At 38.3% G+C, this 57,671-nt stretch carries 62 protein-coding genes and 7 pseudogenes (1 of these 69 running past the window's edge); 12 read left to right on the forward strand and 57 right to left on the reverse strand.

Going from position 1 to position 57,671, the window contains the following annotated elements; translation table 11 throughout:
* Positions 1-218: 218 nt before the first annotated feature.
* Positions 219-944, forward strand: a complete 726-nt coding sequence (locus tag JCM19043_RS07850) for an ATP-binding cassette domain-containing protein (RefSeq protein ID WP_231631459.1) — start codon at positions 219-221, stop codon at positions 942-944.
* On the forward strand, positions 941-1,696 hold the full coding sequence (gene fetB / locus JCM19043_RS07855; RefSeq protein ID WP_062321473.1) for an iron export ABC transporter permease subunit FetB: 756 nt from the start codon (positions 941-943) through the stop codon (positions 1,694-1,696). The genes JCM19043_RS07850 and fetB overlap by 4 nt, the downstream gene beginning before the upstream one ends.
* Positions 1,697-1,745: 49 nt before the next feature.
* On the opposite strand, the gene JCM19043_RS17530 is transcribed toward fetB, so the two are convergent.
* The 9 genes and pseudogenes from JCM19043_RS17530 to JCM19043_RS07895 form a co-directional block, all read right to left on the reverse strand.
* Positions 1,746-2,147, reverse strand: coding sequence for a TlpA disulfide reductase family protein (locus JCM19043_RS17530; protein ID WP_231631460.1), 402 nt, complete (start codon positions 2,145-2,147; stop codon positions 1,746-1,748).
* Between the two features lie 35 nt (positions 2,148-2,182).
* Positions 2,183-2,359 carry a hypothetical protein gene (locus JCM19043_RS17535; RefSeq protein WP_231631461.1) on the reverse strand — a complete coding sequence of 59 codons (177 nt, stop codon included), beginning with the start codon at positions 2,357-2,359 and terminating at the stop codon, positions 2,183-2,185.
* Positions 2,360-2,376: 17 nt separating this feature from the next.
* Positions 2,377-3,044, reverse strand: a pseudogene (locus tag JCM19043_RS07865) (cytochrome c biogenesis CcdA family protein).
* A 78-nt stretch (positions 3,045-3,122) separates the two neighbouring features.
* Complete coding sequence (locus JCM19043_RS07870) at positions 3,123-3,794, reverse strand: hypothetical protein (protein ID WP_062321475.1); 672 nt, start codon at positions 3,792-3,794, stop codon at positions 3,123-3,125.
* A 138-nt stretch (positions 3,795-3,932) separates the two neighbouring features.
* Positions 3,933-4,316: a DUF302 domain-containing protein gene (locus JCM19043_RS07875; protein WP_062321477.1), complete on the reverse strand. Its 384-nt coding sequence runs from the start codon at positions 4,314-4,316 to the stop codon at positions 3,933-3,935.
* 40 nt (positions 4,317-4,356) lie between these two features.
* Positions 4,357-4,656 carry a rhodanese-like domain-containing protein gene (locus JCM19043_RS07880; protein ID WP_062321479.1) on the reverse strand — a complete coding sequence of 100 codons (300 nt, stop codon included), beginning with the start codon at positions 4,654-4,656 and terminating at the stop codon, positions 4,357-4,359.
* 109 nt (positions 4,657-4,765) lie between these two features.
* Positions 4,766-4,945, reverse strand: coding sequence for a metal-sensing transcriptional repressor (locus JCM19043_RS07885; RefSeq protein WP_307725268.1), 180 nt, complete (start codon positions 4,943-4,945; stop codon positions 4,766-4,768).
* A 35-nt stretch (positions 4,946-4,980) separates the two neighbouring features.
* Positions 4,981-5,211 (reverse strand): glutaredoxin domain-containing protein, encoded by a 231-nt coding sequence (locus tag JCM19043_RS07890; protein ID WP_062321481.1) that lies wholly within the window; start codon positions 5,209-5,211, stop codon positions 4,981-4,983.
* A gap of 243 nt (positions 5,212-5,454) precedes the next feature.
* A complete protein-coding gene (locus JCM19043_RS07895; protein ID WP_062321483.1) occupies positions 5,455-8,223 on the reverse strand; it encodes an EAL domain-containing protein in 2,769 nt (922 codons plus the stop codon).
* A 235-nt stretch (positions 8,224-8,458) separates the two neighbouring features.
* Between JCM19043_RS07895 and JCM19043_RS07900 the strand changes: the two genes are divergently transcribed.
* Positions 8,459-8,797, forward strand: coding sequence for a thioredoxin family protein (locus JCM19043_RS07900; protein ID WP_062321485.1), 339 nt, complete (start codon positions 8,459-8,461; stop codon positions 8,795-8,797).
* Between the two features lie 78 nt (positions 8,798-8,875).
* Here the strand turns inward: JCM19043_RS07900 and JCM19043_RS07905 are convergent, their stop codons facing one another.
* From JCM19043_RS07905 to JCM19043_RS07925, 6 genes are all read right to left on the reverse strand, one after another.
* Entirely contained in the window at positions 8,876-9,577 is a 702-nt protein-coding gene (locus JCM19043_RS07905; protein ID WP_062321488.1) for a CBS domain-containing protein, read from the reverse strand.
* A gap of 127 nt (positions 9,578-9,704) precedes the next feature.
* Positions 9,705-11,390, reverse strand: a complete 1,686-nt coding sequence (locus tag JCM19043_RS07910; RefSeq protein WP_062321490.1) for a methyl-accepting chemotaxis protein — start codon at positions 11,388-11,390, stop codon at positions 9,705-9,707.
* 274 nt (positions 11,391-11,664) lie between these two features.
* Entirely contained in the window at positions 11,665-11,871 is a 207-nt protein-coding gene (locus JCM19043_RS07915; protein ID WP_062321492.1) for a hypothetical protein, read from the reverse strand.
* Between the two features lie 155 nt (positions 11,872-12,026).
* Positions 12,027-12,311: a PTS lactose/cellobiose transporter subunit IIA gene (locus tag JCM19043_RS16015; protein ID WP_255349950.1), complete on the reverse strand. Its 285-nt coding sequence runs from the start codon at positions 12,309-12,311 to the stop codon at positions 12,027-12,029.
* A 94-nt stretch (positions 12,312-12,405) separates the two neighbouring features.
* Positions 12,406-12,723, reverse strand: coding sequence for a PTS sugar transporter subunit IIB (locus tag JCM19043_RS07920; protein ID WP_062321494.1), 318 nt, complete (start codon positions 12,721-12,723; stop codon positions 12,406-12,408).
* Between the two features lie 101 nt (positions 12,724-12,824).
* Positions 12,825-13,721 (reverse strand): alpha/beta hydrolase, encoded by an 897-nt coding sequence (locus tag JCM19043_RS07925; protein WP_062321496.1) that lies wholly within the window; start codon positions 13,719-13,721, stop codon positions 12,825-12,827.
* 229 nt (positions 13,722-13,950) lie between these two features.
* Between JCM19043_RS07925 and guaC the strand changes: the two genes are divergently transcribed.
* The gene (gene guaC, locus JCM19043_RS07930; RefSeq protein WP_062321497.1) at positions 13,951-14,934 is read left to right on the forward strand and encodes a GMP reductase; all 984 of its coding nucleotides are present in this window, start codon (positions 13,951-13,953) and stop codon (positions 14,932-14,934) included.
* Positions 14,935-15,014: 80 nt separating this feature from the next.
* Here the strand turns inward: guaC and JCM19043_RS07935 are convergent, their stop codons facing one another.
* Genes JCM19043_RS07935 through JCM19043_RS07950 form a run of 4 tightly spaced genes read right to left on the reverse strand, consistent with a single transcriptional unit; the run spans position 15,015 to position 17,327 of the window.
* Positions 15,015-15,695: a CPBP family intramembrane glutamic endopeptidase gene (locus JCM19043_RS07935; RefSeq protein WP_231631462.1), complete on the reverse strand. Its 681-nt coding sequence runs from the start codon at positions 15,693-15,695 to the stop codon at positions 15,015-15,017.
* Positions 15,695-15,964 (reverse strand): DUF3006 domain-containing protein, encoded by a 270-nt coding sequence (locus JCM19043_RS07940; RefSeq protein ID WP_062321500.1) that lies wholly within the window; start codon positions 15,962-15,964, stop codon positions 15,695-15,697. The genes JCM19043_RS07935 and JCM19043_RS07940 overlap by 1 nt, the downstream gene beginning before the upstream one ends.
* A 5-nt stretch (positions 15,965-15,969) precedes the next feature.
* On the reverse strand, positions 15,970-16,377 hold the full coding sequence (locus JCM19043_RS16880; protein WP_062321502.1) for a helix-hairpin-helix domain-containing protein: 408 nt from the start codon (positions 16,375-16,377) through the stop codon (positions 15,970-15,972).
* A gap of 2 nt (positions 16,378-16,379) precedes the next feature.
* Complete coding sequence (locus tag JCM19043_RS07950) at positions 16,380-17,327, reverse strand: ComEC/Rec2 family competence protein (protein WP_197274786.1); 948 nt, start codon at positions 17,325-17,327, stop codon at positions 16,380-16,382.
* Positions 17,328-17,492: 165 nt separating this feature from the next.
* Here JCM19043_RS07950 and JCM19043_RS07955 point away from each other — a divergent pair, with 165 nt between their 5' ends.
* The 3 genes and pseudogenes from JCM19043_RS07955 (at position 17,493) to JCM19043_RS07965 (ending at position 20,947) form a co-directional block, all read left to right on the forward strand.
* On the forward strand, positions 17,493-18,785 hold the full coding sequence (locus JCM19043_RS07955) for a methyl-accepting chemotaxis protein (protein WP_062321506.1): 1,293 nt from the start codon (positions 17,493-17,495) through the stop codon (positions 18,783-18,785).
* Between the two features lie 170 nt (positions 18,786-18,955).
* A complete protein-coding gene (locus JCM19043_RS07960) occupies positions 18,956-19,645 on the forward strand; it encodes a TrkA family potassium uptake protein (RefSeq protein WP_062321508.1) in 690 nt (229 codons plus the stop codon).
* A pseudogene (locus JCM19043_RS07965) lies at positions 19,617-20,947 on the forward strand (TrkH family potassium uptake protein). The gene JCM19043_RS07960 and the pseudogene JCM19043_RS07965 overlap by 29 nt, the downstream one beginning before the upstream one ends.
* 106 nt (positions 20,948-21,053) lie before the next feature.
* On the opposite strand, the gene JCM19043_RS07970 reads toward JCM19043_RS07965, so the two are convergent.
* Positions 21,054-21,785, reverse strand: a complete 732-nt coding sequence (locus JCM19043_RS07970; RefSeq protein WP_231631463.1) for a YkgJ family cysteine cluster protein — start codon at positions 21,783-21,785, stop codon at positions 21,054-21,056.
* 177 nt (positions 21,786-21,962) lie between these two features.
* Between JCM19043_RS07970 and JCM19043_RS07975 the strand changes: the two genes are divergently transcribed.
* Positions 21,963-22,685, forward strand: a complete 723-nt coding sequence (locus JCM19043_RS07975) for a MerR family transcriptional regulator (RefSeq protein ID WP_062321510.1) — start codon at positions 21,963-21,965, stop codon at positions 22,683-22,685.
* Between the two features lie 98 nt (positions 22,686-22,783).
* On the opposite strand, the gene JCM19043_RS07980 is transcribed toward JCM19043_RS07975, so the two are convergent.
* The 8 genes and pseudogenes from JCM19043_RS07980 to JCM19043_RS08015 form a co-directional block, all read right to left on the reverse strand.
* The gene (locus JCM19043_RS07980; protein WP_062321512.1) at positions 22,784-23,524 is read right to left on the reverse strand and encodes an amino acid ABC transporter ATP-binding protein; all 741 of its coding nucleotides are present in this window, start codon (positions 23,522-23,524) and stop codon (positions 22,784-22,786) included.
* A 13-nt stretch (positions 23,525-23,537) separates the two neighbouring features.
* Positions 23,538-24,145: pseudogene (locus JCM19043_RS07985) on the reverse strand (amino acid ABC transporter permease).
* A 143-nt stretch (positions 24,146-24,288) separates the two neighbouring features.
* Positions 24,289-25,104 carry a transporter substrate-binding domain-containing protein gene (locus tag JCM19043_RS07990; protein WP_062321514.1) on the reverse strand — a complete coding sequence of 272 codons (816 nt, stop codon included), beginning with the start codon at positions 25,102-25,104 and terminating at the stop codon, positions 24,289-24,291.
* Positions 25,105-25,778: 674 nt separating this feature from the next.
* Positions 25,779-27,095 carry a GTPase family protein gene (locus JCM19043_RS07995; RefSeq protein WP_062321516.1) on the reverse strand — a complete coding sequence of 439 codons (1,317 nt, stop codon included), beginning with the start codon at positions 27,093-27,095 and terminating at the stop codon, positions 25,779-25,781.
* Positions 27,096-27,130: 35 nt separating this feature from the next.
* Positions 27,131-27,712: a hypothetical protein gene (locus tag JCM19043_RS08000; protein ID WP_062321518.1), complete on the reverse strand. Its 582-nt coding sequence runs from the start codon at positions 27,710-27,712 to the stop codon at positions 27,131-27,133.
* A 44-nt stretch (positions 27,713-27,756) separates the two neighbouring features.
* Positions 27,757-28,641: a diacylglycerol kinase family protein gene (locus JCM19043_RS08005; protein WP_062321520.1), complete on the reverse strand. Its 885-nt coding sequence runs from the start codon at positions 28,639-28,641 to the stop codon at positions 27,757-27,759.
* 217 nt (positions 28,642-28,858) lie between these two features.
* Positions 28,859-29,884: a M42 family metallopeptidase gene (locus JCM19043_RS08010; protein WP_082394490.1), complete on the reverse strand. Its 1,026-nt coding sequence runs from the start codon at positions 29,882-29,884 to the stop codon at positions 28,859-28,861.
* Between the two features lie 103 nt (positions 29,885-29,987).
* Positions 29,988-30,194, reverse strand: coding sequence for a PspC domain-containing protein (locus tag JCM19043_RS08015; protein WP_062321524.1), 207 nt, complete (start codon positions 30,192-30,194; stop codon positions 29,988-29,990).
* 65 nt (positions 30,195-30,259) lie between these two features.
* On the opposite strand from JCM19043_RS08015, the gene JCM19043_RS08020 reads away from it, so the two are divergent.
* On the forward strand, positions 30,260-30,643 hold the full coding sequence (locus JCM19043_RS08020; protein ID WP_062321526.1) for a hypothetical protein: 384 nt from the start codon (positions 30,260-30,262) through the stop codon (positions 30,641-30,643).
* A 20-nt stretch (positions 30,644-30,663) separates the two neighbouring features.
* On the opposite strand, the gene JCM19043_RS08025 is transcribed toward JCM19043_RS08020, so the two are convergent.
* The 5 genes from JCM19043_RS08025 to JCM19043_RS08040 form a co-directional block, all read right to left on the reverse strand.
* The gene (locus JCM19043_RS08025; protein WP_231631468.1) at positions 30,664-30,888 is read right to left on the reverse strand and encodes an excisionase family DNA-binding protein; all 225 of its coding nucleotides are present in this window, start codon (positions 30,886-30,888) and stop codon (positions 30,664-30,666) included.
* 45 nt (positions 30,889-30,933) lie between these two features.
* Positions 30,934-31,629 (reverse strand): RluA family pseudouridine synthase, encoded by a 696-nt coding sequence (locus tag JCM19043_RS08030; protein ID WP_231631464.1) that lies wholly within the window; start codon positions 31,627-31,629, stop codon positions 30,934-30,936.
* Positions 31,630-31,643: 14 nt separating this feature from the next.
* Complete coding sequence (locus tag JCM19043_RS17540; protein ID WP_231631465.1) at positions 31,644-31,799, reverse strand: hypothetical protein; 156 nt, start codon at positions 31,797-31,799, stop codon at positions 31,644-31,646.
* Between the two features lie 8 nt (positions 31,800-31,807).
* Entirely contained in the window at positions 31,808-32,356 is a 549-nt protein-coding gene (locus JCM19043_RS08035; protein WP_062321531.1) for a GNAT family N-acetyltransferase, read from the reverse strand.
* A gap of 117 nt (positions 32,357-32,473) precedes the next feature.
* A complete protein-coding gene (locus tag JCM19043_RS08040; protein WP_062321533.1) occupies positions 32,474-33,649 on the reverse strand; it encodes a sodium:proton antiporter in 1,176 nt (391 codons plus the stop codon).
* A gap of 401 nt (positions 33,650-34,050) precedes the next feature.
* On the opposite strand from JCM19043_RS08040, the gene JCM19043_RS08045 reads away from it, so the two are divergent.
* Positions 34,051-34,548 (forward strand): DUF5412 family protein, encoded by a 498-nt coding sequence (locus tag JCM19043_RS08045; RefSeq protein ID WP_062321535.1) that lies wholly within the window; start codon positions 34,051-34,053, stop codon positions 34,546-34,548.
* Between the two features lie 57 nt (positions 34,549-34,605).
* Here JCM19043_RS08045 and JCM19043_RS08050 read toward each other — a convergent pair whose 3' ends face one another.
* From JCM19043_RS08050 to JCM19043_RS08095, 11 genes and pseudogenes are all read right to left on the reverse strand, one after another.
* Positions 34,606-34,848: a hypothetical protein gene (locus tag JCM19043_RS08050; RefSeq protein WP_062321537.1), complete on the reverse strand. Its 243-nt coding sequence runs from the start codon at positions 34,846-34,848 to the stop codon at positions 34,606-34,608.
* On the reverse strand, positions 34,845-35,375 hold the full coding sequence (locus JCM19043_RS08055; protein ID WP_062321540.1) for a TetR/AcrR family transcriptional regulator: 531 nt from the start codon (positions 35,373-35,375) through the stop codon (positions 34,845-34,847). Before JCM19043_RS08055 ends, JCM19043_RS08050 begins: the two co-directional genes overlap by 4 nt.
* 66 nt (positions 35,376-35,441) lie before the next feature.
* Complete coding sequence (locus JCM19043_RS16405; protein ID WP_156321369.1) at positions 35,442-35,594, reverse strand: hypothetical protein; 153 nt, start codon at positions 35,592-35,594, stop codon at positions 35,442-35,444.
* Between the two features lie 24 nt (positions 35,595-35,618).
* On the reverse strand, positions 35,619-36,110 hold the full coding sequence (locus JCM19043_RS08060; RefSeq protein WP_082394486.1) for a sigma-70 family RNA polymerase sigma factor: 492 nt from the start codon (positions 36,108-36,110) through the stop codon (positions 35,619-35,621).
* A gap of 215 nt (positions 36,111-36,325) precedes the next feature.
* A pseudogene (locus tag JCM19043_RS08065) lies at positions 36,326-38,754 on the reverse strand (DEAD/DEAH box helicase family protein).
* Entirely contained in the window at positions 38,732-39,073 is a 342-nt protein-coding gene (locus JCM19043_RS08070) for a nucleoside triphosphate pyrophosphohydrolase (RefSeq protein ID WP_062321544.1), read from the reverse strand. The pseudogene JCM19043_RS08065 and the gene JCM19043_RS08070 overlap by 23 nt, the downstream one beginning before the upstream one ends.
* Positions 39,074-39,085: 12 nt before the next feature.
* On the reverse strand, positions 39,086-39,454 hold the full coding sequence (locus tag JCM19043_RS08075) for an SHOCT domain-containing protein (protein WP_062321546.1): 369 nt from the start codon (positions 39,452-39,454) through the stop codon (positions 39,086-39,088).
* Positions 39,455-39,685: 231 nt separating this feature from the next.
* The gene (locus JCM19043_RS08080; protein ID WP_062321548.1) at positions 39,686-40,441 is read right to left on the reverse strand and encodes a hypothetical protein; all 756 of its coding nucleotides are present in this window, start codon (positions 40,439-40,441) and stop codon (positions 39,686-39,688) included.
* Positions 40,431-41,174, reverse strand: a complete 744-nt coding sequence (locus tag JCM19043_RS08085) for a hypothetical protein (RefSeq protein ID WP_231631466.1) — start codon at positions 41,172-41,174, stop codon at positions 40,431-40,433. The genes JCM19043_RS08080 and JCM19043_RS08085 overlap by 11 nt, the downstream gene beginning before the upstream one ends.
* Positions 41,175-41,270: 96 nt before the next feature.
* Complete coding sequence (locus JCM19043_RS08090) at positions 41,271-43,193, reverse strand: hypothetical protein (protein ID WP_062321554.1); 1,923 nt, start codon at positions 43,191-43,193, stop codon at positions 41,271-41,273.
* A 64-nt stretch (positions 43,194-43,257) separates the two neighbouring features.
* Positions 43,258-44,937, reverse strand: a complete 1,680-nt coding sequence (locus JCM19043_RS08095) for a DUF262 domain-containing protein (protein ID WP_062321556.1) — start codon at positions 44,935-44,937, stop codon at positions 43,258-43,260.
* A 455-nt stretch (positions 44,938-45,392) separates the two neighbouring features.
* Between JCM19043_RS08095 and JCM19043_RS08100 the strand changes: the two genes are divergently transcribed.
* Together JCM19043_RS08100 and JCM19043_RS08105 are read left to right on the forward strand one after the other, a co-directional pair.
* Positions 45,393-45,953: a nucleoside triphosphate pyrophosphatase gene (locus JCM19043_RS08100; RefSeq protein WP_062321558.1), complete on the forward strand. Its 561-nt coding sequence runs from the start codon at positions 45,393-45,395 to the stop codon at positions 45,951-45,953.
* A 50-nt stretch (positions 45,954-46,003) separates the two neighbouring features.
* Positions 46,004-46,411, forward strand: a complete 408-nt coding sequence (locus JCM19043_RS08105) for a (deoxy)nucleoside triphosphate pyrophosphohydrolase (protein WP_062321560.1) — start codon at positions 46,004-46,006, stop codon at positions 46,409-46,411.
* Between the two features lie 74 nt (positions 46,412-46,485).
* On the opposite strand, the gene JCM19043_RS17545 is transcribed toward JCM19043_RS08105, so the two are convergent.
* The 13 genes and pseudogenes from JCM19043_RS17545 to JCM19043_RS08165 all read right to left on the reverse strand — a co-directional run.
* Positions 46,486-47,022 carry a transposase gene (locus tag JCM19043_RS17545; protein ID WP_307725269.1) on the reverse strand — a complete coding sequence of 179 codons (537 nt, stop codon included), beginning with the start codon at positions 47,020-47,022 and terminating at the stop codon, positions 46,486-46,488.
* The gene (locus JCM19043_RS17550) at positions 46,953-47,291 is read right to left on the reverse strand and encodes an ISL3 family transposase (RefSeq protein ID WP_062321565.1); all 339 of its coding nucleotides are present in this window, start codon (positions 47,289-47,291) and stop codon (positions 46,953-46,955) included. The genes JCM19043_RS17545 and JCM19043_RS17550 overlap by 70 nt, the downstream gene beginning before the upstream one ends.
* Complete coding sequence (locus tag JCM19043_RS17555; RefSeq protein WP_062321566.1) at positions 47,292-47,474, reverse strand: hypothetical protein; 183 nt, start codon at positions 47,472-47,474, stop codon at positions 47,292-47,294.
* The gene (locus JCM19043_RS17560; RefSeq protein ID WP_256212399.1) at positions 47,432-47,710 is read right to left on the reverse strand and encodes a transposase family protein; all 279 of its coding nucleotides are present in this window, start codon (positions 47,708-47,710) and stop codon (positions 47,432-47,434) included. Before JCM19043_RS17560 ends, JCM19043_RS17555 begins: the two co-directional genes overlap by 43 nt.
* Before the next feature lie 331 nt (positions 47,711-48,041).
* On the reverse strand, positions 48,042-49,133 hold the full coding sequence (locus tag JCM19043_RS18790) for a DUF3427 domain-containing protein (protein ID WP_369813827.1): 1,092 nt from the start codon (positions 49,131-49,133) through the stop codon (positions 48,042-48,044).
* A gap of 251 nt (positions 49,134-49,384) precedes the next feature.
* Positions 49,385-50,974 (reverse strand): annotated as a pseudogene (locus JCM19043_RS18795) (phospholipase D-like domain-containing protein).
* Between the two features lie 173 nt (positions 50,975-51,147).
* A complete protein-coding gene (locus JCM19043_RS08135; RefSeq protein WP_062321572.1) occupies positions 51,148-52,191 on the reverse strand; it encodes a sugar ABC transporter substrate-binding protein in 1,044 nt (347 codons plus the stop codon).
* Between the two features lie 52 nt (positions 52,192-52,243).
* The gene (locus JCM19043_RS08140) at positions 52,244-53,770 is read right to left on the reverse strand and encodes a response regulator (RefSeq protein WP_062321575.1); all 1,527 of its coding nucleotides are present in this window, start codon (positions 53,768-53,770) and stop codon (positions 52,244-52,246) included.
* Positions 53,748-55,220 (reverse strand): sensor histidine kinase, encoded by a 1,473-nt coding sequence (locus JCM19043_RS08145; protein ID WP_062321577.1) that lies wholly within the window; start codon positions 55,218-55,220, stop codon positions 53,748-53,750. The genes JCM19043_RS08140 and JCM19043_RS08145 overlap by 23 nt, the downstream gene beginning before the upstream one ends.
* Positions 55,207-55,953: a substrate-binding domain-containing protein gene (locus tag JCM19043_RS08150; RefSeq protein ID WP_062321580.1), complete on the reverse strand. Its 747-nt coding sequence runs from the start codon at positions 55,951-55,953 to the stop codon at positions 55,207-55,209. The genes JCM19043_RS08145 and JCM19043_RS08150 overlap by 14 nt, the downstream gene beginning before the upstream one ends.
* 2 nt (positions 55,954-55,955) lie before the next feature.
* A complete protein-coding gene (locus tag JCM19043_RS08155) occupies positions 55,956-56,186 on the reverse strand; it encodes a hypothetical protein (RefSeq protein ID WP_062321582.1) in 231 nt (76 codons plus the stop codon).
* A 253-nt stretch (positions 56,187-56,439) separates the two neighbouring features.
* Positions 56,440-57,614 (reverse strand): annotated as a pseudogene (locus tag JCM19043_RS08160) (sugar ABC transporter permease).
* Between the two features lie 11 nt (positions 57,615-57,625).
* Positions 57,626-57,671 (reverse strand): annotated as a pseudogene (locus JCM19043_RS08165) (ATP-binding cassette domain-containing protein) (it continues 1,476 nt past the right edge of the window).

The raw sequence follows: 57,671 nt of genomic DNA on the forward strand, positions 1-57,671 counted from the left end.
TAATTATTTTGTCAATTCGATTTTTGACTCTTTGTGCGCTAGGATTAAAAGATAAATGATTTTACTTTCATCCCTTTTCTATCTTATAATATAGGAGAATTAATAAAGTTAGTGTTCACTTACATTTAAATATACCCGACTCTCTATTTTTAAAACATATTAAATAAGAGTCAGACAATTAATTTATTTAAGTAATAAGGAGAAAAAGGAGAATGACGATGACGCAAACTGCACTTACACTTGATCACGTGTCTTTTCATATAGATGATGTAGCTATTATTAAAGACATTTCTGGTACGATTGAAGCTGGCAAAATTACAGCTTTCGTTGGTCCATCTGGCGCTGGAAAATCCACCTTATTCCGATTAATCAATCAATTAAAAACCCACACAAAAGGAACCATTACTTTTAATAATGAAGATGTTAAAACAATACATCCGATGATCTTAAGAAAAAACATCGGCATTGTCTTACAAGAAGGCGTCATGACACCGGGGACAGTGTATGACAATTTAGCTTTACCTCGTCAGTTACAGAATGACACATTGAGCGAAGACGACGCGCTGTCTTTTTTACTAAAGGTTGGTTTAGAAGAACGCTTCTTACACAAAAAAGCGAAGGAGCTCTCAGGCGGTCAAAAACAAAAAGTATCGATTGCCCGCACATTAGTCAATCAACCCGAGGTTTTATTAATGGATGAGATCACCTCTTCATTAGACCAAGTCTCCACCCAAGCAATCGAAACATTAATTAAACAGCTTAACAAAGAGGATCATCAGACGATTCTGTGGATCACACATAATATTGACCAAGCCAAACGGTTAAGCGACAATACATGGGTATTAATTGACGGTAAATGCCGTTACCAAGGACCAACAAATCAATTAGATGAAGCAACCGATCAAAGGGTCATCGACTTTTTAGAAGGAGGCGATCAATCATGACTTACTTTACTCTGTCACTGACATTACTATTCGTTCTGATTCCACTCTTACTGGCTTACTATTTAAAGTTAGGCATTGAAAAAGATATTCTTGTGGCGACCGCGCGCTCAGTTATTCAGCTACTGATTGTCGGTTACTTACTACAGTTTATCTTTGACCAGGATTCTCCTATCTTTATGATGCTTATGGTAGGCTTAATTATTTTTGCGGCCACCCATAATGCCAGAAAAAAAGGGATCAATTACAAAGGCATCACGTGGAAGTTGATCTTAACGTATACAACAATTGAACTGCTGACACAAGCCATCTTAATTGGTTTAAATATTACCCCCGCGACACCTCAATATGTCATTCCCATCAGCGGAATGGTTGTCGGCAATGCGATGGTTTTATCGATTCTGTTCCTCAATCGATTAACATCTGAAGTTGAGGATAAACAAGATGAAATTGAACTCATTCTCTCACTCGGCGGTTCGACAAAACAAGCGATTCACAGGCAACTGCTCACGTCAATTAAAGCGAGTACCGTGCCAACGATTGAGAAACAAAAAACGATGGGACTCGTTCAGTTACCTGGGATGATGAGTGGTCAAATCATTGCTGGTGCGGACCCGATTCAAGCCGTTCAGTTTCAACTATTAATTCTATTTATTTTACTCACAACAGCGATTTTAACGAGTATTATGTTAGGTTTCTTATCCTATCCAACCTTATTTACAGAACAAATGCAGTTAAAACAAACGTTTAAATAAAGAAACAGCGACACCAAGCATCTCTTGGTGTCGCTGTTTTCTTTACAGATTATTTAATTTGAGTGTGCTTACTCCATCGTATTAAGCGCTTCGACCATTTGTTCATAATTAACGGCTCCAAGGGCCACGTACTGAATGATACCGTTTGAATCAACATAAAGGATGTCGGTACCGGTTGAATACCGTAACGAGACGAGACGGCCAACTCTTCATCTAAAAGCACTTGAAATGACAAGCCAAATTCATCGATAAATTCCGTGACATCACTTACGCTAGACTCCGTTGGCGTTAAGTTAACCGCTAGGATTTCAACATCGTTTTCTTGGTAAAACTTCTCCATGTCAGGCATTTCCGCACGGCACGGTGGACACCAAGTGCCCCAGAAATTAACCATGATCCGTTGGCCACGATAATCAGATAGTGTCACCGTCTCACCATTTGTTGATGACAACGTAAAGTCAGGTGCCAGGTTACCGACACTTGTCCCTACTGATGGACCGCGTCAGTTTGATCACTGGCCTCATCACTTTCTTCAAGTGATCCGTCGCCTTCTACTATATCAAAGTCTTCACTTGTCCCGTCATCACCAAATGGATCAACAAATTCATATAAGCTATATCCAAACATCAACAATAATAAGGCCGCAATGATTATTTTTTTCATTCACCTTTCTCCTTTCATTATCCTAGATTTTCAAACCATGTGTCTTCGACAAGGCGCAATAACCAATTTGATAATCGTGCAAGTTCTCCCGTAAACAGCAGTAACCCAAACATGATAATCAATATGCCGCCGACTTTCGTCAGCTTTTCACTGTACTTCACTAACCAGCGCTGTGAGCCTAAGAAAAAGGTAAAGAGCAAAAACGGTAAGCTAAAGCCAATAATATAGACAACAGTATATAGCGCTCCCGCTGCTGGACTAGTCGCCGCTAAAATAAGGATGGAGCAAAAATCGGGCCGATACATGGTGTCCATCCGGCGGAAAAACCAATCCCAACAAAGAAGCTACCAAATAAACCCGCCGGCTTATTTTTAATCCGCATCCGACGTTCTTGCATAAGGAACGGAATCTTCGCCCATCCACCGACAACTAAGCCAATAAGTACGAGGAAGATCCCCGCTATTCGTTGAACGAACAAGCCGGTATCCCCGGTTAATAAAGTTTGTAGCCATTCACCTAAAAATGAGACCGATAAACCAAGGCTTAAAAATACCGTCGACATTCCTAGTAAAAAGAACACCGCATGCAGCAGTAAACGTCCTTGTAATTTCATGTCTCTTTTTTCATTTAAATCTTTCACACTAACGCCGGTAATATAGGATAAATATGCCGGAAAAATTGGCAAGGTACAAGGTGACATAAAAGATAGAATACCTGCGGAAAGCGCAAGCCATAGTGTAACATCAGTTGCTGGTTGCATTGTTTACCTACTTTCTGTTGTGTGTGTTTGTGACCATACGAGTGTGCCTATCAATAGAAAACCAAGAACAAGATAGTAGCTCCCGTTAACGTAAAAGCTAAAAAACGGAACTGTTTCAATAAAGTATAAACCAAATGACGTCACACTGTAAAAAGCTATCAAGCCAATGAGTTTAGGTAAAGCAAGCTGGGTTTTCGTTAGCAACACTAACAGCAGTAACGTGATAAATAATAAACCCAGTTGGTAGATTGATACGTGATAAGTCGTGACGGTTAATGTTAAAAATAATTGAACAAATTGACTCCCTACGATGAAACGGAAAAGGCTATCCATGAACGGATGATGACGGATTGCTTCTTTATTGAGAGACCAAGCCAGTACACCTACGACACCGACGAGAGCTAAATAAAGGGCGCTTGAACCACTTGGATAAGCTAATACCGCAACGGGGTCGTCAATAAATAACGGCAGGTTAAGTATCACTTTCGCTACAATAGTAAAGATCATCGTATATAACACACCGTCTAGTATTTTATTGCTATGTATTTTTTTTAATGCCTTATCATGTGGACTGGTATAATAAAAGAACAGTGCACCACCGAGCAAACCTAAAATTGTCACAATCAGTGTTGCTTTTATTACGAGCGGTCCTAGTAATATGGCTTCTGGTAACATGTTGCTTCCCCCTTTATAAACCTTATCGTATAGTATTATACCTTATATGGTATTAAGTTGACACTTATTTGCCCACAAAAATAAGACGCCCCTCTTTATCAGATAGCTACAGATAAAAAGGGGCATCTTCATCATTCGTTATTTAATTTGGTCAATCGCACCAATTAAAATATCTTCCACTTCTTTTGCCAGTTCTTCTAGTTTAGTATCTTCTAGCATGCTCGCTTGCGTAGATGGTCGCGGCATACCGATGTGTGTTTTTCCGTCCGCTTCGAAAATCGTTACTTTACATGGTAAAAACATGTGCGCAAGTGGGTTTTGGTCAATTAACTTTTTAGCATGCTTTGGATTACATACTTCAAACTCGTATGACTGCGTGTGATGATCCACACCTTTTTTCTGCATAATCGCCGTTAAATCAAGCTCACCTAAAATCCCGAATTGTATGGTCGGAACGACCTCATATAAAGCATCCTTTAATTCAGCTGCTGATTTTTCTGATGTGACAACATAATGATACATCGAATCCATCACTCCTTCTCATATTTTAACGTTAATATACCTATACCCCTTGCGGTCCCTGATAAAACATCATACCACCCGTTAAATTGGTGACGTCATACCCTTGACTTTCTAAAAACTGTACCGCACTTTGACTTCTTGCTCCAGATAAACAGACGATATAATAGGGCGTAGTTTTCTCTAAATCACTTAAGCGATATGGAATCTGACCTAACGGAATGTTGATAGCACCTGGAATTTTCCCGTCTAGTAATTCGTATGGTTCACGTACATCAATCACATGTACGTCTTCTTTATTCTCTAATTTCTCAATAATATCATTTATAGCAATAGCTTTCATCGTTTTCTCCTTTGATACACACAACGTGTTATTTTCTACTCTTAATTAATAATTCCATCGCCTCTTGGATGAGTTGATCTTTTTCTTCATCACTTTGCGGGTTGATTAATCATTGTTGTAAATTTTCACTCACGACAAGCCCCATCGTTTTATCAACCGCATTGCGCACAGCGGACATCTGTGTCACAACGTCACGACAAGATTGATCTTCTTCCATCATTTTAATGAGACCTCTAATTTGCCCCTCTACTCGTTTAAGACGATTGGTTAGTTTTTTATCATATTTCATTTTAAACGCTCCTCAACATTTCTCACACTATGCGATTAGTTAACGAGAGACATAATCTTTTCAGGGTCAAACCCAAGCACCCATTCTTCATTCACTATTGTTTGCGGCACTCCCATTTGACCCGTTTGATTCATCACATATTGCATCGCTAATGGGTCTTGTTGGACATTGACATCTGTATATTCAATATTTTGTGCTTCTAAGAAGTTTTTTAACATGACGCAGTAAGGACAAGAATTGGTTGTATAAACAGTGACTTTATTCATTTGATAACCTCCTAATGATTCGTTGTTAATTTGATTATATACCCCTAAGTATCTAGTCAACTGTTTTGTTTTGTTTTTTTATATCCTCTGCGCTAGGCAAGATTCAGACTCCCATCCCAGCCTATCTTTACCACTTTTTTAAACTAACCATCAGCATGAGATAGATAGGCAAGTAAAAAGGGCAAAAAAGAAAAAAGCTAATGTTTGTATCATCGCTTTTTCTTTAGCCCCAAGCTTAATCAGTTAGGATATGCCTTCTAGATGTTGTTGAATACCTGCTATTTGCTTCACAACCTCTTTAGGTGGCAAGGGTTTACTAAAGAGATAACCTTGGATGAGTTGACAGCGTAATTGTTTTAATAACTTTAATTGCGCTTCCGTTTCAACACCTTCAATCACGACACGTAAGTTAAGCGAACGACTCATTTCCACAATGGCTCGAATAATCGCTAAATCATTTGTTTCTTCATCGAGATTTCTTACGAAAGCTCGGTCAATTTTTAATATATCAATCGGGAACTTCTTAATATACGACAACGACGAGTAACCAATACCGAAATCATCCACCGAAATCCGGATGCCGATGGCTTTTAATTCATTCAGTACACGATTGGATAAAGCAATATCTTTCATTAGAATATTCTCTGTCAATTCAAAGACTAAGTGATGTCGATGACACCCGCAATGATTGATAATCGTTTTAACGCGTTCCACAAAATCTTCCTCAATGATTTGACGATATGAAATATTGACAGACACAACTGCTTCTAAACCACTATCTTCCCATAATTTTAATTGCTGACAAGCTTTTTCCATCACCCAATAACCAATCTGAACAATACGTCCGGATTGTTCAGCAATAGGAATAAACTCCGTTGGGCTAACATAACCATATGACGGATGTTTCCATCGTAATAACGATTCGAAACCATAGAGGCGTTCTTCTCTTACATCAACAATCGGCTGATAAAACAGCTCAAACTCTTGGTAATCACTCGCATAATACAAATCATTCTTTAGTTGTAGTTGACGTTTAGATTGTTCGCGTTGGTCAGGGTGATAGTAGTGCGTTTTCACTTCATCATCTAACTGCGCTTCTTTTAGAGCCATCTCTGCTTCGATCATTAATTGATCGATGGACTGATCCTGTGAAATCGAGACCCCAACAGAAATCGTCGTAATCACATCTTTTTCATTTAAATGCCACGGCTCTTCGATTGCCTTAATAACCGTCTGAATGTATTCATCTAATTTCTCTTGTTCATTCGTATTGACAATGAAAGAAAATTCACTTTCACCCGTTCTAGAGAACAGTTGAATGAAGCTATAAGGTGACATTAAATCTGAGAGTTCTTTTAAAATAAACGTCATCGTATCTTCACCGTAGGCGTGTTGGATATGATTGATTTCATCAAAACTAATCATCACTAAACTCGTTGCTAAATGACTTTTTAGTCGATCCTTTAATTTTTGTTTAAAATAGAACCGGTTCGGCAGTTGCGTTAACGGATCAAAGTATAGTGATCGGTTAAGTGCTTGTTCAAATGTTTTGCGTTCGCTAATATCACGGATGTTAAGCAGTAGCTTCTCCTCTAAATCATCATGATCAAAGAAGACAGCCGCATTAACTTCCATTGTCATATCACCATCTAAAGGATGATGAACGTCTAACTCTAATGTATCGCTTTCTTTTGTATTTTTCACTAAGCGCAAGAAACTTTCAAATTGATCACGATAACGCGCAGGGAGCTGCATGAGTAAGCGATACATATGCGGCAGCTCACCAAAGAACTTTTCAGCCGCAGGTGAGATATAATCAATGCCCTCTTTCTCATTGATTAAGACAATCATATCGGTTGAGTGTTCAGAAATTAGCCGATAGACGCGTTCACTTTCTGTAATTTGTTGCATAAAACGAAGTTTTTGCATCGCAATCGCAAACAGTGAGGTATACGATAAGACGGCGGAATCGAGAATCGATAACGTTGTGACATCATCACATACTAAGACGATTAAAATGCCGTAAACTTCCTTCGCTTCAGAATACACCGGCACAGAATACATCGATCGGTAGCCCAACTGTTGGTTAAAGATCGGATCAACTTCTTTTATCGTTACCTTTTGTGCATGAATGACCTGTTTATCTTCACTTAAATACGTCATGAAGCGACCGTCCAATGGTTGCGCATCGAAAAATTCGCGGGTTGGTTTTTTTACATTCTTCGAATAAAATCGAAGCGTGTGAGACGGTTCTGTCAGTCGTAAAAACACTACTTCACCTTCCAAGTGGTGTCTGACCCGATCGATTAAGTACTCGAGCAATTGATGTTCCTCCCTCACTCGAATAATCGCTTCAAACATATCTAATTGATTTTCAATCAGACGTTGTTGTTCTGTTTGATCGGTCACATCTTCTTGAATGACTAAATAATTTTCTAATTGAGACGTTGCACTAAAGATCGGTGACATTTTAATCGCTTGCCAGTAAAATGTCCCATCCTTTTTGACGTTAGGTAATATTGTCGCATATGGCTGTTGATCCTTTATCGCTTCATTTAACCGCTGCTGTTCCAACTCAGGCATCGGCACTTGGTGCATCTTAAGATACTCTCGACCAAACATATCCGTTTCATTAAAGCCGGTAAGGCTTTCAGCCGCGCGATTCATAAAGATAACCGGATGATGTGGTTTATTCGGATTTATTAACACGATCCCTTGTGTGATCTGTTCCATCACATGTTTATAACGGGCATTGATGTGTGAGATTTCCTCTAGTTCACGTTCTTTATTTAAACGTTGATTAAGCGCTTCTTGTTGTTTCATCTCAAGACGATCAACAAGGTAGTAGATGAGGACAGATGTCATTAAAATAAAGAAATAACCTTTCAACGTTTGGACAGACACAACATCAAATAACCTAAAGTCTGTATCTTCTACGAGATAATCAGAAAAGGTGATCCATAAAGCTGAAATAATAAAATAAATTGATGTGATACGTAGTGATGACTTCATTCGATTCACTCCAAACATCATATTAAACCAACAGTGACTTTTAACAAACCGACATAAATCATGTTTAAACTCATGTATAAGTATTCCCTTACCTATCAAACAATAAACGGTCCCTAAGTCACTAGTTTTAATATCGGTCATCCCGATTGTTTACTAAAGCCCAAGCAATTAGGTTGCAGAAGTTCGCCAGACGTGCTTAAATACACATCAGATAATCATTTAATGAGGTGAACCTATGACAACGTTTAATACCATTGATTCTAACGACACTCTTGATGACTTTTTATCAACCGAAGGTGTCTCATTCCTGTACATTTCAAGACCAAATTGCAGCGTCTGTGTGAGTTTACTCCCACAAATTGAAACTGTATTTGAAGATTTCCCACAAGTGAAAACAGCTTATGTTAATCAAGCCAATGTACCAGAGGTGGCGGGTCGCTTTAATATCTTTACCGTACCCGTTTTGATTCTATTTGTGGATGGCAAAGAGTATTTAAGAGAAGCGCGAATCGTACCAATCGAACCGTTCCGCGACAAGGTAAGTAAAATCGTTGACGGCTATTACAATGAATAGAGTCTGTCACAGACTAAAACACCTGACTTCATCACGATGCCAGGTGTTTTAGTTTTGTTTTATGAAACGTTAAAAACCTTAGTCAATTTTAATAAGATCCGTTGGTGAAATCATGCCTTTTAGTTTTTTATGACTTTCACCTGTATCCGTAATAAGAAGCGCATCAATCAGTTTATCTTTTTTCATTGCTTCCATAAAAATGGCCTCCGCTTCAAATACACTCATATCACTCGGAATAAATCGATAATTCGCTTCCTTTATCGCATCTTCCTGTACCAATTCACGCACTTCGGTATGAAATAACTTGCGACAGTCGCCATTCATATGTTGTGCGATAAAATGTAAAATACATTTATCCGTTAAGAGACCGATAAATTGCTTACTTACGTACACTGGGAATTGTGAAAACGTTGTTTCTTTGATGATGTTCAATACTTCTTCAATCGTTAAGTCTGCTTGAATGGACCGCAGTGTTTTACCGAATAAATCAATGACCTTTTTAGGTGCGGTAAGTTCTTGTTCGATTTTTTCAATCAATTCAACAATATCATCATGCGGGTCGGCAATCGTATATTCGTGCCCTGTGCGCCCATGAACAATCGCATTTCTAAGTTCTGAAAACTCCAGTAAATCTTGTTGATAATGACTCACAATCGGATTCGTTTTTCTTAATCGTTGGACCGCGCGGTGAAAAGGAACGTAGCGTGTATCAAGGATTTGTTGATCAAAATATTTCTCAATCTTATTAAAAGCTACAATAAATCGTTCATCATTTCTCATCATAGTCGCCTCATTTCTGCATCTCTTTAGGCCTATTATACACGAAAATAGGACAAATCTATACCAGATGGTCCACTTAAACTACGCGACCAAAATATAACAACCGGTCTATGCATTAAAGGTGCCTTTACGATAATTTGAAACGATTCACCTTATCTGTTAACTCTTTTGAGAGCGTTGTCAATTCAAGGCCCACTGTTGTTATTTGACTCATAGACTGCACGGCTTCTTCACTCGAAGCCGCTGTTTCTTCAACACCCGCGGCTGACTGCTCTGTTAGTGATGCGACTTCTTCAATGGACTGTTGCATGTTTATTGTGCCGTTCTCTAATGATAGTAATTGATCAGCTACTTGTTGCAGCGAACGCGAGACACGATGATAAGCTTGGTCCATGTTTAAGAATATCGCTTTCGTCTCATTAATTTGAGCGGAGCCTGTTTCTACTTCTCTATACCCGCGTTTTAGCCCTGTTGTCACTGTTTGGGTCTCAGATTGAATCGTCTCGGTAATGGTTGTAATCTGATGGATAGAAGAAGAGACTTCTTCTGCTAGTTTTCTTACTTCATCTGCGACAACGGCAAAACCTTTACCGTGTTCACCCGCACGGGCCGCTTCAATGGCCGCATTTAACGCTAATAAATTTGTTTGTTCTGCGATACTCTGAATCACATCAACTAACTTTGTGATTTTCTCTGTTTCAGTATTTAACTCCTCCACACCGACTACCGCCGCTCTGACGACTTTCTCAACCGCTTGCATCTGCTTGACACTTTGTTCCATTGAATCAGCACCCTTAGCTGTTAAATCAATGACCGTTTCGGCTTCTTTTGTAGAGGCCGTTGTTTCATGTGTCATGTCGTTGACGGCCACTAAGAAACGTTCCATGGACTCGTTGAGTTCTTGAGCATGTTGTGCTTGGTTTTCTGCCCCACTCGATAATTCGGTCATTGTTTCGGCAATCTGCTCACTACCTTCTTTCACTTGTAGGGAGGATGTCGTGAGGACGTTGATTTGGTCCATAACACCTTTAGCGGTCTCTTTAATGTCATAAATAACCGCCGTAACATCTCTTTGCATAACTGCCATCTGTCTTGATAGTTCTCCAATTTCATCACGGCGCTTTTTAAATAATGGCTGTTGTGTCAAGTCCCCAGTCGCCATGGCTTTCATGCGTTTGGTCACAACTTTAAGTGGTACTGTAATCGAGCGCCCTAAAATTGTACTTGTCACTAATGAAAAGATCGCCGCCACAGCGACAACAATATAAATCATCCATTTGCTGTTATGAAAGACCGTCTGTGTGTCACTATATAAGTCAGTGACAGCCGCTTGATTCATGTCCATCAACTGTTCTAAATAATCACTTAATGACTCATAAAACATGCCGATATTCATCAGTTCATCTCTTGACGTTTCATAGTCACCCGCTTCAATCATCACCATATGATTATTGACGACACGTTCAAACCTAATCCAATTAGCTTTCGCTTTTTTAAACAACTCTGCTTCTTCTTCTGTTAGGATAGCGCTTTCAAAATTCGTCATGTGTGTCTCTATTTTTGAAAAATTCTCACTTACGACTTCTATGTATGACGGATCTTCATACGTCACCGCCGTTAACATGTTCACTTGCGCATTCTCAGCTAACCGGACCATTTGATTCAAATCTTGCATCGGCTCGATACGTTGTTCGTACATTTCGTCCGAACTTTGTCGTGTTTCTTTTAATGCTTCTATACTCATCCAACCAACAAACCCAAGTAAAACAAGGACGATCATCGCATTCATTAATAATTTCTGAGTAATTTTCACTCGTACCACTCCTAGATATTTTCTCGTTCTTCCTACTTACATTATCGTCACTTGTCCGGATGAATTCAAGTACTTTTTATAAAAACATAACATCTTTATCCGTAAATAGTCCTTAATGCGCTATATTTTTCTCGATTTTAGTTGGAAACATACGCATAGATATAAGTGATTCACCTACTTACATCTACTCTTATACGTATGTTTAATCAAGGGATTAATCACTCAATAATTACTCACACAAAAAGGCGATCCACCGTAACGGATCACCTTTTGTTTATTCTGTTATATTTGTTGCCGTATGCGTTGATAGCTTTTTAAAATAACGGTATAAGACGAAATTAATCACTGCCCCCATTAAGACAATGAATAACAGTGCCACGATAAAGACATCGAATTTACCGAGAGAATAACTATATAGTCCTACCCCAATACTAAGGACGCATTCGAACACAGCTAAAAACAAAAAATAACGATACTTCATATCCACCCTACTTTCAAAAAAAATCAAGCCATAGCTTCGCCAATCACACACATGTAGTATAACATAAGTTTATCATTTTACTGCACTAACACTGCGCTCACAAAGAGTTGAGACGAATGGTTAATACCTCTCGTTTTTGCTATCATGACCTTCTCTTAATTTTTGTGAATAAGTGGATACATAGCCAACATTTCTTCAACGAGAATCAGAATCGTCTCCGTTGACATCAATTGATCTTCTGCATGCATGAAAATTAATGATAACTGGATATCATCGCCTTGAGCCTCTTTTTGGATTAGATCACGATGATACTGATGCGCCTCATTAAAGTAACGTCTAGCTTTTTCTAGCTTCTGTTCTGCCTCTTTAGTTTGTTGCTGTTTTGCATCTTGGAGGGCTAAAATCGCTAAACTTTTAGCACTCCCTGCTTCTGCGATTATGCCAAAAGCTTTTTGTTGTAACTAATCTTTTTCTGTCATAAGGGTCTCCTTTTAGTGCTGTCATGATTGTGTTTCTTTCATTATTTTAGCTCATTTATTCTTTCATGAGCCCGTCTTCTATTAAGTCTAACCCTTGCCTTAATACTTTTTCCCCGTCCATTTCAGCATAATCTTTTGACGAAAGAGACATAACTGGAATGTGTGGATACTTCGCTTTAATTTTTTCTTCCATGTAATGAATTTGTGGACTGATAAGTAGCGCATCAGCTGCATCAGTAAAAGAAGTCAAATCCCCCATACCAGAGGCATGAATCATGACTTCTAACTCTTGTTTCTCTGCAACCCGAATCATTCGATTAACTAACATACTACTAGACATACCAACAGCACATACGAGGACTAAGTGTTTCACACAACATTCCTCCCTTAGGATTTGGTCATAAGCTAAGAAATAGCTTACATAAGACTCTTCCTGTTTTATCTAGTTAGTAAACCTTCATTCTTTTTATAAAGTTAGACGTGAGCGATAGAGATGCCGTGTTGTTTTAACCACGTATGAAGTTGAGGCAACCATGTTTGGGCCGCCATATTGACGTGACTCGCCTCACCCATTGTTGTCTCATCACTAAGGGCCAATCCATGGACGCCCGTTTGATATAAGTGCAACTCATAAGGGACACAGTTAGCTGCTAAGACTCGCGCAAAGGTTAAAACATTCTCGTGTGGGACTAAACCATCTTCAACCGTATGCCAAAGAAACGTTGGAACGGTTTCTGCCGTAATATAAGTAATAGGGCTTTTTTCACGTAACTGATCGTCTGTTGGATGTTCAGTGCCGAAGACATATTGATGAGATGCTTGCCAAAAGTTTTGTAAATCGCTTGATGCCGAAGCATCAACAACACGCATCATTTCCAGATAATCAACAACGGGATAGCCCAAAACAAGACAAGCCGGTTGATATACTGCTTTACTGTGATCTCGCCTTGCCAAAAATGCCTCTGTTTGTCCATAAGTCGCAAACATCGCCGATAAGTGACCACCCGCAGAAAAACCCATGAGAATTATCTTTTTTGTATCCACTAAAAATTGATCAGAGTGCGCGTGAATATATTCAAAGGATGTGGCTAAATCTTCTAGCGCTTGATCGCTGATCATATCTTGATCTGTCTCATTTTTTGTATCACGTGTCGTGTAGCGCAATTGAAACACATGATAACCTAGCCCTAATAAACGCAAAGCAATAGGTTCACCTTCGCGGTCTGACACACCAAAATAACCGCCACCTGGCACAAGAACAACGGCTGGTCGCTTCATGCCCGTTTGAAACTCTTCCTTATCGTCAATAATATAACTGGTCAGTGTCACTTTCGGTGTATGTTCTCTTAAATACTCTGTGATGACTTGCATCTTTTATCTCCTCCTAAGTTAACGCTTACAAAAATAGTATATCAAATCTTTACGTCTTTGCGCGCATTTTATTCAGGAATAACGAACAATTTTATACACTCTTAAGATTATCTTTCGTTTTTTAATAAAAATATTTGACATTATTATTGAAATTCGGTATATTACTTGAGGGATTCGAACAATAATGTTTAACCTACTATAAAATATTCGTCTTTTAGGAGTGTATACAATGGAAAATGTATTTGATTATGAAGATATTCAATTAGTACCAGCGAAGTGTATCGTAGAGTCACGTAGCGAGTGTGACACGTCGGTCACATTAGGTGGCTATACCTTTAAATTACCGGTCGTTCCCGCTAATATGCAAACCATTATCGATGAACGTATTGCCCGTAAGCTTGCGACAGACGGTTACTTTTATATCATGCACCGGTTTGAGCCTGAGACACGCGAAAAATTCATTGAATCGATGCAACGGGATCAATTAATTGCCTCGATCAGTGTCGGTGTAAAACCTGAAGAATATGCTTTTATCGATCAATTAAAAGCTAAAGCGCTCATCCCTGAATTTATCACAATCGATATTGCCCACGGACATTCAGAAGCGGTCATTAAAATGATTCAGTATATTAAACAACAGTTGCCAAAAGCTTTCGTGATTGCCGGAAATGTTGGGACACCTGAAGCTGTGCGTGAACTAGAACACGCCGGAGCAGATGCAACAAAAGTTGGTATTGGTCCAGGGAAAGTATGTATTACTAAAATCAAAACAGGCTTTGGTACGGGTGGTTGGCAGCTAGCGGCGCTTCGTTGGTGTGCAAAAGCCGCAAGTAAACCTGTCATTGCCGATGGTGGTATTAGAACCCACGGCGATATCGCTAAATCAATTCGCTTTGGCGCCTCAATGGTCATGATCGGATCATTATTTGCCGGACACGAAGAATCACCTGGTGAAACCGTTGAAGTGAATGGCAAGCTCTATAAAGAATATTTTGGTTCAGCTTCAGAATATCAAAAGGGTGAGAAAAAGAACGTCGAAGGTAAAAAAATGCACGTAGAATACCGCGGCAAATTGGCTGACACTTTATTAGAAATGGAACAAGACTTACAGTCTAGTATTTCTTATGCGGGTGGAAAGCAGTTAATGGCGATTCGTAATGTAGATTATGTCGTCGTTAAAAATTCTATTTTCAATGGTGATAAAGTGTATTAATGCACTCGATGATGTATCATTATAAACGTAAAGAGCCGCCCTCATGTTTAGGGTGGCTCTTTACATGTTATAACTGGTAGTTAAATAATACCGAATAGACTTAAACCAATCGTGTTAATCGCTAAGTTTGCTCCGGCATGAATGACATACGATGTGAGTATGGACCCGGTCTTTTCATTAATATAATTAAAGAATAACCCAGCGATGACTAAACTGGCAATCAACAAAAGAAATAAGACAGGTGAAAACCACTGTGCCATAATCGCGACATGATACAAACTAAAGACAAAAGCACTTAATGTATAACTCATCCAGCGCGGCCAATAGTTATTTAACGTTAAAAAACCAAACCCTCTAAAAAAACCTTCTTCAATCATCGCATTCACGAGCGGAATGTAGAAAAAGACAAACAAGAAATTATTTTTAGTGATCGCCATGGAGGATGCCAATTGGCCGGTGACCATCGAGAAATCAAACAAATCTTTTAACAAAAGATAGGCGAGTACGATCAATCCGTAAGTCGCGACTGCTAGCACAACGATATGTAATACTTGTTTCCTCTTTAACACAAATATATCGCTCACCTTAACCCATTTAAAATATTGATTCAAGCTTAAGGGCACAAGGATAAATAGAATGATTTTAACGAATGATTTTACCCAATAGTTCGGGGCAAGAAATAAGTCAACGGGCGCCATTAAAATAGGTAAAGTGATAAACAGTATGAGCGCCGTTATGCGCTTATGTCTTGTCATATCCATCATCGTCGCCTCCGACTGACCGCACTATTTTTCGCCCGTAATTTTTCCATCTTCTCATGTATATTTTTTTTACGCTTTGTTGTTTCCACGGTATTTATACCGAGGATCTGAAGCGACTCGTCTGCCACTTCCACATCTAAATAATCTTGCGGCTTTGCCCCCGTTGGCAATTGATCTTTTTTAACGACAAATTGTTTATGCATTGATTCTACTAATATGACCGCTGTATTCAAATCACTGAAACGGTCAATGACAGCTAATGTTTTCATAAGATTCACCTCACACATGCTTTATTTTCTGTTTTAATATCCTTTAATCTTCCCGCCGCAATCCCCTTAATCCGGGTCAATTGATCAACAGAATCAAACGGTCTTAATTTAATCAGTTGGTCTGCCCGTTCCTCACCTATATGAATAATCGTCATGAGTTCCTCTTTTGAGGCGGTATTAATATCGACACACGCGCCACTTTGCACATCTTGTTTATTCGTCGTATCATCAGCTTGTGCATCAGGCGCTGGACTCTGGACAGGTGGTGCAACTGTTGTGTCCTCTTTCGTCTCATTCGTTGAATCGTCCTTTGTCACCACAGGTGTTGTTGGGTAGTCGTTTGCTTCAATGAGCTTGAGTTTTTGCCCATCAGATTGAAACACAACATCACCATGTTGACTCGTTTGATACACATCTACCCCGCCTTGATCAATCGCGCAACGACTTCTTCATGCGGATGACCATAACTATTCTTTTCACTAGCAGAAATAATGACAGCTTCTGGCTTGACCGTTTCTAAAAAGGCCGCTGATGTCGATGTATTCGATCCGTGGTGACCTAATTTTAAAATCTCACTCTGTAACCCCGTACCAAATTGATTGATCATGGTCGCTTCTTCTTTTATACCTGCATCTCCCGTTAATAAAATATCAATCGTACCGTGTGTAACTTTAGTAACGATTGAGTCTTTATTGGCATCATTCGTCTTTGTGATAGGTCCTAAAACATCAATCGCGACATCGCCAAAATCAATTCCATCACCTACTTCAGGTTCATAGTAGACAATATCTTTTTCCATAATAAGATTAATGGTATTCTCAAAAGTTTTTGATGTCGACTCAACGCCGTTCATCCACACTTCATCTACCGTGAGAGCGTCTAGGATAAGTGGCATTTGGCCGATATGATCAGCATCTGAATGTGTAGCGATCATTAAATCTAGGTGCGTCACCCCTCGCCTGTTCAAATAATCAATCACCGCACGCCCATTCCAGTTACCTGCATCAACTAAGACATTTCCTGAAGCTGTTTCAATGAGGATACTGTCCCCTTGACCGACATCAATAAAATGTACCGTCATATTGCCAGATGCTTCGATAGGGTTAGTATCTTCTGTAGACGTTTCACCTGTATCTGTTATATCATCATTCACAGCGGTGTCAGTCGCTGCTTCGTTCTCACTCGATTCATTGTTCACTTCATTTTGGGCTTGATCTGAATCCTCCCCTGCTTGGTCAACATCGGTCCCCAAATCTTCTGTCGCGGCATCATTTGTTCCTTCACTGTCCGATGACTCTAACGTTGCCCCGCAACCTGATAACATAAGCACGATCATCACTAAAGGAAGTAACCATCTTTTCAACATGTCAATCTCCTCACTCTCTATGTATGCCTATATTTTACCATACATTGTCGACTATCTACAGGTGAAAATTTATAGTCAAAGGCCACACACGTCTCTTCATAACCGCCAAGAATATTCCGATATTAAATATGTAGTGTATTTATATTGAGGAGTGATATAAGCATGTTTAAGAAAAAGCCAAAACATCCTGTCAATATCCAAGCAAATGACACAAAAGCTGTCGTAGATGACCTAACAACAAAGTTATCAGAAAAGCGCAACGATTTAGAAACGACACTCGTATCGATCAATGCCTTATTAATTGAGATGACGAGCTTAGACTACATCAAACAAATGATTTTAAGCGTCCGTAATCAAGCTGACCTTATTGAAAGTGTCGCCAGCGGTAGTGAGGAACTCGCCTCTACGACAGAGGAGATTGCTAAACAAACCCAAACCTCAGCCGAAAAGGCAGGCGTAGCTAAAACAACCACGGATAAAAGCTTATCCGACGCCCAAACAGCTTTTAAACAAATGAATAAAGATGTTAGTCGCGTCGGCGAAATTAAAACCGATATGGCCGAAGTGATCAAAGAAGCCGCTCGCATTACTGACATGGTGGATGTGATTAAAGGCGTGGCTGAACAAACCAATTTACTTGCTTTAAACTCATCAATAGAAGCGGCACGTGCGGGTGAACACGGTAAAGGATTCTCTGTTGTGGCCAATGAGATCAAAAAACTCGCCGATTCAACGAAAGTCCAGGTAGCTCAGATTGAATCCATCGTCTCAGAACTCACGAAGAAGATTGATCAAACAAATGATAAAGTAGACGATATTGTTGATGACTTAACGAAAGCCAATGAAAAGATGAGCGAGGCCTTTAATGAACTGGATGGTATTAAAGAAGCCTTTGATTATTTAACCCAAGCATTTACCGAAGTAAGTGCCAATGTAGAAGAACAATCAGCCACAACCGAACAAATGGCGGCTCATCTTGAACAAATTAATGATATCAGCCATCAAATTGAATCAGATACCGAAAGAACAGGTGACGTACTTTATAAAATCTCAGCAACACTGAATACCATTCGGACAGCGATGTATCAACATTTACACGATCTAAACGATCAAACAAAAGCTGACGTATCAATCGCAGACCATTTAATGTGGAAATGGAATATTTACAATATGATCTTAGGTTATGTTACACTAGATGACTCTCAAGTTGGGACTGAAAAAGACTGTCGTCTCGGACAGTGGTTAACTACGTTACCCCAGACCGAGAAATGTCAAGCCGTTAAACAATCGATTTTACCACCACATAAGCGCATACATGACCAAGCGCGTGCAGCCATTAAAAGTTACACTAACCAGCGCATACACGACGCAGAAGAGAGCTTAACACAAATAGAAAAAGATTCACATCTTGTCGTTGATTACATCAAACAGATCAAAGCAAATCTACCCTCATGAGTCATCTAATAGATGCCTATCGACTCAGATTTGATGATCGTTATCTTATTATTTAGCCGGTCATTTTGACCGGTTTTTATATTGACATTCGTGTATAATTAACGTATGGTAGCTTAAGTAAAACATTGCTTAAAAACTTCGGATTTATATAGAAAAAAGGAGGTCATCCTATGGCTAAGCGTCAATTAGCAGTCATTGGTTTAGGCCAATTTGGTCGTGGCGTGACAGATACATTAATCAAGCAAGGACACGATGTGCTTGTGATTGATAAAAAAGAGCGACTGGTTAGCGATTATCAAGCGATTGCCACTCATGCGGTTGTCGCTGATACGACAGAGGAAAACCGCTTAAAAAGTCTCGGTTTAACGAATTTTGATTACGTTATTGTGGCGATTGGTGAAGACATTCAAGCGAGTATTTTAACGACCCTCATCTTAAAAGATATGGGTGTCAAAAACGTCTGGGTAAAAGCGATCAACAAGAACCATTCAAAAATATTAAGTCGGATCGGCGCTGATTATATTATTCAGCCTGAAAAAGATATCGCCAAGCGACTCGTCAATCAATTACTGCATAATCATATTATGGATTTTATTGAACTCTCGGATGATCATAGTATCGTTGAAGTAAAAGTTTCCGACCGTTTAGTCAATCGTTCGATCGAAGCTATTGATTTAAGAGGCCTTTACGGCTTATCACTCATAGGTATTCGTCATAACGGTAAAGTGGATATTAATCCAAGTCCCTACTATCTAATGCAGCCAAAAGATGTCCTCATTATTTTAGGGCGTAACCGGTCGATTCAAAAATTTAAAAAGGTGGAAGTATACGATGAATTTACGCTTAAAGCTAAGAGATAATCCTTTATCACCACCACAAATATTAGCGATGGGTTTCTTTGTGATTATTACGTTAGGGACACTCTTTCTTAAATTACCGATTAGCCGCACGATGCCCCTCTCATGGCTGGACGCTTTCTTTACAGCCACATCAGCCGTTACGGTTACCGGTTTAATTGTTGTTGATACAGGGACAGCGTTTACTACTTTCGGACAAACGGTATTAATGATCCTTATTCAAATTGGCGGCTTAGGCTTTTTAACATTTGCGGTGATGAGTATCTTATTCCTAGGAAAAAAAATCCGTTTAAAAGAAAGACTGTTGATGCAGGAAGCGTTAAATCAAAATTCAATGGGCGGGATCATCCGTCTGATTCGAACCCTTTTCTATTTTGCGGTGACGATGGAACTGATCGCAACAGCGCTGTTAAGCATCCGGTGGATTCCAGAGTTTGGCGTCGGGCGCGGGATATTTATTAGCCTCTTTCACGCGATCTCATCATTTAATAATGCGGGTTTTAGTCTCTTTAGTGATAGCTTATCTCACTATGTCGCAGACCCACTGATCAATATCGTGATAACCTTCTATTCGTCTCAGGTGGGATTGGTTTTACTGTTATTTATGAGCTCATGCATAAAAGAAAATGGCGAACATGGACGTTACATACGAAAGTCATGTTACTCGGGACATTTCTTATTAATGTCTTCGCCGTGCTTAGCTTTTTTATTTTAGAAGTTAATAATCCCAATACCATTGGTGATCTTTCGCTTGACGGACAGATTTGGGGGAGCTTTTTCCAAGGGTTAACCCCTCGTACAGCAGGTTTTAACTCATTGGATTACAGTCAAATGAATCCAAGTACGCTCATGCTGACAATCTTTTTAATGTTTATTGGTGGCGGGAGTGCCTCGACAGCTTCAGGTATTAAGGTGACGACGTTAATTATTATTATCCTTGCGGTGGTTGCTTATCTCCGTGGTAATAGCCAAGTATTTGCCTTTAGACAACGCATTGATACGGAAGTCGTTATCCGGTCATTATCCATCATTGTTATTAGTTTCTTTATCGTTTTCATTGCGATATTTATTTTAGCAGTAACGGAAGACTTACCGATGATGAGCGTGGTGTTTGAAGCTTTTTCAGCCTTTGGTACCGTCGGCCTATCTACCGGGATCACCGACCAGTTATCTGTGATTGGTAAACCTGTGATTATGCTCCTCATGTTTATCGGTCGTGTGGGACCTTTAACGATTGCCTTTTCACTTGCACGCTCTCAACCACCTCGGATTTCCTATCCGAAGGGTGAAATCTTCACCGGTTGATTATGTCTGTTCCTACCTTTATATTTCGTATAATTGTGTTATGTGTATAATCACTCCAAGCAAAAGCGCCTAAGACTTGTGTCTTAGACGCTTTTCTTTACGTTGATTAAGCATGATCGGTTGGATTAAGCCAATTAATTAAGTAATCTTCACTAAATAAATCATCCGGATAGTGAATCATACCGGTGTCACCATCTTCATATAGCCACTGCACAAATTCATTCAAAGCTTCAAAATATGGGCCATATAAGAATTCAAAACTAACCGTTTCTTTTGGCATGCGGTTTTCTTCACAAAGTTTTGGATCTAAATAATTCACATACGTTCGGCATGGAATCGGACGGGCTTCATATGCCATACAGCTATTCGTTGTTAAATCAAGCAGCGGGCAAGGTAAATCAAGGGTACGGTATTTTCTTTTAAAGTCAGGATCGTCTTTAAAGTCAATCGTGCGCGCTTGTTTTAACTTAACCTCATGATTGACTTGATAACGTGATAAATGTTTAAGAATCGCTTCTTTTCTCTCTGTTGGATAGCGGTCGATCACTTGTTTGATTAACTTCGCTTCTAATCCCGTCACAATAATCGGGAAGTAGCAACAAAACGCACAGCCCATAAAACATGTGGGTCTCTCGTCCATGATTTCATCCATCTTGTTCATTTCAACACTGACTTGATTTAATAAACCTCTAAACGATTCATTCAACTTTTTCTCAACGGATACATCCTGTTCATCCCAATGTTCAATGATTTGATAAAACACCGCTTCATCAATCGCGTAAGTCTCACTTAACTGATTAATTTTTTCCATTAAGCGGTCATATGTTAATTCGGTCACTGTCGACACCTCAGTTTTCTTGTCATTATTTTAATCGTTGTCTTCAACTCTTAGATTTTAACATACCCTGTTCTCTTCCGCTATTAGACACAAAAAATCCATGAGAGAAAAATTAAATTTTTACTTGCCCCTCACGTAACGTTACCCTTTATAGTAGAGAACAAGGAGGTTCTGAAGATGAAAATTCAAGAAGTAAGTACATTAACGGGTCTAACAAAGCGCACCTTGCATCACTATGATAAGATTGGCTTGTTGTCGCCGGCAAAATGTCATCAATCTGGTTATCGAGATTATTCAGACGATGATTTAAATCAGCTACAGTCCATTCTTTTTTATAAAACCCTCGGTCTATCCCTCACTGATATTAAGCGAATCCTTGAGGGCGATCATGACCGATTAACCACACTTGAAAAACAAAAACAAGCTTTAATGAAAAAACACACACAATTAACAGAGATGATTAAAACAATCGATCAAACAATCTTACATGAGAAAGAAGGAAAACATATGTCAAACGAAGAAAAGTTTAAAGGATTTGATTTCAACAACACCGAGTATGACGAGGAAGCCACCCAATTATACGGAAAAGAAGCTGTACTTACCGCTAAAGCCAACGTAAAAAATGGAAAGGTGAGTCAGGAACAGATGCATGACAGTTTTAAACACTTAGCCACACTTCGTCACCTTGCGCCGACAAGTGAGGAAGCTCAAAGCGGTATAAAAGTGTGGGTCGATCAATTAAACCGTATCTACCCATATACAAAAGACATGTTAATTGGTGTCGCTCAACTTTATACGATGGATGAACGCTTCACAGAAAACATGGATCAATATGGTGAGGGCTTAGCCCAATTTATGCAAGAAGCGATGATCTATTACGCCGAACACCAGCTTAAGTAAAAATAGCACACAAAAAGCGTAAGGACAACGGATGAGTCCTTACGTTTTTTGGTGTGCTTGATTTAAAACATCTCGTGATATACACTTTCGGCCCTCTTTTACAGGATTGAATCTAAGAAAGCTTTCGTTCGTTCTTCTTTAGGCTGGTCAAAAATTTGATCCGGCTTACCTTCTTCGACAATCCGGCCTTCGTTCATGTACACGACCCAGTCGCCTACTTCACGAGCAAAGCCCATCTCATGGGTCACAACCACCATCGTCATACCCTCTTCCCCTAGCTCTTTCATTGTTTCAAGAACTTCTCCGACAAGTTCAGGGTCAAGCGCAGACGTTGGTTCATCAAATAACATAATGTCCGGCTGCATGGCGAGTGCGCGCGCAATTGCGACCCGTTGTTTTTGTCCTCCTGATAAGCGTGATGGATACACATCATATTTATCACCAAGACCCACTTTATCTAACAGCCGTTTCCCTTCTTTGATCGCTTCTTTTTTTGATAAACCTTTCACTTGAATCGGCGCTTCAATCACATTGCCTAAGACGGTTTTATGTGGGAATAAGTTAAAATGTTGAAATACCATGCCGACTTTTTGTCTCACTTTATTTAAGTCATGCGTATCCGCTTCGACTTGTTCGCCTTCTATTATGATCTTGCCATCATCTTTAAATTCCAAAAAGTTGAGACAACGTAATAACGTACTTTTACCGGAGCCACTGGCGCCGATTAAAACGACCACATCACTCTCGTTTACTTTTAAATCGATATCATATAAGACGTGTAAATCACCAAATGATTTATTTAATTTTTCTACTCGAATCATTTCTCTTGGTTCTGTCATCCTAATTCCCTCCTTAATCACTCACCGCTAATTTTTTCTCTAATTGATTCACTGCAATCGTTAAAATCAAGACAATAAGTAAGTAATAAATCGCAACGGTAAAGAAATAAGGCAAGTAATTAAATGAATTCGACCCCATCGTATTCGACACCCCAAACAGCTCTTGTAAGCCAATAAATGAGGCAAGTGATGAATCTTTGATCCCAATAATAAATTGATTACCTAACGACGGTACCGCACGACGAAAAGCTTGTGGCAATACAATCCGGCGCATCGTAAGTGAGCGGTTCATCCCAAGTGAACGGGCCGCTTCTGTTTGACCTTTGGTGATGGATTGAATCGCCCCGCGAATGATCTCCGCAATATAGGCCCTGAGTGGAAGGCTAAACCAATACTGGCTGCCCAGAATTCTGGAATGAGCCAAATTTCAGCTAAGCCATAGAATAGTATAAAGATTTGGACGATTAACGGGGTTCCGCGCACAATCCAAATATATAAATCCGCAATAATTTCTAACACTTTAATCCGTGATATTTTCAGCATCGCGAAGAATAACCCGATCACAATCGCAATCAGTAATGATACAACGGACAATCTAAGCGTAAGCCAAAGACCTTCCATGAAAACATCAAAACTACCTGTAAAGATAGAAAAAAACTCTCCCAACTTGACCGCTCCTTCTCTCTAATGAAAGCTTTATTCGATATTATGTAGCGCATAAACAGAGTAAAGACGTGGTCACGCAATAAGCGTGACCTACTCTCTTATTCAGACGCCCCTTCTGGTTCAACCGTAATATCGACGCCGATCCATTCTTCTGCGAGTGCTTTCAGCTCTCCTGATTCTTTCATTTCTTGTAAGATTGCATTAATTTCTTCCGTTAATTCTGGATTGTCTTTATTAACAGCAACCCCTTGTTCACTGACACCTAAATAGAACGCTTCTTCAATTTCAAGTCCGTTATCAATCGCCGCATTACCAGTGACGTCATCGGTAATAACCGCATCATAATTCCCGTTTGAAAGCGTCTGTAAGGCCACAACATCACTGTCTAGTTGCGGGATATCATCGGTATACCCTTCTGCAATACTAATGTACGTTGTCCCACGCGCAACCGCGATCTTTTTACCTTCTAAGTCGGCTTCTGTCTCAATATCACTACCCGGTTGTACCCAAACAACAGGTCCAGAATAATAATAAGGTTCACTAAAATCAACTTGTTCTAAACGCTCTTCTGTGATGGTATGGCTTGCGACCGCAATATCATAACGTCCTTCACTTACACCCGTCACAATACCTGAGAATTTCGCACGTTTTGGATTAGGTTCTAAACCTAACTTCTCCGCAATCGCCTTCCCAACAGCTACATCATATCCGACCATATCCGTGCCTTCCATATAACTAAATGGTTTAAACTCACCTGATGCCGCAAAGGTTAGCTTTCCTGGTTCTACTAAACCAAAACTTGTCTCACTATCACCTGCACCGTCAGCGTCTGAATCAGATGCTGTATCATCTTCTCCACAAGCAACGAGTGTAAGCATTAGACCTAACAATAGTATACCTATTAACTTTTTCATGAATAATCGTCTCCCTTGTACTTTTTTTATCTCGTTCAACCGAAATAAGTATAGGTGATTCCTTTAATCATGGCTTAAAAGCAAAATTTTGCTCAACCTGTTCCCGCATCCTCCTCTCTTCTTTTAGTACTTATTACTGTTCGCTCGACCCGAAACAGTTCACCCTATACTACCCTTACCCGAGAGAGAAAAACCTTAAACGCCTTTTTATGCTTTTCTGGTATGAATCATTATAGTTTCATATCAAAATCGCCAAATTACCAATAATGAATGCGATTACATTTTTTATTAAAAAACATTAAAAAACCTCCGACTCAATAAAGAATCGGAGGTTTTACTGGTTAATAAATTAACCAGAGATTATTTGCGGCGCAACACACGTTGCCACATACAACGTTATAAACGTGTGCGTCTTATGCAAATCAGCTCATCGCTCTATTACTATAGCACGGTTGTGATTGAAATGCTAGCTTTTTATTTGAAGAAATTATAGAAAGATAATCCCTTGATCGTCTTAGAGCGAGAAGACACTTTCCTCAAAATACTTATAGTAGAGGTGTCTGCCTATAAAAAGCACCTACTAAAATGGCAGGTGCTAAGTCGATAAACTTAAAAATAATGGGAGGTATTTCTGAATTCAATCCTTTAAGGCGAGACTTTAAATTCCCGTACAATCATTCAGCTGATTTTTCATTCTTTTTCGCCGCTTGCTTACCTTCTTGTTCTGCTTTTTTCATGATTTTCTTCATATCTTTCTTGCTTACTGAATCAATAAAGTAAGCCTCGGCTGCTTTACCCATCGCGTATGTGCCAGAGTAAGCAATCGTACTAGAGACGACACTACCTGAGCCTGGCAAAACCACATTTAAGAATTTCGTTCCTTGTTGGGCAATGAGCTTAAAACTGTAGCCAAGAGAGCCAACCCCACCTAAACTAACTAAAAAGTCCTTCAACATTTTCTTATCAACTGTCCGGCCACTCACATAACCGATAAAGCTCACCATAAGCAGTTGTAAAGGGACAAGAACCGACATATCACTGACTGGAATCGGAGTTAAAGCCACCGTTGAAGCAGCACCTGAGAAGACTTTAATGACTTTTTGTGTGAGCTGTTTCACCGCCCTGTCAATCCGGGTTGATAACATCAAGTGAATCGCTGATTGAAAATCAATGTTTGATTCTAAGTAATCCAGTAGCGTATCAATCTCATAACGTCCATCAAATGCGATGGTTAACGCTGATCGCTCCTGTTCAGTTAAATGCTCAGGCGTCTCATGACTCCATTCGATATAACTCGAGACAGGGATGACGGTTTGAATATCTACATGTAGGGATTGGATTAATCGTGTCACTTGTTGCGTTTTCTCTTCAATTCTTTCCTGTTTTATGTCAGGATATTGATCAGGCTCTTTAATTCGAGCCGGTTCAATATGATCAGCGTGTGTGAGGACACAGACAACGGGAACCTGTTCTGATATATAGGGTTTTAAGACATTTATTTGTTGTAACTCCTCATCCATCCCTGCCCGGTCTGTCGCATTCATAACTAAAAGAACAGCATCTGGCTCAAATTGCTGAACGGCTTCTTTTAAAGCTTTTTCTGCGCTACTCGCTGAGTTAAACGATTCTCCTAGACCACGGGTATCAATGACATCAAATAATACCTGTTGATTATCACGATATTGATAACTACTCACCGACTGTGTCCCAACGTCAACCGCAGATGTTTTGGCTAAATAATGTCCAAACATCGCATTAATTAAACTACTTTTACCGACACCAGTTTTACCAACTACGATCAAACGCGGAGGTCGCCGGTCTTTTATATCTTCAAGTAACTGATTAAGTTCATCATTTTTTAAAAGAATCTTTTTAATTTGTTCTCTTGCTTGTTTTGGTACCTTCATTGGTAAAGTATCCATGACTTGGTCAAGACTCGTCCGAATATTGACGAGCCTGTCTAAACGCTCATCTACCGTTTGTCGATCCAAATGGCCTCCTCCTCTCTTTCACATTCCACCATCCATTAACTGGTCTTAAACCATTCATCAAAAAGTGTTTCGACTTCTTCAATATCAGCAAATAATAGTTGCTTTAGTTGACATTTATCAGATTGCCATAACGCTTTTAGCGACTCATCAATAGACTCTTTTCCTTTGATCAATTGAGCATAAAGCTTCAGACGAATTAATTCTAAAGTCTTTTTATCGATTGTACCTTCAGGTAAATCCATGGTGATTGGATAAAGACGGTACTCTTTACTATGTGATATCGACCGTGCCACACCTAATCCCACTTGAATCGCATAATCAATCCGAAGCGGTAAGTCTAATTTGTAGAAATGTACATCACGTAGGTCGTGCTCAATTGGTGTAGAGGTAATATAGATATCCTCATCTTTTGGGATGAGTTTAATCAGTTCGTTTAACGTTTCTGTTGCCGTTTTATAACGAATGATGTCTAATAGATTAACATCAAGTAAACGATCGACCGTATAAATCCATTTATTTTGAATGCCGATAAATGAAACCACTTCAAAATCGCGATAAATTTTTAATTCACTGCCGTTCTGCCAACCAATTAAATAGTCGTCCACCCCATTTTTCATGATGTCACGTCCTTTCTTGGTGAAATATTAGTCCTTCTGACACCTTATTTTCTAAGCAAGCGAATGTGTTTTGGTAAGACGGTTAAATGAAGAGGTAAATCTTCTCCTTCATCCCCGTCAATATTCGTGTGTAATGACGCCATTGACTCAATCTGTATTTCTTTTGTTTTAATATAGCGGACTTTTTCATGATCTTTAAACTCACCTGTTAAGACAGATGGTAATAAAGTCATTAAGTCAAAACCCGCTAATTTTTTTACAATAAAGACGTGCATATAGCCATCATCTAATTTTGCGTCTGTAGCTATCTTTTCAAAGCCGGCGATGGAATTCGTCATTCCAATAACAACTAAAAAAGCCTCTTCATCTATCGTGTCATCTGAAAGCTTAAACGTGAGCGGATAGACTTTATTTTCCGCAAGCGTTTTAGCACCCTCAATGTAATAAGCTAAGGGGCCTAGACGGGTTTTTTGTTCCACACCTACTTCATAAGTTGCCTCAGCGACAGCACCTAAAGCGACAACATTAACAAAATACCGTTCATTGATTTTGCCTATATCAACACGTTGCTCTGTACGCGCTTCTTTTAGCCACTCAATGGCGTCACGAGGCTTTAAGGGGATCCCTATCGCACGCGCAAAGTCATTGACTGTCCCGAACGGGACAAAGCTAAACAGTGGTTGTTGATCATATCTAGCTAAGCCTGCGATCACTTCATTGATGGTCCCATCTCCACCAACACCAATAACATAATCATATCCGTCATTGACAGCCTCTTCTGCGAAGACCGTTGCATCATCTTTCTTTTCTGTTTCTTTCACAACAACCTCATAACCTTTTTCTTTTATTACAGACACTATATCTTCCTTATAATCGATTGCCGCCTCATGACCAGATGACGGATTTAATATAACCATGGCTTGTTTCATCTCATTCACTCTTTTCGTTCATTAATTAATTTTACTTACCCTCAGTATACTAAAGTATACCCAAATGTTTGGGCGTTCTAACCTATGCGATGAAAGTAATCGCTTACTGCGATCATTGTCCTAGTGAAAAATAACGACATCAGACAAGTCGAATAATAAGCCAACAAAAAACCAAGCCTCGCTTGAATGTCGGCTTGGTTTTTCTGAATTTTTAATCTTAATGCGGTACAACTGGGGATTGCAAGTATCGATAAATCAATTGTTCTGTTGCTTTGATGGAATCAATGTGGGTACGCTCAAACGCATGAGAACTATCAATACCTGCACCAATAAGACCGTGAATGATATCGTGCCCGGCTCTAATCGCCGCGGAAGCATCCGATCCATAGTATGGATAGATATCTACCTTGTAACCGATGTTGTGCTCTTTTGCTAAACTCACTAAATGTTGACGAAGACCATGATGATAAGGGCCACTTGAGTCTTTTGCGCAAATCGATACAGTGAATTCATCGGTACTTTGACCATCACCGATCGCGCCCATATCAACGGCTAAGTATTCAACAACCGATTCAGGAATATTTGAATTCCCGCCATAACCAATCTCTTCGTTATTAGAAATAAGCACATAAGTCGTGTAAGGTAAATCAATTGCATCTTTGACGATTTGTTCGGCCAGTGACATGAGCATTGCGACACTTGCTTTATCATCTAGGTGACGTGATTTAATAAAGCCTGTCTCTGTTTCTTCCACGCGCGGGTCAAATGACACAAAGTCACCAACACCAATGCCTAAAGCATGAACATCTGCTTCATTTTTTACAACAGCATCAATTCTCACTTCCATATTGTCTTGATTGCGTTCTTTTGTTCCAGCGTCTTTATAGACATGGACAGATGTTTGATGCAAAAGAATCGTCCCTGTATACGTGTTGCCACTTGCGGTATGAATGGTACAGTATTCACCTTCAATCGAGTTAAAACGAAAACCACCAATTAAATCAAGTTTTAACCTGCCACTTGGTTTCACTTCTTTCACCATCGCACCAAGTGTGTCAACGTGAGCGGTCAACATCCGGGTCTCTTTCGTTGATTTTCCTGGTAATGTGACAATGAGTCCACCTTTTTTATTGCGGACGGTTTCTAGCTTTAAGTTCTGAAAGAAGTCCTCTACATAGGCAATCACTTCATCTGTATAGCCCGACGGGCTAGGAATGTTTACTAAGTTCTTTAAATATGTCATGGTATTCGTTGTCATATAATCCCTACTTTCGCTAAGTTAATCTTTGAAATTCTATTGATATATCATATCTCGCTCTTACAATATCAGTGTGACATAATCTTCTTTATCGCTTTTTCAGTTCAATATAACCGTCGGATAAGTCTTCCGGTAACGTATTCGCAAGGATGATGTAAAAAAAGAAACTACCTGGCAAGGTAAAGATAAATAATAACCGTACCAAAAATGGTGGAACATCAAAGTGGTTCGCCAGGCCACCGCACACACCATGAATGGATTTTTCTATTCTTGACCGTTTAAGTTGTTTTGACATAGAGACACCTCATTTATGATATGCTTAGTAAATCAATACTGGAGCAGAGAAAGGATGCATTCACCATGACACTTATCTTACAAGAAAAATGGCAAAAACAACTGGCACCTGTTGATTATAATCAGTACAAAAACTTGTATCACACTTACGTTAAACATCAATTAACCCACTTAGAAGATATCGGCCTCCGCGCCTCAATAGGCAAGCTCATTCCGCTAAGACAAGCTAAAAACCATGCGGGACAACGGTTAATTATTTGTTTTTATCAAAACACCACACAGACAAGCCTGTCTCCATCATTCACGGCAACATTACCATCATGTGACGTGGTTGATGTGACGATCCCTCACCTTTCATTAGCACCAGGTGAGGTCACACTTTGGACAATTATTTTCATCTCACCTACGACGCCGTTTACCGAGGGTTGGTTAGTGCCCGTCAGTAAATGACTCTTTTTTAAAATATAAAATTAATCCTCATCTTTAACGAATAGACTCTCTGGGACGGGTTCAGATAAATAGGCTTGAATTTCCGCTCGAATCCGTTCCATTTCTTTTATATGCGTATCAAACTGAGCGGTATTGACTAAGTATTGTTCCCCGTCATAAAATGCTTTGATCTTCTTTTCGAAAATTAATTTACGTAAATCCGTTTCATTTATTTCTAGATAATCGGCTGCTTCCTTAATTGACACGAACAAGCCCTTTCCCCCTTATCTCTTGTAATACCCATCCTCACGTCATGACTGCGGTGAGAGAAATGACTTTGGTACAGGTGCATGAAACGACAAGGTTTCTTGAGTGGTTGGATGTTTAAAAGTAATCGTCTCCGCATGTAGTCCTAACCGTTTGATTGGATTTGTTTTTGCGCCATATTTTTTATCTCCCACAATCGGATGACCAGCAGCACTTAGTTGGACCCGGATTTGATTTTTCCGACCAGTATCCAGATGTACATGTAGTAAGCTTGTCTTTTTCCCGCGATGTTTGACTTGATAATGGAGCGACGCATAAATACCTTCAGTTTTATTGTTAGTTGTAAACATACGATGCGTTTTAGATTCCCCTAGATAATCTTCTAAATGAGCTTGATCTTTTTTTACGACACCTTCAACAAGTGCCACATACCGTCGTTCTTTCACCCGTTCTTTCCAGTTTGACTGTAGGACGAGTTTTGAGCGCTCGTTTTTCGCAAATACCAACACACCCGACGTATCACGGTCAAGTCGATGTACGATAAAGATTCGGGCTCTTGGGTCTTTCTTTTGTAGATATTCACTTAATTGCCGGTGAGCCGTCAATTCTTTTACCTGTTTATTCGTTTGAATTGTCAACAAGCCACTGGCTTTATTGACAACCAAACAATCATCGTCTTCGTGTAAAATCGTTAAACCTTTTAATTGAGTTTCTTTGATTTGTTCTTTTGAAATGCTCACGACTTGCCCTTTTGTTAAGGGATGATTGAATTGCGAGATGGCTGATTATCCACATAGACTTGCCCTCGCTGCAAAAAACCTTTTATTTTACTCCTACTATAATCAAACTGTTGGAGTAAAAAGCCCATGAGCATCGTCTCTGTTTTTACCGTTTGTTCGATCTTTTTCACGACATGCCTCACTCACTTTCGTCATAGTCACTTTTTAATAAGCCGTAATGAACATGATCAAGATAGCCGTCATGCATCCACTCAGCCTCACGGATGATTCCTTCTTCTTTAAACCCTAAGCGTTTAGCAATACCGCGCGACTTATGGTTATTGACAGCCGCTTTTAAGTCCATTCGATTAAGACCAAGCTCATTAAATCCATATTGAATAATAGCTTTTGCGGCCTTTGTCATTACCCCTTGACCAATATAAGCTTCACCAAGCCAGTAGCCAATTTCAGCGCGCTTATTTTGTTGATCAAGCTCATTAAATCCAACCAACCCAGCAACACAATCATCTACATAAATCACTGATACAAATGATTCAAGTTTCGCATTCGTGATGACGGTCTCTTCAACAAACTTTCGAGTATGGTCTTCCTTCGTCGTAAACTCCACAAATATTAAAAAATCACGTAAGTGATTTCTAGAGTCTTGAATGAGGCGGTACAATGGTTCGGTATGAAACACGGTAAGTGGCCTTAATTCAATCCGGTCATCGATGGCATATGTATACATTTTATTTCCTCCTTTATTCGTTCCTTTACGTCCAACATTTTCTAAAAAATCATACTGATTACTTACTCATGCTTATCGCTATAAGCGTCCTGTTATGTGTAAAAAAAGCGACCTATTTTATCCTTTTTGTAACAGTTTAGGCGCACTCCACTTAATTAAAATAGCGCCTAAAGGTGCGGTAAGTAGAATGGATAAGACAGCAATGGCTAATATTTCAGGTCCTTTTTCTACGCCGCTTGCGAGAGGTAGCGCACCAATAGCCGCTTGTACGGTTGCTTTCGGTAAATAACTAAGCACACAGAAAAAGCGTTCTTTCGTGTTGAGCGCACTGCCAATGGTTGAAATAAACACACCGAGTGTTCGAAACATGAGACCGATGATAATAATGACAAGCCCCATAAACCCTGCCTCTAGTGCGACTGTAATATTAACTTCCGCTCCGACTAAACTAAACAACAGAATCTGGGCAAAGAACCAAATCGATAAGAGCGTAGTAGATAATTCTACTCCTATCTTTTCGCGTTGGTCGGTAATTAGAAAACCAATCGCCATAATGCCGAGTAAGCTCGCAATACCAATTACTTCACCGAAAGTATAAAAACCAATCGCACCTGTAAGTAACAACAATAACCGTTCGACATTCGAATGAAACAAACGTTTAAAGTCAAACAGCTTAATAAACAGATAGCCAATGACTAAACCACCTAACACACCAAGCACAATACTAAAGGGAATCTTTAATACTGACTCTACAATTGACAGATCACCTGTTGTTCCGAGACTTAAGAAAAAACTAAAAATCGTAATCGCAAACACATCATCCATTGACGTACCTGCTAGTAATAACGTTGGAATTTGTTTATCTTCTCCATAACCTTCACTCTTTAATTCTAACATACTTGGTACGACAACCGCTGGTGAAACCGCCGCAATAATAAAGCCAAGCATCCCGGCTTCTGCGAAACTAAAGTCAAAGAAATAGTAACTCACAAAAAGAATACTAAACCCCTCTAACAAGCCTGGTAGACTACTCATCTTGATCGCCAGACTCCCAACCGCTTGTATTTCATGGCGTTTGATCCCGAGGCCGGCGCGAATTAAAATAATCAGTAAACTAAAGGTCCGAATCTCACTTGATATATTTAGTAAATCAAGATGAAGCCAGTCGAGTACATACGGTCCAAACAGGATCCCTACAAATAACATACCTAATAATGGTGGCAGGCGAAAACTTTTCATCACCATCCCCAATACGAAGCCACTCAGTAATAATAACGCGATACTCTCTAACATTTTTTTCTCCCTTCACGGTGACAACTCTTCTTGGTTAGCTTGTTTTATCATTCATCTAATATAGAAAAAATAGCCACTACAAAGAACAGGTCACCTCCTGTTGTTTGTAGAAGCTATTGGTCTGTCGACAGTTTCTGAGTCATCTCAAGAGGCGAGCTTCACCGCCTTATACTGTTCTTAGTTTAGCATAACTTGATCGATCGAACAATTTCATTTTACTACTTTTTGTATTCCCCTATTATATTTTGTAACTTGTTTTAATCTTCATACGTCTTATCTATTATATCAGTCATAGTTACCTACCTATCATGTCACTAATATATACCAAAAGTCATATTGTAAAATGACTGTAAATTCTATAAGATGGAAATGAATCAATTCATAGATTGTGAGGGTTAATAATGAGTAAACGAACGCGCATGGTCTCTTGGTCACTAAGTGCTATTGTTTTAATTTGGATTATTGAATTTTATTTTGCCTCTTTCTTCAGTTATTGGCGTGTGCTCCCCTCCGTCTTATTTGCTTGGCCAATTATTCTTTTCAACATCTATTGCGCATTGAAAATACCTGTTGATAAATCGAAGTTTTATCGTTGGTTATCTCTAACCACCCCGGTCTTACTGGCGGTCATTTTAATCATTCCAACGATTCAAGTGTTACTAACGAAAGAAGAAAAGCTGATGTCTACCTCATCACCTGATGAGTCTTATACGGTTAATGTATACCAAAAGTCCAACCCTAAAGCGCTCGTCGCCGAACGAAAAGGTCCGTTATGGTTTAAACAACATTTGTATGTCGAACGAAACTTTGAGCATGTGATTGTTCAATGGATTACAAGCCATCAACTACAAATTAATCAGCATGTGATTGACCTAAGAAAAGCCGGCCACGCGAAGTGACCGGCTTTTCTTCATGATTCTTATGCGCTTATCTAACATCTTTCATTACTCCCAATGTTATTTCTTATCCGTTGATGATGCTTCGTCACTGGCCGTTTCTTCATTCACTATTTTGTTTGGTTTAATATAATGCATGTAGTACCGCATCGATTCGCGAACAATTAACACAACAAACAAACCTAATATGACTTTATTCATTGTTGTTGATAAATCGCCGACAATCAAAAAGGCAATCAAACCTAATAGATAAAATCCTAACATCAATTGTTGAACAACTTTCATTCCGCTTGTCTTACTCATGAACATCCCCCCTTTACGAAGGGTCGAATAAAGATATGTTCAACATCGATCGCTTCACTAGTTGTACCTAATACGACCGTCGAAATAAAATACCCAACCCAACTGCGAGCCATATGTTCGATATGAACGTCTTGTTCAAATGGTTTCAGCTGTTTTAATAGCTGATGATAAAAAATGACCGGGAAGTTCATATGTTCAGGTAAGTTCCCCATCAAACTCTCGCTTAACAACATCTTAACGAGCGCTCTGTTTATAATCAAAATCTGTGATCGTTCAGTAAACCATAATGTTAATATTTTTTCAAGCGGTTCATCCGTCTGTTCTTGACGTTCTTGCATGTTAAAATACTCATCAATGGTCAATTGAATCGCGGTTAAAAATAAGTTTTGTTTATTGGTAAACTTTCTAAATAACGTGACTTCAGCTACTTGCGCTTTTCTGGCTATGTCTTGTGTAGTGGCATTGTAGCCTTTTTCTATAAAGACATCGACAGCGGCTTTAATAATCTGGTTCGTTTTATCTGCCATAACTAAACTCCTCATGTGGATGGTTGTTTAGCTTTGCTTTTTAATGAAAAATGGATCAAACAGCAACTACATAATCGTCATCACAATCACTGTACTTAAAAAGGCAAAACTAATATTCACTACTGTCATCATACCAAAATTATTCAAAATCACAAAGCCAGACAGCGTCATTATTAATAGGTTATCTCCAGTAACCACAGTATGTGGATATGACATCATTCGACTTTGAAATACGTTCGTCAACTATTTGCTTTCTTTTATTAAACAATCCTTTAATTTACGTGCTGCACTACGCTTATAATGCCTCACGGCATTGGCACTTACACCCAAGTCTTTTCCAATCTCCACGAGCGTTTTCCCCTTTAATACATGTCCCTCAAACCACAACCACTCATTGTCTGTTAACAGTTGTTTTAAACAAACAATAAAGTCTGTATTAGGCACTTGATCTTCGGTCTGAAACGAGCCCGTCGTTTCAACGTGATGTTTATACTTCTCTTCTCTATTTCGTTTACGTTCATCCTTTCTGAATAAATCAATCAAACGAAACTGCATTTTATTGTAGACATACGTAGAAAACTTCATCTTTTCGTCGTCATAATCTTGTGTCGCTTGCCATAAACAGATCGCCAACTCTTGATAAAACTCACCCTCAGGATCTCTCACATGATATTTCTTTAGTAAGTGATACATCATCGGTTCATAGTCATTCAGTAATCGGTTGAACTCATCCATCTTAATACGTCCTCTAGGAAGATCCTCATTGTATTCCGCGGTAAGTTCAGCATAATTGGTTGAGTCCGTTTTGGCACCTTGCCAAAGCAGCCATTATAATACCAAATCGTTTGTTTTGGCACCCGTTTTGATTTGTTTATTGTGTTAATGCTTACTAAAAGATGCATTTTAGTAAAATGTAAAAAATAAAAAACTCACTAACCATGATGTAATGGTTAATGAGTTTTTTTACTTATGCCACGTTCAAAGTAACTTGTTAGGCGATACTCAACAATATCATTAATAAAGGGATACAAATTTCTCGCTTCTTGTTCGGTTAGAGGAACCGTTATGGCAAATTGTTCTCTATCAAATGTGAATATCCCTTTTGAACTTCCATTCCATTTTGAAAAGGGCATATCTTCAATAAGTCTAACGATTTTGTCTTCATCAAATGTCAGCAGCTTTTTTGTTTTCTTATCGCTGAAATCTTTTTTACGTCGATAATCCTTATCTGTTAAAAACTTACAAAACGGATAAGCGATTGAACTAGCAGTAATAGGTCGATGCCACTGGTTCTCTCCCCGGTCAAGCATAAGCTTTAAGACAACCATCTTATAACTTTTTGACATAAGCGTACGCTCTACATCTTCAATTAAAGACTTAAATCTATTGTATAAATCCGATTCTTCTAATGTTAATTCCCCTGAATGATGCAATAAACCCATATAGGACTTAAACTCCTGTTTTATCTGTTTAGCATCTTCTTTACCGTATCGATGTATTTCTAAATATGTTGGTCTTCTACCGAGTTCTGTTTTTAACATATGATAACTTGATATAAGTCTTTCTTTTCTTGGTTGCCGTTTTCGGACGAGATACTTGATTAGGTCAACTACTTGCATATCCAGATGCAGTTCACAACTCGTTGGTACTTCTGGTATCACGTGTTTCACCGAGCGAGAGTCACGATCTCGCTCAGTATCAAATAACTGCATCTTCACATCGGCATTTTTATAGTTACCAATTAAGTCGATAATATGACAATGTGTCTTTCCAGTACTTAATCTTAAACCTCTTCCTACTTGTTGCGTATAGATAGTTAAAGATTCAGTGGGACGCACAAACAATAACGTATCGACTTCAGGAATATCTACCCCTTCATTAAAGAGATCGACAGTAAAGATAATATCAATCGTTTGGTCTTTTAACGCTTTAATGGCTTCTTGTCGTGAATAACCCATTGTTTTAGAATGAAGACTAATGGCATTCACACCTTTTTTCACAAAGTAATCTTCTAAATATTTTGCTTGTCTAATCGATGAACAGAAGCTAATGGTACGCTTTTGTTTATGCTTTTCCCATGCATTAAATATCTTTTCAGCAATCGCATCTTGTAATTGTTTCGCTTCAAGTTCGTGTTGATCATAACGATTTCCAAGCCACGTCATTGAGCTGTAATCTGTCTCATCGTACACGCCAAAATATTTAAACGGCGTTAAATAGCCATGTTGAATGGCTTCGATAAAGTGCATTTGAAAGGCAACGTTATTATCACATAACGCATACACATCTTTTCCGTCTAAGCGATCTGGTGTGGCTGTAATCCCTAGTAAGAATTCCCGTTTAAAGTATTGTAAAATACCTTGATATGATTTTGCTGCCGCATGATGAAACTCATCAACAACAATTAAATCAAAATCACTGGAATTAAATCGATTCAAGTGATTTTTTCTGCTTAAAGTAAAGACAGAAGCAAATATATGATCAGACTCGTTATTTTTCTCTTCTTGGTTGTACAAACTACTTGATTTATTTGGTAAGACATGGTCGAAACTTTGCTTTGCTTGTCTAAGTATTTCTTCTCTATGGGCAATAAACAATACACGATTAAATTGCCGTGCAAAGAATGCTGCTAAATAGGTTTTGCCTAAACCTGTAGCCATGACGATAAGTGCTTTATCATAGTCTTCTTTTATGACATTATCTAAAGCGTCTAACGCAAGCGCTTGATGCGGTCTGGGTTCAATTATGATTGGCTCTTGATTATTACTACTTTCTCTAACAATCGTTGGTTCTGTTTCATCAAACATTAACGCTTCGGCTTCTCGGCTGTGCCATCGATCAACAAAGCCTGGATATTTGGCATGGTATGTTTCATACCTTTGTCGATATTGTTCAATGGTCTCTCTATTAATTGGTACGGTTTGATCAGCATAAAACAACTGTAAAAAACTTTCTTCAGCTTCTTCAAAGACGTCTGCCTGCCTTGTTGTTCAATGCTGACATTCCATTCTACACCGGTTGTCAATGCCGATTTTGATAAATTGGACGAACCAACAATAACTTGCTTCTCATGATCTGATTCAAATAGATAGGCCTTAGGATGAAAAGAGACGCCATGACTTTTCCACAACCTTAATTCAATATCTCCAACTAATTCGTCCAACCGTGATAATGCATCAGGTTGGGTAATATACAAGTAATCCCCGGTTAGGATTTTGATTTGAGTACCTTTATCAAGTGAGCGCTGCAATGAAGGTAAAATCAGCTCTAGACCAGATACCATCATAAAAGAGACAAGGATAGCTGTAGATGAACTACAGTCTATCCCCGCTTTAATCTCATCCACAATGTTATGTTTAATCAGCTTTGTTGTTGTCATCATGAACCTCAACTAGATAAATGCGCTCGTTAAAACCTCCGCGTTTAGAAGCCTTGTCTTGACGAAGGTCTTCTACTTCAGCTAATGATCCATCATTTACTTCTGCGAAAGCTTTAATTAATTCCATCATATCAGCTAATTCTTCTAGCTTATCACTTTTCGTATTAGCTGATAAATATTCATTAAACTCTTCAATCAGCTTCGTTTCAAGTTCTTTAATATAATTCTCGTTATCCAAAATTTTTGTTTCAAATGTTTTTCCTGCTTTTTCAATAATCTCAGGAATTTTATCACGAACAAGTTTATTATGTATTGGCATGTCGTCAACCTCCTACCATTTTTCTTTCAACATCTGTTTTTTCTTCTCTTCATATTCTTCATCTGTTAAAATGCCTTCTTGTTTCAACTGGTGCAACTTACGCAATTTTTCATCAAAACTATCATCAGATTGCTTGATTGCTTCCGTAGAAGTATTAGCCTCCGTCGTTACATCTACACGGTGCGTTGCGACACCTTTTTGTGTGAACGCATTAATCCCGTGCATAACAGTGATACCGATCGTAACTAATACCCAAATGATACCGAAAGCACCGAAGGTCGGTAATACCATAACAAAACCGATAAAAACAAAAACCAAACCAACAAAGAAGCCAAACATTGATTGACCCTTACCTGGTCTTACATTATAACGTTGATTCATCACTTCACCTCTTTTATTTAATCATTCATTTTACCATAAGCATACCATACTCAAATATTACCAACAATAAAATTAAGCGCTATCAAAAAAAAGGCTGATTAAAACGAACCTTTTGGCTCGTTCAATCAGCAAAACTCTCCCAGTTACACTTATTGGTAACTCCTTATATTATACAACAAATCAACGAAAATCGAAACAGTAAATTCTGCTTTCTTATGACAAATCTATGTCTTAACTCTTAATATCAGAAACGTCATAATAGTATCCCAGATACTCTATGAAAATATCTTTTAAGTCATCTTTACTTAACATTGGCGAAAGTACAATCGGATAACTTTTATTTAATTCAAATATTACTCTCCGCCCATATCTTTCATCATCGCCTAGATCCTCTCTTCCCTTAATTTTAGCTTTTAAAATTTCAGAAAGTCCTAACTCATCAATTATATCTAGGATATTAATTAGAAAATCATCATTTCTAAAGATTTCGTATTTAATAATATAGTTGTATAAATCAAGGTTATCAATAATTAAACCAAAATATCTTTGCCGCTGATCTTCATTATTTATATAGTCAGCAATGTACTGAGCACCTAAAATAATCTTGTAAATATAATTTTCCCAATCTAGTTTTTTCAGCACAATGTTCTTAAATTTATTTTCGTTGTCTAAAACTTCAGGGTATTTACCAATAATATAGTTCCGTTTGTAAATAAGTAAAAACGAATGCCAAAAATGTTCACTCAAAAGTATACTGCGGTCAAGTGATAAATAAGAATGAGTCACTGTATTAAAAGCTTCTAGAAATTCTTTCTTCTTATGTTCTGTAGAACCTTTTGCGATGTATATAGGAAATGAAGGGGTCTGATCGATATACACACTTTCTTCAGAAAAATACTCTTCATTCTCTGCTATCATATCTGCTTTGAAGTCTTCATATAATGACTCGATATTTTTATAGCCATCCTTTAATAATTTAATCTCCATTGGCTACCATCTCCTCTACCGATCGAACATATTTTTCGATAATATTATCCGTAATCTCATAAATGACATCATCTATATTATCAACTGTTAACTCATCTATCATTTTCGATTGCATAAGATCTAATAGTTTATTTTCTAGTTCGCTAACTGGTTCAACAGTTTTCAATTCAACTTCTCCATCTTCTCCGTTATTCATAATGAATTGTTGCAGTGCTTTTGTTAAACCAATATATATATAAGGATGATTCAAATATTGGCTTTTAGGTAAGGTGTGAAATTGATATTCTGGCTTTCTATAATAAATATTAATGGTCGCTTGACCTACTTCAATCTTTATATCTTTTTTCATATGTTCATCTAATTTTTTCTCAAAAAGATCAAATGGCTTTTGGTATGGTGCATCAAAAGTCACGACATTAGAATAGGCAAGTAAATTGAATTTATTCACTTTTATATCTTCTTTAAACTGGTCATAAAATTGAGACAAGTCTTGATTATCATGAAATGAAATATCTGTTAAAGCCTGAATATGCAATTGAAGCGATGTTTTTTGATCAAGTGATACACGCGATTTGCTAACTTCAATTTCTTGTTCTTTAAGCCTATAAAACTTGCTGTCTTTTGATTGAATTATTAATATGAGTTCAGCCTTGTTAAGGGCAATCAATCTTTTTATAAATTCAGAACCTATATCATGCTTAATCGTAAAGCGATAAGTATCATTATTTTCCATTACATCTACATCCAATTCAAAAATACTATTTACATAACTTTGAGCATGATTCGATAATATTGGATAAGGAAAGTTCGCGTCCTTTTTGTATATCAACTATTCCACCTCCAAATAATAAATGAATTTTAACGATTTATTCATTTTTCGATCATAATCTAGACGCAGCTTAATAATGCCATTGTTTACTTTGACATTAGTAATTTTATTTTTTAATAAACGACAATCTTGCCCTGTACCTAGATCAATCGCCCGCGTGAAATTACTATCTACTTTAAATTCATCACTGTATTCTTTACCCGTACCATCGATGACAGCTAATACAACATCACACTCAGTAACACCCATTAGTAACTTACTGCTTGAAAAATCAAATTGTAGAATTTCATGATCGTCTAGTCTTAGACGTTCGACTGTTTCAGGATAAGTACTATAGCGTTGTTTTTCATCAACTACTTTTCCATCACCTTTTGCTTTTTTAAATTTTAGAGGATCCCTTTTATTGCGCTTTTCTCCTTTATCACCAGTAGCGTTTGTTTCTGCATCAGCCCTATTTCTTCTTTCTTTTTTTGAACTGTTGCCCTTAGTTTTTCTTAGAGATTTTCCATTTCCTACACGAACTGTTTCAGTTGCTTTCTGTAAATCGTTTTTGAACTTACGTTCAACCGTATATATAATATCCTTCGTATCCATTATCCCATCCATCTGATTATTCTCTTGAATGGCATCATCAATGTGCTTTTTTATCGCTCTACTTAAATTATTAATAAAGCGAGTAGCATTGCTCTTCAGATATTTATCATTGATATGTTTATTTGATATTTCCGTATGTGATTCATTTTCGAGTGATTTTAAATAAGCATCTGCTTTCTTATCTCCAATAACGACAGCATTATAGGGTTTTGTCGCATAGCCATTAACTTTAAAATCTTCGATTTTCATCCCAACCGTTCTAATAATTGCTGTTCGTCCCTTACTTATTTTTTCATCATATTTAAAAAACAACTTGAACTGATAAGTTTCGTCTTTGCTCTCAACAACTAAGTCTTTTTCAATCGGGTAGTTTAAGTACGTGTCAACATACATTGGCGTAAAGACATCTTTCATATTCTCAACAGACTGTTCATAATATTGATCATTATAAACATAGTCTGTTAAATTATCTTTATTTATCACCTGATCATTAATATGCACTTCTAGCTTATTTTTCAATATTGATACAAAAAAGCTGTCACAGACACTTTTCACAATTGCCATTTGATCATCATATTCTTCTCTTAAAAAAGGTATGATAATCTTTAAACCTCTAGTATCTTTTCTAAATGGGTGATTAGATTCGTTGCTAAATGGATAGTATTTCAATAGACCATTTTCTCGTTGAGCGTCCGTAAAATACCCGGTCGATCGATAAGCTTGTCCATTGAACCAGTGTTCTACAAGTTGAACTGTTCCACCTAAATGTTTTTGATTTTTATCATCACAGTTCGAGAAAAACATGGCGTGAAGATCTGAAGCTGCATTTGATGCAATTTTCCCAACACCGTGCGATCCGCCGCGTATTTCTTCTTTGGATATATTTTCTTCCTCAAAATGAAAGCCTTTATTATAAGCATAGATGCCCCAAGTATCAGACTTAGAGTTAGTTTGACCGTTCTCTGCACCAGTCAAGCCTTTGGTATTTTCATCTTCAAAAGACATGTACCGTATCCGGTTCTGTTTTATTTTTTCGTTCATATGTTTTATTGTTTCTTTAGTGTAATTATTACGACCTTCCAATGTGTTGATTCTTTCTCTTAAATTATCAATGCCCGGAACATCAGTAGCTCTCATTTCACCTGTTTTAATTTTTACGATAACAGGTTTGTCATCATACAAATACCCGTCAAGTGAATTTTGAATATTTTCCCTGACTAGTCCCATGACACCCATGCCAAAAAATCGTTCTAAACTACGATCGAAATGAGATTCTTCAATATTCTCTATTGACGTGAACTTCCACTGATTATTGTTTATATCGGTCAATCTAGCCACTCCTTCTATATAGTAAATAACCCCCTAACCTTTTGAGTTAAGGGACTATTTCATTTTATTTAGCCCAAATACCCACAGATATATCGGCGAATTCCATCTGTCTTTTCTCGATATCTTTCACTTTCCATGTATCATAGTTTTCAAGCTGTTTGGTCATCTTAATTTGAGACTTTTTATAAACTTCTTTCTTAAGATCAAATGTTTTGTTTGTCGCACTACGATTATATTCTTCTCCAAGTAAGGTTAAGTTACCTAATCTCCATAAATAATCTTTATGAACGTCTTCAGATACCTTCCATTCTCTTGGTTTTTTAGGCATGATATGTTCGATATGAATCCGCCCGTTGTCATTAATAATCCGAGTTTCATAATTAAATGAGTTGTGAATTTTCCTCAAAAGATATCGAATGACAGGTGTTTTTTTAGTTGTGAAGTACTTAAAGTTTTCTTTAAATTCCTCATCAGAAATGATCAAATCTCTTACTGCTTCAACTATTGATTGACTCGTAACATAGTCATCATTATTTATTTGTCTTGCAATTTTTGCGAATTCAATTTCATATTTATTTGCTACTTTACTTGATACCACAAAATTCCTTACAATTAAACATTCTAGTGCCGCTAGAACTTGATCTATATCTTCTTCAGAGTAATGTTTATTTTCTAACCCTAATAGAATTGGATAATATGATTTAGCACCAAGGTTTTGTAATTCTGTCATTCTCTCATTTAATGACGGAGATTGATAATAATTAATGCTTTTCGGATTATTTAAGGCAAAATATAGCTCCGATAAATCGACCAACGTATCAATAAGTTCTTCTACTTTTTGCGGTGTGTCAATTTCTTTACGAATGTTTTTATATAAATCTTTTTCTCTTACAAACTTATATTTACCATTCCAGTAATGACGGATGAACTTTGTTGGGTCGGCATTATCTAAGTTTTCAATCATTCGTGACCATTTTTCTTTAATATTCTCAATTCGATCTGACGAAGATCTAAATACATGGTTTTTTAAAAGATCCGACGTCTCTAACTCTTTACCTCTGGCATTTAATGTTTCAAATATAATGAACGCTTCATTAATATCGTCCGTTTCAACATACATGACTTTGAATTGATCTAAAATCAAATTCATTACTGAAATGATTTTATTATATTTTGCGTCTGGATCTTTTTCCTCATTAACGAGCTCATTTAATTTTTTATGAAAATACTTGCTTGCTTTTAAAATTAATTCTTCCGAATTAGACAATCTCTTAACTTTAATATTTTCTGAATGAATTATTCCTCGACGTTGAACAATTTTTTTAAAAAATTCTTTATCTGTTTCCCCAAGAATCAAGCGTTCATCATTTCTTTTCGGCGTGACTCTTCCTATGTATTTTGATGTTAGATCATCAGCCTCAATCTTTGCATCTTCTAAATGTTCGACTTCATGGAGATGATCTAAAATGTCTCTAATGGCATCCAAAATGATGATGGATGTGCTTGTTCTTTGCTGCCCGTCAATAATAAACCACTTTTCAGTATCTCGTTCAAAATGAACAACAATCTGTCCTAGAAAGTGAGAACCTAATCCGTCATCTTCTGCTAACTGCATTAAATCAATCCAGTAATCCTCCAACTGATCTTCTGTCCATGAATAACCTCGTTGATATTCAGGAACATGATAGATATGTTGTTGTAGAAAGGTTGATACAGTTAAAAAACCCGAGTTAATAATACCCATGTTATACATCCTTCCTTGTATGTTTAAAAGCTGATATTTATACTATTGTAATATACATCTTCCACTTTTTGTAGATCAAAGATGATATTTGTCGAATTTACAAATGAAAACCCAATATAATAGGACAGTACGTGACTTAACACCCACTTATTATCTTGTGTTTAATTAATTTTAATTTGTTCATAAACTGTCTCGGCTTTCACAGCCATCCATTCATATTGAGAAATCGGCTTTTAAATTTCAGGATTACGTTGACCATAGTAATGAAATAGAGCGTTGATAACGCAACATCTCATTCTCTCTTACAAATATTGAATGTCTACTTAAAATATCATTGTTTTTAACAATAGAATATCATCTCAAGTATAGGTCGGAAAAAATATGTTATGATAAACAATGAACTAATACAATATACGGTGATGATTATCATCATAATCAAGATAAAGGAGAAGTTTATGCAACTCATATTAGGATCCGGTTCACCTAGACGCCAAGATATTTTAAAACAAGTGAATGTTGATTTTACCGTGCGTACACCGAACGTCGATGAATCACAAATCAAAACAACCAAACCAATTGAAAAGGTATCCGCTCTCTGTAAACTAAAAGCCGCGAGTATAATTTTTGAAGCTGATGATGAGATCATTGTTACAGCTGATACTGTTGTAAGTTATAAGAATATGATATTTGAAAAACCGAAAACAAAACAAGAAGCTTATACGATGATGCGTGCTTTAAGCGGTCAAACACATGAGGTACATACTGGGGTTTTAGTAAACTCCAAACATAAACAAGAGCTGTTTGTGGAGACAACCAAAGTTATATTTTATCCCCTTACAGATGAAGAAATCAATGACTATATCGAAACAGATGAGCCCTACGACAAAGCTGGTGCCTACGGGATTCAAGGCCTTGCGGCCCCGTTCATTAAGAAAATAGATGGGGATTATTATAATGTTGTTGGTTTACCAATTGGTCGGCTCATGCAAGTGTTAAAAAACTTTAACGATCACTAGTCTATGCAATGTAAGTAGACTCAATCGTAACTTTAAGGGGAGAAGTTAAAATGAAGAAAAAAATTCGAGTCGTTGCGGCTATTATAGAAAATGACAAGCAGGATATTTTCTGCGCTTTACGATCGCAGGCCATGTCTTTGCCAAACATGTGGGAGTTTCCTGGGGGGAAAGTAGAACAAGATGAAGATATTTTTTCCGCTCTTCAGCGAGAAATCCAAGAAGAATTCAATTGTTTGATCGCAACTGATTCAGTCATATTCACTGAAACAACACATGACTATGACAGTTTCACCATCAATTTGATTGCGATTAAAGCCAAGTTGATCGATCAAGACCCCGTCTTAACTGAACATGCTCAATATGTTTGGTTACAACGTGAAAACTTACTCAGTTTAAACTGGGCACCTGCCGACATTCCGATTGTAGAACAATTAATCAATGAAAAGAACAGACACTAATTTTTTAGGTTCTTTGTCAAATGGTGTTGGCGAGAAGTTTTAACCAATAATTTCAAGCTTATATTTCACATGTTTCAGTTCTTTTTATGCAGCTGAAACATGTGTTTTATTTTGTGATTTTTTCTTATGTGGTTCAACTGGTTTGTACGCAAAATGTAAAAGAATACGGTTCTTATAGTTTTTAAATTACGATAACCATAAGCGACACGATTTAAGACTATGATTTTATTAATACCTTCAATGCGGTAGTTATTGTACGTATAGTCAAAGCTATTTTGAACGTGTGGTAAATGTAAACGTAAGGTCTTTATACTCATTTTCATATAACTAGAAATGCTGGCATCAAGTTTCTTTCTCACGATCTCTTCGAGATCGTCAAAGTTCCTATCGTCAAAAGCTTTATAGAAGCTTTGAAGTAAGTTATAGTTTGCTTTTAGTTCATCAGAATAATCTAACATGGTATCAACGACTGCTTTAGATGGTAATGGACCAAACAAGGTATAGTGCTTGTAATCTGTACTTGAAAGTTCTTCGTTGGGTTTCAGTAACAGTCGCCAGTATCGCTTAAGTCGGCGATATTTCTTTTTATCTTCACCGTTGATGTGTTGAATGCTTGCATGATCTTGACACGCGTTTTATTCATCGCTCGCGTCATTAACTGAACGATGTGGAAGCAATCAATAATGATTTTAGCGTTAGGAAACAGGTCCTTAATCACCCTTTGATAACTGGCGTTCATATCAATCGTTACTGTCTTCACATTTTTACGCTGTTTAAAGGTAAAATACGTCGTAAAGTGGTTTCGAATCGTGCGCCCATCACGCTGTGGGAGTATGTCTAAGATATCACCAGAAGCCACATCAATATTGATAAAAGCCATCTATCCTTTTGCGACCTTAAATTCATCGAAAGAAAGGTTTTCAGGTAACGTTCGATCGTATGTTTGAAGCTCTTGACTCGCCTTATTAATTTCACGTTGAACCGTTGTTGGAGAGATAGCACAATCACGTGCAATATCCTTTACTGAACGAGCTTCAGCTGTTTTACCCCCATTTGAAGACATGTATCTTTCGAGATAAAACATCCCTCATTAACTAACGATATTTTCGCCACGAACGTTGCTTGACAATGTTTACAATAGAAACGTTGTTTTCTTAATTCGAGATATGTCTTTTTAGTTCCCCCAGCTGGAATAAAAATTGTCGACGTCTTTGTACCATTTTTAATAATGGTATAGTCTTCGTTTTCAACATGACAGTGATCACAGTGCGTCGGAGTATACGTGAGTTTGCCTTCCAGGAATGTGCAAGCATGGCCGTACTTTTTGCCGCGCGGGCATAATCCTCTTCAAAAATTATATTTTCAGCTTGAATATCAAAGGCGATTCTTGATATAGATAAGAGAATTCCCTCCTAATGGTTTTGTGGTTAAAACTAATAATACAGGGAAACGCATTTATTTTCTATATTTAGGTAGAAAAAGGTGCCAGTAAGTTATTTTAGTGAGCAATCTCTGTCTCACTTAAAACCCCTTCACCAACACCAAATATTATACAACCATTTTTTATAAGTGTCTGTTCTTTTTTGTTGCGAATTAACAAGCCGTTATATTATCGCATCTAGCATGATAACTAGTCACCCGTTATCGATTTTTCTGTTAAATAATCATACAAACCTTTCTCAACAGGTGTTTTCATTTTTAATATCATTTTAACAATCGAGACAGGTTTTTTAGCTGTTTCCATCTGCCTCTCTTCAAATGATTCCGGAATAGGTTCGACATCACCCATGTAGTAAAAAGACAATCCTTCATCATTATGTTTTTTCACAAATAGCGGTAGGCGCATGTCATGTTCCTTATAGCGTTGAATCGCTTTAACATCAGGAGAGGCTAATGTTCGTTTTGACTTAGACATCCATTGAAATATTTGTGGTGATAAAAATTGATCATCATATTTCGTCGTTTCACTTATATCATCTTCTTTATGATAATTAATGAAGATGGCACAGTTAGATTTATCTTGACTAATAATGTAGCCCCCTACATTTTGTGCGAGTGGATTCTCATCCCATAATAATAACCGAAACACATCTTGACGGGTATATTTCTCGTACAACATAAAGCCGTTACATACTTCATGTCCTTGTCTTTTCTCATCATACAGATAAAGCGCATAACTTACTTGATCAGACAACGAAGCTTTAAATTCAGGCTCTAGGAGGAGTTCGGTAAAGATCGGGTGTCGTTTATATGTCTTTGTTTCTTCATCATAGTCAACAAACCGAACAGATAAAAAGTCATGCGGTGCCCGTCGCTTCTTATCATAATTTTCTTGATAATACTGCAAATTCATATTGCGCAACACAGACGTTCTAATATCTTCAGTAAAGTCATCATAGACATCCATAGTCATTTTATCTAAATAGACCTCTTCTTTTATTTCAACATTGTCGATCAGTTGTTGAAACAACAACGCTTCGTGTGGCCGAACACCGTTTAAGACGTGTTGAGATAGGTAAATTAAACTTTTATCTGCTTTTTCTGAAAGTGTTTGTTTTAATTTTTCTACTTTTACAATATAACGATAGAAAGATTTACTGTACCGGACATAACTCATCGGATCGCGCGATCCGTGTGCCACAAAGTCCATCATTGTCGGTATTTTACCTACTTTATATTTTAATGTTAAATAATCTTGGTCTAAGTCCTTTTTCAGCAACATATTCTTTTGATCAATCGCTTCAAAAATACGTTCTTCAGCAATGCGTTCAAAATTAATGGTCGATTCACCTGGTATACCTCGGCTCCGTTCAACAAGTTGTCGGCGCAGTTGATCTTTATTGTAACTTTGATCACCATACAAAGCGATCGGAATTAAATAGTTATTCTCATGATTACCGATAAAATCAATCACGGTTAGAAAGGCTTTTGATTCATGTTTTCTAAGTCCCCTACCTAATTGTTGCACAAAAATTATGCTGGACTCGGTTTGTCTGAGCATGACCACTTGATTAATCTTCGGGATATCAATCCCCTCGTTAAAGATATCGACCGTTAAAATATAATCAAGCACCCCGTCTTCTAATTCCTTTACTCGTCGCTCACGTTCCTCTTGGCTATTATCCCCAGTTAAACTAATGGTTTGTAGTCCAGTTTGATTTAATGCCATTGACAAGTCTTTCGCTTCTTCTTTTGTTGCACAGAAAATGAGACCGTGTGGCCTTTCACCTGAAAAACTATAGTATTCTAATTTCTCACGAATATGCATCACCCGGTCATTAATTGCCAGGTCCTGAAACGATAGATCTTCTCTTATCTGACCATCAACTTCATAATCACTCACTCCAAAATAATGAAACGGGACCAGTAAATCCTCCGCCAATGCTTCTTGTAGACGAATCTCATAGGCGATATTGTAATCGAATAGCTTAAACAAATCATAGCCATCGGTTCGCTCTGGCGTTGCTGTCATCCCTAACATAAAATCTGGTTTAAAATGATCAATAATCTTTTGATAACTAGTTGCCCCCGCCCGGTGGGTTTCATCAATTAAAATATAATCAAACCATTCGGAATCAAATTCATTTAATGTCTTAACTTTTGATAATGACTGAACGGTCGCAAATAAATAACGCGCCCCGACATCTTTACTGGAACCAGAGAGAATCCCATAATCGTCATCGTTACCACCAATTACACGCCTAAAATCAGCCATTGCTTTTTTAAGAATTTGTTCTCTATGGACAATAAACAATAAACGATTAGGCTCACTCGTCTCACATCAAAAGCGGCTAAGTATGTTTTACCGGTTCCGGTTGCTGAAACGACAAGGGCACGGGATTCCCCGCGCAGGCGAACTGCTTCAATCCCCATTAAGGCTTGGACCTGCATCTTATTTGGTTCAATCTTTAAAGCATCAGACCATTTATTGTGATAGCTTGCCGGAAACTCAGCCACCGTTTGAATGTTTTGTGTTTGATAGGCTTTTCGGTAGTGATTGATCCATTCAGTGGTCAATGGGACACTATCTTGCCACATCTCATTGAACTGTGTCGTGAAGTGATCAATGATCGCGCCATGCTCGTGTGACGTTAGTTTGATGTTCCACTCATAATTGACTTTTAATGCACTCGCCGTTAAATTCGTACTCCCGACAATTAATGAGTGGTATCCTCCTTGGTCAAATATATAACCTTTGGAGTGAAAACCATCAACGTCCGAAATTCTTACTTCTAGATTTTTTAGCTTTAACAACTCTTGAAACATTTTTGGTTGATTAAAGTAATTATATGTTGAAGTGATCAGTTGTCCTGTTACACCTTTTCTATGTAAATCCAACAAATGAGCTTTTAATGTTTGGATACCTGACTCAGTAATAAAAGCCACCGCAAATTTAAACGATTGTGATTGTCTTAATTCATCAATCAGTGTCGTTAAGACATCTTGTTTTTTCTGTTGGTGGTTCATTAATAACTGCGGCTCAAATTGCCCTGAATAAGGAATGGTTTTATCAATCAAACCTTTTTGTATACCTAGTTCTAGTTCATTTAACCATGCTTCCATGTCGATCACCTGCTTTTCTTTGGTGTTACGTTCATTTTACCAAAGATTGCCGCTTATCTGTATCCCTTTTCTTATTTTCTTATCTTTCATCTCGCTCAGCCCAACGTTTTCTTTAATTTTCATCATGAAAAAGACCGTTCACTCATGTTGAGGAACAGCCTATAACAGTTACATTACTCTAAATAAATTGATTCATGTGAATGAAACCCATCATCAATCACTGTTTCTTTAATCGTCTCTTTTGTGACACTGACCGGTGTTAAAAAGATGGTTGGCACATCTTTTTTGCCATTGTTGATCAAATGACTCGTTTCTAGCGGTTCATCCTTTGCCAGTTTAATGGCGACTTCCGCTGCCTTTTGAGTAAGGGCCTTGATAGATTTATAGACCGTCATGAGTTGTTGGTCATCAATTAAGCGAGTAATGCCTTGTAGTTCAGCATCTTGACCGACAATGGGAATCGTCTGTTCGATACCGGCTTCTTTCAGTGCTTCGATCACACCTCCAGCCGTGGCATCATTTGCGGCAATGACCGCATCAATGTCGTGATCGTTAGCTGATAGTGCTTCCAACATGTTTGCTTTTGCTTCACTCGGTTTCCAGGCGTCGGTCCATTCATCATAGACGACTTGTATGCGTCCTGCATCGATATGAGGCTTTAAGACTTCATAGACGCCTTCACGCATCAAGTGTGCGTTATTATCGGTACTTGCGCCGCCAATGTAGACATACTGTCCCGACGGGACAGCCTTTAGCATCGCTTCTGCTTGCAAGCGCCCCACTTCTTCATTATCAAAGGAAATATATAAATCAACATTCGCATTCTTAACTAAACGATCATACGAAATCACAGGGATCCCTGCCGCTTGTGCTCTACCGACAATGGTTGCGGCCGCTTCCGCATTATGCGGGACGAGTACTAACACATCCACTCCATCTGAAATCATTCGTTCAGCCTGCGCAATTTGAAGCGCATCATTGCCGTTGGCCGCTTTCACGATAATATCAGCACCTAACTCTTGAACCGCTTCAGAAAACATATCACGGTCTTTTTGCCAACGCTCTTCAATCAGCGTATCCATGGATAAACCGACGGTAATATCATCCACAGACAAGGATTGTACTGGTTCTATTTCTTCATCATGGATTGGTTCAGGAGGCGTCTGACAGCCCACTAGTATAAATATGACACTGATCATCCATAGTCTTTGTATCATCGATCTCCCCCCTCTTTGTCTGGGCAACATCAAATCATTACCTACACCCACGTTACTTATAAATCAATTGTTTTCGGTAAGCGTTCGGTGTTTCGCCGGTTACTTTTTTAAACACCTTACCAAAATAATTCGCATCGTGATAACCGACATCGACCGCAATAGCTTTAATCGACTCATCTGTTTCAAGTAACCGGCGTTTTGCCTCATCAATCCGGCAGGTCGTTAAAAACTCGATATAATTCATACCGAGGCGTTCCTTAAAGACTTTACTCACATAAATCGGACTTAACTCAGCTTCTGCGCTCAATTGTTCTAACGATAAATCTTCCTTAATATGCGTTTCAATGTAGTGCGTCATCTTCGTAAACCAATCATCATTTAACTCTCCTTGATAGGTCTTCAGTGCATCACGCATGTGATGAAGGTAGCCTTTTAATTCTTCCTTCAGCGATGTATAGTCCTCGGCTTTAAAATGATACTTTTGCCAGGCAATCTTCATATGCAGCTCTTCAAGCGTTTGACCCATCAGTTGAATGAGTTGGACTAAACGTGACCGAAAGTCCGCTAAGGGGACCTGTTCTGATTCATAACAGAGCGAAATATCTATTAGGTGTTTTTCAATATCTGTCCATTTACCTAACCGTAACTGGTCAAAAAAGTCTCGGTAGATATACGCATCTAATTGGCGCTCACAAAGGTGCGTGGCCTTTGGTACATCGCTATAGAATAAAACGTGATAATCCCGACGTGTTTCCATTGCACTAATGACCGCTTCTTGATAACTCTTGTTTAATTGATCAATCGATAACGCCTCGTCACTTACACCCATCTTCACCGGTTGTTTAAGCGTTTCAAATCGTTGTCTGATCTGCCGGGTTAAATATGTGAGTTGTTGACGGAAAGACTGTTCATTCCGGAACACGACAATCGGCAATTGTCGGTGATAGAGAGGCCCAATTAGGCACGTCTCATCTATTGATAACTCTTGGATCAATTCATCATATGAATAAAGCGGGACATGGTCGAACTTTAAAATAATCACCCCGTAACCAAGGCCAATATTCTTATTTAAATAATCCAACAATAACGGCGCTTTTACGTCATGCACATGTCCGAGTAACAATTGCGTCACAAGATCGCGTTCAATGACTTTTTTTGATTGCGCGAGCTCTTTTTTCACTTTCATTGTCGCTTGTTGTTCTTCTTGTTCAGTCTCGACTTCTTTTATGATTTTATTGACGGTCTCGATTATATCTGAGATTTTACTTGGTTTCAGTAAGTAATCTTTTACGCCTAAAGTAATCGCTTGTTTCGCATAATCAAATGTATCATATGCCGTAACCATCACAAATTTAATGCGTTGTGTCGATTCGTTAATTAAACGAATCGCATCAAGTCCATTCATCTCCGGCATCTTAATATCCATAAGTACGATAGCTGGTTGATATTCACTCGCCATTTGTACCGCTTCTTGTCCATTCTCTGCGAGAATAATCTCAAGGTTTGAGAATTTTTTCGTTAATATTTGTTTCATACTTTCGCGTTCAACCCGCTCATCATCTACGATCATCAGTTTCATCCTGTTGTTCCCCCTTCATCTCCGGCAACAATAAACTTACCTTGGTGCCGCGATTTTTATACGAGTCAATATAAACAAGCTGATCTTGATTATAAAATAAGCGCATCCGCTTAATCACATTGGTAAAACCAATCCCCGTCGAATGGCCTTCTTTTGGCATTAACTTTCCTGAGAATAATTGATTAATCGTCTCATCTTCCATGCCAGGACCATCATCACTAATTTCTACTCGAGTATATGAGCCTTGTTTAAAAACTCTTAACGTAATTTGACCACCCTTTTGGTATGGTTCAACCGCATGAATCACCGCATTTTCAATGATAGGCTGCAGGGTAAGGGCAGGTATATGACTTCCGAGTAAGGTGGAATCAATTTCTTCTGTGTAGACGAGACGGTCACTGAACCTTGTTTGTTGAATTTGAATGTATTGCCTTATGACTCTAATTTCATCGGCTAACGTCACGGCTCGGTCAAGTTGCTTTAAGTTATACCGCAACAAATCAGCAATGGAGACAAGTAAATCACTTGTTTCATAAGCATCTTCTAAGTAAGCTTTTTTCGAGACGGTATTGAGCGTATTGAATAAAAAGTGTGGATTGATTTGACTTTGTAAACTTCTCAGCTGTGTTTGTTGGAGTAGCATTTTTGATTCACTCAATTCTTTTTCTACTTTTGCTTTTTCATTGATTTCATGAATCAGTTGTTTAATATTCTCACGCATTCGGTTAAATGTTTTACCTAAAAAGGCCAGTTCATCCTGAGAGTCAATTTGTATCTCTTGGTCTAAGTTACCTAATGATAGACCATTAGCTGCCCGGGTTAGTTGATGAATCGGATGAGTGATTTGTCGCTGAAATAAATACGTCACCGCGATTAAAACAAGCACCAGTAAAATAAGTAACCAAAACCCAAAGGTATTAATCGCACGTGATTGCTCGATCATGCCGCGATAAAAACTATCATATGTTTTTAATTCTTGATCAAGTAACTGCAAGGTCGTATCTGAAATATATGTTTGAATCCGAATCGCATCATTCAGCTCTCGTTCTGCTTGGTCAATGTCTTGTTGTTCATAGAGACGCATCGCACGATCGGTTGATTCAACTAAGCTATCAAGTAAATGAATGTAGTTAGTAAGTGCGTTTATGTTGCTGCTATTTTCAAGGTCTGCTAGTCGATTCTCTAAGCGCTGAATCTCACGCCATTCACGCTCCAATTGATTGAGGCTCGGCGAGTCAACATCAACTCGTTCTGTTAGTAGGCCGCTTAAGGTCGTCATTAATGTGTCACTTTTCGTGTTGGCTTCATTTAAGATTAAATAGCGCGCTAAAATGTCATTATAATTATTTTGTGTTTGTCGATTAAAGTACGTTAACGACAGCCAAATCACAAATAACGTTGAGATAACTATTATCATAAAAAGGGCCACTTTATGTTTAATCTTGTGCATCACTCTTCCCCCTCTCAACAGAGAATGGGGTTAAATAACCTGAAAACTCTAGATGATCACGCTCATTATTGATCCATTCACTAAGGACCTCTACACTCATACTTCCCATTTTTTCTGGAGATTGTTTGATTAAGGCATCAATCTCTCCTTGGTCAAGTAAAAGATCTAAATTTCGTTGTTCATCAAATGTATAAATCCCGAGTGGTTCAATTTGGCGGCGACGTTTAATTTCCTCTATGACAATAGAGGACAGCTGGGCATCTAAAATCATCACCGCATCAAACGTTGGATACTGATTAAGCGCACGTTGTGTCTGTAAGATGGCTTCATCGGTCGAGGCCGGAAGGCCAATATATTGCACCGTAAGTTCTGATTCATTTAGGACTGCCGCCGCCCCTCGTAGCCGCTCTCGTTGATAAAAAGGACGCGTCTCATCATAATAAATAACGACTGTCTCATAGCTTTGATAATCTTCTGTCACCACGTTGGCTAATGTTTGCCCCATCTGGAAGTGATTAGATCCGACGTACGTCCGTCTTAGACTTTCTTCAATCGGGACATCTTCTGCGATGGTGACTACCGGTATACTATAAAAAGCCGCTTTTACTTTCGTTAATTCTTTAAACGCTTCTGTATCTTTTCCTTGCACAATAATGCCATCAACTTTCGCATAAATTGACCGCTCTAAGTCGGTAAGTAAGGCTTCCTCATTTTGATTCGCATAGCCGAGCACCTCTAGAGACATCCCTTGATGAAGGCTGCCGCCCGTGCGCCCTTAACGATGGCATCATAAAAAGGCGTCCCCATTTGGTCTGTAATGAGCACAAGTCGTTTTGCATCATCTTCTGATGTGTCTCCCGTTGGTAAATCGATATCAACAGATAAGACATGTGTCAATGATTGCAAGGTAAATAACGTTGTCAAGATTAACATCCCTATAAATAAAGCGGTTACAATTTTGCGCATAATGACAACTCCTCTTGTTGAAAGACACTAGACGAAAGAATCGTCGCTCTTCATATTCTATCACAAAACGTATGTGCTGTTGGTATTATATTTTTTAATCATAATTAACTCAAGAGCTGCCTATCATTCGCTGTTCTTTCTTGAAAATACGACAATAGACCCCGTCAGTCATGCTTTTCGGGGTCATTGCGCTTCATTGTTGACTCATTATTTATAGTGAGTTATTGCTATAGTGCGTTGGTTGATCTCGTCATTATTTGCCGCGTTTTCTTGTGATGACATCAAAGATAACCGCACCAGCTAAAACGCCCCCGCGGATCATATATTGATAAGAAATTCCGACACCGAGCAAGTTCATCCCGTTTGTGAGGGAGGCCATAACAATCGCCCCAATAATCGCTCCTGTTACTTTTCCAACACCGCCGGCAGAGGAGACCCCACCAACATAAGCTGCCGCAATCGCATCAAGTTCAAACAACATCCCAGCGGTTGTTGTGGCAGATTGTAACCGTGACGTATATAAAATACCAGAAAGTGCTGCCAGCATGGACATCGAGCCCATCACCATGTAAGTCACGTTTTTAACATTGATCCCACTTAAGTGGGCCGCTTCTGGATTACTACCGACAGCGTACACTTGACGGCCAAGGACTGTTTTATTTGTAATAAAGTGATACACCATTGTCACGAGTAATACAATGACCAGTGTCCAACTAATCCCGTTATAGCCTGCTAAAATCCAAGTAATATAAGCGATGATGGCCGATACAAACACTAACTTTATTAAGAATATAGGCATCGAAATCACGTCGAAATTATATTTTGATTTATCATGTCTATTTTTTAGTTCTGAGAAGATGTATAGAACAACGCCAACAGCACCAATTATTAAGGTGAGGACATGACGATTATAGAAATACTTAATCGCGGGTAAGTAACCATTCCCAATCGCATTAAAAATATCATCTTGAACAATAATTGTCCCTGTACCTTCTGTTACTTGTAACAGCGCCCCGCGGAAGATTAACATCCCTGCAAGTGAGGCGACAAAAGCAGGAATGCCGAGTTGAGCAATAAGAAAGCCGTTCATGAGACCAATTACAATACCTAAGACTAAGATAATCGGTATGACAAGCCAAACAGACAAGCCTTGTTGCATCAGTAATATGGCCGCAATTGCCCCTAAGAACCCGGCCACATACCCGACAGATAAGTCAATGTGACGAATGACAATGACGAGCGTCATCCCAACGGCTAAGACGGCAATATACCACTCGCATCAAGTAAATTACTAATGTTACGGGAAGACATAAACGTTCCACTCGTCATCACGTTAAAGGTAATCATAATGGCCACGAGGGCGATGTACATGCCGTAATCACGGATATTGTCTTTAATTAAATGTGATGTTTCTTTTAAAAGATTCATGATTTCTCCTCCTACTTCGTGGCTAGTGCCATAACTTTTTCTTGATCGGCTTCTTGC

Source organism: Halolactibacillus sp. JCM 19043 (assembly GCF_001310395.1).
Lineage (GTDB): Bacteria > Bacillota > Bacilli > Bacillales > Amphibacillaceae > Halolactibacillus > Halolactibacillus miurensis.

What these genes read in the sequence shown, in the direction of transcription:
- JCM19043_RS07850 (WP_231631459.1), top strand. Translation starts at nt 219, where the DNA reads ATGACGCAAACTGCACTTACACTTGATCACGTGTCTTTTCATATAGAT.
- fetB (WP_062321473.1), top strand. Translation starts at nt 941, where the DNA reads ATGACTTACTTTACTCTGTCACTGACATTACTATTCGTTCTGATTCCA.
- JCM19043_RS17535 (WP_231631461.1), bottom strand. Translation starts at nt 2,359, where the DNA reads ATGAAAAAAATAATCATTGCGGCCTTATTATTGTTGATGTTTGGATAT.
- JCM19043_RS07870 (WP_062321475.1), bottom strand. Translation starts at nt 3,794, where the DNA reads ATGTTACCAGAAGCCATATTACTAGGACCGCTCGTAATAAAAGCAACA.
- JCM19043_RS07875 (WP_062321477.1), bottom strand. Translation starts at nt 4,316, where the DNA reads ATGTATCATTATGTTGTCACATCAGAAAAATCAGCAGCTGAATTAAAG.
- JCM19043_RS07880 (WP_062321479.1), bottom strand. Translation starts at nt 4,656, where the DNA reads ATGAAAGCTATTGCTATAAATGATATTATTGAGAAATTAGAGAATAAA.
- JCM19043_RS07885 (WP_307725268.1), bottom strand. Translation starts at nt 4,945, where the DNA reads ATGAAATATGATAAAAAACTAACCAATCGTCTTAAACGAGTAGAGGGG.
- JCM19043_RS07890 (WP_062321481.1), bottom strand. Translation starts at nt 5,211, where the DNA reads ATGAATAAAGTCACTGTTTATACAACCAATTCTTGTCCTTACTGCGTC.
- JCM19043_RS07895 (WP_062321483.1), bottom strand. Translation starts at nt 8,223, where the DNA reads ATGAAGTCATCACTACGTATCACATCAATTTATTTTATTATTTCAGCT.
- JCM19043_RS07900 (WP_062321485.1), top strand. Translation starts at nt 8,459, where the DNA reads ATGACAACGTTTAATACCATTGATTCTAACGACACTCTTGATGACTTT.
- JCM19043_RS07905 (WP_062321488.1), bottom strand. Translation starts at nt 9,577, where the DNA reads ATGAGAAATGATGAACGATTTATTGTAGCTTTTAATAAGATTGAGAAA.
- JCM19043_RS07915 (WP_062321492.1), bottom strand. Translation starts at nt 11,871, where the DNA reads ATGAAGTATCGTTATTTTTTGTTTTTAGCTGTGTTCGAATGCGTCCTT.
- JCM19043_RS07925 (WP_062321496.1), bottom strand. Translation starts at nt 13,721, where the DNA reads ATGCAAGTCATCACAGAGTATTTAAGAGAACATACACCGAAAGTGACA.
- guaC (WP_062321497.1), top strand. Translation starts at nt 13,951, where the DNA reads ATGGAAAATGTATTTGATTATGAAGATATTCAATTAGTACCAGCGAAG.
- JCM19043_RS07935 (WP_231631462.1), bottom strand. Translation starts at nt 15,695, where the DNA reads ATGGATATGACAAGACATAAGCGCATAACGGCGCTCATACTGTTTATC.
- JCM19043_RS07940 (WP_062321500.1), bottom strand. Translation starts at nt 15,964, where the DNA reads ATGAAAACATTAGCTGTCATTGACCGTTTCAGTGATTTGAATACAGCG.
- JCM19043_RS07955 (WP_062321506.1), top strand. Translation starts at nt 17,493, where the DNA reads ATGTTTAAGAAAAAGCCAAAACATCCTGTCAATATCCAAGCAAATGAC.
- JCM19043_RS07960 (WP_062321508.1), top strand. Translation starts at nt 18,956, where the DNA reads ATGGCTAAGCGTCAATTAGCAGTCATTGGTTTAGGCCAATTTGGTCGT.
- JCM19043_RS07975 (WP_062321510.1), top strand. Translation starts at nt 21,963, where the DNA reads ATGAAAATTCAAGAAGTAAGTACATTAACGGGTCTAACAAAGCGCACC.
- JCM19043_RS07980 (WP_062321512.1), bottom strand. Translation starts at nt 23,524, where the DNA reads ATGACAGAACCAAGAGAAATGATTCGAGTAGAAAAATTAAATAAATCA.
- JCM19043_RS07990 (WP_062321514.1), bottom strand. Translation starts at nt 25,104, where the DNA reads ATGAAAAAGTTAATAGGTATACTATTGTTAGGTCTAATGCTTACACTC.
- JCM19043_RS08000 (WP_062321518.1), bottom strand. Translation starts at nt 27,712, where the DNA reads ATGAAAAATGGGGTGGACGACTATTTAATTGGTTGGCAGAACGGCAGT.
- JCM19043_RS08005 (WP_062321520.1), bottom strand. Translation starts at nt 28,641, where the DNA reads ATGAAACAAGCCATGGTTATATTAAATCCGTCATCTGGTCATGAGGCG.
- JCM19043_RS08010 (WP_082394490.1), bottom strand. Translation starts at nt 29,884, where the DNA reads ATGACATATTTAAAGAACTTAGTAAACATTCCTAGCCCGTCGGGCTAT.
- JCM19043_RS08015 (WP_062321524.1), bottom strand. Translation starts at nt 30,194, where the DNA reads ATGTCAAAACAACTTAAACGGTCAAGAATAGAAAAATCCATTCATGGT.
- JCM19043_RS08020 (WP_062321526.1), top strand. Translation starts at nt 30,260, where the DNA reads ATGACACTTATCTTACAAGAAAAATGGCAAAAACAACTGGCACCTGTT.
- JCM19043_RS08035 (WP_062321531.1), bottom strand. Translation starts at nt 32,356, where the DNA reads ATGTATACATATGCCATCGATGACCGGATTGAATTAAGGCCACTTACC.
- JCM19043_RS08040 (WP_062321533.1), bottom strand. Translation starts at nt 33,649, where the DNA reads ATGTTAGAGAGTATCGCGTTATTATTACTGAGTGGCTTCGTATTGGGG.
- JCM19043_RS08045 (WP_062321535.1), top strand. Translation starts at nt 34,051, where the DNA reads ATGAGTAAACGAACGCGCATGGTCTCTTGGTCACTAAGTGCTATTGTT.
- JCM19043_RS08050 (WP_062321537.1), bottom strand. Translation starts at nt 34,848, where the DNA reads ATGAGTAAGACAAGCGGAATGAAAGTTGTTCAACAATTGATGTTAGGA.
- JCM19043_RS08055 (WP_062321540.1), bottom strand. Translation starts at nt 35,375, where the DNA reads ATGGCAGATAAAACGAACCAGATTATTAAAGCCGCTGTCGATGTCTTT.
- JCM19043_RS16405 (WP_156321369.1), bottom strand. Translation starts at nt 35,594, where the DNA reads ATGATGTCATATCCACATACTGTGGTTACTGGAGATAACCTATTAATA.
- JCM19043_RS08060 (WP_082394486.1), bottom strand. Translation starts at nt 36,110, where the DNA reads ATGGATGAGTTCAACCGATTACTGAATGACTATGAACCGATGATGTAT.
- JCM19043_RS08070 (WP_062321544.1), bottom strand. Translation starts at nt 39,073, where the DNA reads ATGCCAATACATAATAAACTTGTTCGTGATAAAATTCCTGAGATTATT.
- JCM19043_RS08075 (WP_062321546.1), bottom strand. Translation starts at nt 39,454, where the DNA reads ATGAATCAACGTTATAATGTAAGACCAGGTAAGGGTCAATCAATGTTT.
- JCM19043_RS08080 (WP_062321548.1), bottom strand. Translation starts at nt 40,441, where the DNA reads ATGGAGATTAAATTATTAAAGGATGGCTATAAAAATATCGAGTCATTA.
- JCM19043_RS08085 (WP_231631466.1), bottom strand. Translation starts at nt 41,174, where the DNA reads ATGGAAAATAATGATACTTATCGCTTTACGATTAAGCATGATATAGGT.
- JCM19043_RS08095 (WP_062321556.1), bottom strand. Translation starts at nt 44,937, where the DNA reads ATGGGTATTATTAACTCGGGTTTTTTAACTGTATCAACCTTTCTACAA.
- JCM19043_RS08100 (WP_062321558.1), top strand. Translation starts at nt 45,393, where the DNA reads ATGCAACTCATATTAGGATCCGGTTCACCTAGACGCCAAGATATTTTA.
- JCM19043_RS08105 (WP_062321560.1), top strand. Translation starts at nt 46,004, where the DNA reads ATGAAGAAAAAAATTCGAGTCGTTGCGGCTATTATAGAAAATGACAAG.
- JCM19043_RS17550 (WP_062321565.1), bottom strand. Translation starts at nt 47,291, where the DNA reads ATGGCTTTTATCAATATTGATGTGGCTTCTGGTGATATCTTAGACATA.
- JCM19043_RS17555 (WP_062321566.1), bottom strand. Translation starts at nt 47,474, where the DNA reads ATGTCTTCAAATGGGGGTAAAACAGCTGAAGCTCGTTCAGTAAAGGAT.
- JCM19043_RS18790 (WP_369813827.1), bottom strand. Translation starts at nt 49,133, where the DNA reads ATGTTGCTGAAAAAGGACTTAGACCAAGATTATTTAACATTAAAATAT.
- JCM19043_RS08135 (WP_062321572.1), bottom strand. Translation starts at nt 52,191, where the DNA reads ATGATACAAAGACTATGGATGATCAGTGTCATATTTATACTAGTGGGC.
- JCM19043_RS08140 (WP_062321575.1), bottom strand. Translation starts at nt 53,770, where the DNA reads ATGAAACTGATGATCGTAGATGATGAGCGGGTTGAACGCGAAAGTATG.
- JCM19043_RS08145 (WP_062321577.1), bottom strand. Translation starts at nt 55,220, where the DNA reads ATGCACAAGATTAAACATAAAGTGGCCCTTTTTATGATAATAGTTATC.
- JCM19043_RS08155 (WP_062321582.1), bottom strand. Translation starts at nt 56,186, where the DNA reads ATGCGCAAAATTGTAACCGCTTTATTTATAGGGATGTTAATCTTGACA.